Annotated in this window: 47 protein-coding genes, 2 riboswitches and 1 other annotated feature; of the genes, 33 read left to right on the forward strand and 14 right to left on the reverse strand. The window is 36.5% G+C overall.

Features of this window, described 5'->3' with window-relative positions; all coding sequences use genetic code 11:
- Positions 1–316: 316 nt before the first annotated feature.
- The 3 genes from BM211_RS17405 (at position 317) to BM211_RS17415 (ending at position 4,088) form a co-directional block, all read left to right on the forward strand.
- Positions 317–1,552: an ATP-binding protein gene (locus BM211_RS17405; RefSeq protein WP_035437694.1), complete on the forward strand. Its 1,236-nt coding sequence runs from the start codon at positions 317–319 to the stop codon at positions 1,550–1,552.
- A 325-nt stretch (positions 1,553–1,877) separates the two neighbouring features.
- Positions 1,878–2,990 (forward strand): PRK06851 family protein, encoded by a 1,113-nt coding sequence (locus tag BM211_RS17410; RefSeq protein ID WP_090998730.1) that lies wholly within the window; start codon positions 1,878–1,880, stop codon positions 2,988–2,990.
- A 321-nt stretch (positions 2,991–3,311) separates the two neighbouring features.
- Positions 3,312–4,088: a nucleotidyltransferase domain-containing protein gene (locus tag BM211_RS17415; RefSeq protein WP_035437692.1), complete on the forward strand. Its 777-nt coding sequence runs from the start codon at positions 3,312–3,314 to the stop codon at positions 4,086–4,088.
- A gap of 212 nt (positions 4,089–4,300) precedes the next feature.
- Here the strand turns inward: BM211_RS17415 and BM211_RS17420 are convergent, their stop codons facing one another.
- The gene (locus BM211_RS17420; protein ID WP_090998732.1) at positions 4,301–5,827 is read right to left on the reverse strand and encodes an FAD-dependent oxidoreductase; all 1,527 of its coding nucleotides are present in this window, start codon (positions 5,825–5,827) and stop codon (positions 4,301–4,303) included.
- Positions 5,828–6,359: 532 nt separating this feature from the next.
- On the opposite strand from BM211_RS17420, the gene BM211_RS17425 reads away from it, so the two are divergent.
- A complete protein-coding gene (locus tag BM211_RS17425; RefSeq protein WP_035437690.1) occupies positions 6,360–7,439 on the forward strand; it encodes a Delta(10) desaturase DesB in 1,080 nt (359 codons plus the stop codon).
- 171 nt (positions 7,440–7,610) lie between these two features.
- On the opposite strand, the gene BM211_RS17430 is transcribed toward BM211_RS17425, so the two are convergent.
- The 5 genes from BM211_RS17430 to BM211_RS17450 all read right to left on the reverse strand — a co-directional run bounded on the left by BM211_RS17430 (position 7,611) and on the right by BM211_RS17450 (position 12,674).
- Entirely contained in the window at positions 7,611–8,297 is a 687-nt protein-coding gene (locus BM211_RS17430; RefSeq protein ID WP_035437689.1) for an amino acid ABC transporter permease, read from the reverse strand.
- A gap of 339 nt (positions 8,298–8,636) precedes the next feature.
- Positions 8,637–9,422 carry an ABC transporter substrate-binding protein gene (locus BM211_RS17435; protein WP_035437688.1) on the reverse strand — a complete coding sequence of 262 codons (786 nt, stop codon included), beginning with the start codon at positions 9,420–9,422 and terminating at the stop codon, positions 8,637–8,639.
- 17 nt (positions 9,423–9,439) lie between these two features.
- Positions 9,440–10,162: an amino acid ABC transporter ATP-binding protein gene (locus BM211_RS17440; RefSeq protein WP_090998734.1), complete on the reverse strand. Its 723-nt coding sequence runs from the start codon at positions 10,160–10,162 to the stop codon at positions 9,440–9,442.
- Positions 10,163–10,818: 656 nt separating this feature from the next.
- Complete coding sequence (locus BM211_RS17445; RefSeq protein ID WP_035437686.1) at positions 10,819–11,199, reverse strand: VOC family protein; 381 nt, start codon at positions 11,197–11,199, stop codon at positions 10,819–10,821.
- Positions 11,200–11,504: 305 nt separating this feature from the next.
- The gene (locus BM211_RS17450) at positions 11,505–12,674 is read right to left on the reverse strand and encodes an MFS transporter (protein WP_081904987.1); all 1,170 of its coding nucleotides are present in this window, start codon (positions 12,672–12,674) and stop codon (positions 11,505–11,507) included.
- A gap of 373 nt (positions 12,675–13,047) precedes the next feature.
- Here BM211_RS17450 and BM211_RS17455 point away from each other — a divergent pair, with 373 nt between their 5' ends.
- From BM211_RS17455 to BM211_RS27210, 14 genes are all read left to right on the forward strand, one after another.
- Positions 13,048–14,322: an aspartate aminotransferase family protein gene (locus BM211_RS17455; RefSeq protein WP_090998736.1), complete on the forward strand. Its 1,275-nt coding sequence runs from the start codon at positions 13,048–13,050 to the stop codon at positions 14,320–14,322.
- On the forward strand, positions 14,319–15,266 hold the full coding sequence (locus tag BM211_RS17460) for an inositol monophosphatase family protein (RefSeq protein WP_035437681.1): 948 nt from the start codon (positions 14,319–14,321) through the stop codon (positions 15,264–15,266). The genes BM211_RS17455 and BM211_RS17460 overlap by 4 nt, the downstream gene beginning before the upstream one ends.
- Positions 15,244–16,290, forward strand: a complete 1,047-nt coding sequence (locus BM211_RS17465) for a zinc-dependent alcohol dehydrogenase (RefSeq protein ID WP_035437679.1) — start codon at positions 15,244–15,246, stop codon at positions 16,288–16,290. The genes BM211_RS17460 and BM211_RS17465 overlap by 23 nt, the downstream gene beginning before the upstream one ends.
- A gap of 536 nt (positions 16,291–16,826) precedes the next feature.
- The gene (gene argR, locus BM211_RS17470; RefSeq protein WP_090998737.1) at positions 16,827–17,276 is read left to right on the forward strand and encodes an arginine repressor; all 450 of its coding nucleotides are present in this window, start codon (positions 16,827–16,829) and stop codon (positions 17,274–17,276) included.
- 675 nt (positions 17,277–17,951) lie between these two features.
- A complete protein-coding gene (arcA, locus tag BM211_RS17475) occupies positions 17,952–19,184 on the forward strand; it encodes an arginine deiminase (protein WP_035437675.1) in 1,233 nt (410 codons plus the stop codon).
- A 30-nt stretch (positions 19,185–19,214) separates the two neighbouring features.
- Positions 19,215–20,213 carry an ornithine carbamoyltransferase gene (gene argF, locus BM211_RS17480; RefSeq protein ID WP_035437673.1) on the forward strand — a complete coding sequence of 333 codons (999 nt, stop codon included), beginning with the start codon at positions 19,215–19,217 and terminating at the stop codon, positions 20,211–20,213.
- 84 nt (positions 20,214–20,297) lie between these two features.
- Complete coding sequence (arcD, locus tag BM211_RS17485) at positions 20,298–21,713, forward strand: arginine-ornithine antiporter (protein WP_035437671.1); 1,416 nt, start codon at positions 20,298–20,300, stop codon at positions 21,711–21,713.
- 36 nt (positions 21,714–21,749) lie between these two features.
- The gene (gene arcC / locus BM211_RS17490; protein ID WP_035437669.1) at positions 21,750–22,691 is read left to right on the forward strand and encodes a carbamate kinase; all 942 of its coding nucleotides are present in this window, start codon (positions 21,750–21,752) and stop codon (positions 22,689–22,691) included.
- A gap of 265 nt (positions 22,692–22,956) precedes the next feature.
- Complete coding sequence (locus BM211_RS17495; protein WP_035437667.1) at positions 22,957–23,646, forward strand: Crp/Fnr family transcriptional regulator; 690 nt, start codon at positions 22,957–22,959, stop codon at positions 23,644–23,646.
- Between the two features lie 305 nt (positions 23,647–23,951).
- Positions 23,952–25,616: a glycoside hydrolase family 13 protein gene (locus BM211_RS17500; protein WP_035437666.1), complete on the forward strand. Its 1,665-nt coding sequence runs from the start codon at positions 23,952–23,954 to the stop codon at positions 25,614–25,616.
- 193 nt (positions 25,617–25,809) lie between these two features.
- Positions 25,810–27,450: a PTS transporter subunit IIBC gene (locus BM211_RS17505; protein ID WP_035437665.1), complete on the forward strand. Its 1,641-nt coding sequence runs from the start codon at positions 25,810–25,812 to the stop codon at positions 27,448–27,450.
- 3 nt (positions 27,451–27,453) lie between these two features.
- Complete coding sequence (locus BM211_RS17510) at positions 27,454–28,245, forward strand: endonuclease/exonuclease/phosphatase family protein (RefSeq protein WP_035437664.1); 792 nt, start codon at positions 27,454–27,456, stop codon at positions 28,243–28,245.
- Positions 28,246–28,503: 258 nt separating this feature from the next.
- The gene (locus BM211_RS17515) at positions 28,504–31,143 is read left to right on the forward strand and encodes a YhgE/Pip domain-containing protein (protein WP_090998739.1); all 2,640 of its coding nucleotides are present in this window, start codon (positions 28,504–28,506) and stop codon (positions 31,141–31,143) included.
- A 55-nt stretch (positions 31,144–31,198) separates the two neighbouring features.
- Entirely contained in the window at positions 31,199–31,333 is a 135-nt protein-coding gene (locus tag BM211_RS27210) for a hypothetical protein (RefSeq protein ID WP_256217134.1), read from the forward strand.
- Positions 31,334–31,369: 36 nt separating this feature from the next.
- Here BM211_RS27210 and BM211_RS17520 read toward each other — a convergent pair whose 3' ends face one another.
- Positions 31,370–33,559, reverse strand: coding sequence for a DNA topoisomerase III (locus BM211_RS17520; RefSeq protein ID WP_090998741.1), 2,190 nt, complete (start codon positions 33,557–33,559; stop codon positions 31,370–31,372).
- A gap of 414 nt (positions 33,560–33,973) precedes the next feature.
- Positions 33,974–34,085: riboswitch (TPP riboswitch) on the forward strand.
- Between the two features lie 69 nt (positions 34,086–34,154).
- Here BM211_RS17520 and thiM point away from each other — a divergent pair.
- Positions 34,155–34,961, forward strand: a complete 807-nt coding sequence (gene thiM, locus BM211_RS17525; RefSeq protein ID WP_035437659.1) for a hydroxyethylthiazole kinase — start codon at positions 34,155–34,157, stop codon at positions 34,959–34,961.
- 18 nt (positions 34,962–34,979) lie between these two features.
- A complete protein-coding gene (thiE, locus tag BM211_RS17530) occupies positions 34,980–35,636 on the forward strand; it encodes a thiamine phosphate synthase (protein ID WP_035437657.1) in 657 nt (218 codons plus the stop codon).
- Positions 35,637–35,689: 53 nt separating this feature from the next.
- Here the strand turns inward: thiE and BM211_RS17535 are convergent, their stop codons facing one another.
- The 5 genes from BM211_RS17535 to BM211_RS17560 all read right to left on the reverse strand — a co-directional run bounded on the left by BM211_RS17535 (position 35,690) and on the right by BM211_RS17560 (position 42,725).
- Entirely contained in the window at positions 35,690–37,003 is a 1,314-nt protein-coding gene (locus tag BM211_RS17535; RefSeq protein ID WP_090998744.1) for an anaerobic C4-dicarboxylate transporter family protein, read from the reverse strand.
- 437 nt (positions 37,004–37,440) lie between these two features.
- Entirely contained in the window at positions 37,441–38,970 is a 1,530-nt protein-coding gene (galT, locus tag BM211_RS17545) for a UDP-glucose--hexose-1-phosphate uridylyltransferase (RefSeq protein ID WP_081904984.1), read from the reverse strand.
- Entirely contained in the window at positions 38,967–40,136 is a 1,170-nt protein-coding gene (locus tag BM211_RS17550) for a galactokinase (protein WP_090998746.1), read from the reverse strand. Before BM211_RS17550 ends, galT begins: the two co-directional genes overlap by 4 nt.
- Before the next feature lie 88 nt (positions 40,137–40,224).
- Positions 40,225–41,256, reverse strand: coding sequence for a galactose-1-epimerase (locus BM211_RS17555; RefSeq protein WP_090998748.1), 1,032 nt, complete (start codon positions 41,254–41,256; stop codon positions 40,225–40,227).
- Between the two features lie 20 nt (positions 41,257–41,276).
- Positions 41,277–42,725: a glycoside-pentoside-hexuronide (GPH):cation symporter gene (locus BM211_RS17560; protein WP_090998749.1), complete on the reverse strand. Its 1,449-nt coding sequence runs from the start codon at positions 42,723–42,725 to the stop codon at positions 41,277–41,279.
- 243 nt (positions 42,726–42,968) lie between these two features.
- On the opposite strand from BM211_RS17560, the gene BM211_RS17565 reads away from it, so the two are divergent.
- From BM211_RS17565 to BM211_RS17615, 11 genes are all read left to right on the forward strand, one after another.
- Complete coding sequence (locus tag BM211_RS17565) at positions 42,969–43,874, forward strand: AraC family transcriptional regulator (RefSeq protein ID WP_035437650.1); 906 nt, start codon at positions 42,969–42,971, stop codon at positions 43,872–43,874.
- A gap of 50 nt (positions 43,875–43,924) precedes the next feature.
- A riboswitch (TPP riboswitch) is annotated at positions 43,925–44,027 on the forward strand.
- A gap of 106 nt (positions 44,028–44,133) precedes the next feature.
- Positions 44,134–44,454 carry an MTH1187 family thiamine-binding protein gene (locus BM211_RS17570; RefSeq protein WP_035437648.1) on the forward strand — a complete coding sequence of 107 codons (321 nt, stop codon included), beginning with the start codon at positions 44,134–44,136 and terminating at the stop codon, positions 44,452–44,454.
- Positions 44,402–45,202, forward strand: coding sequence for an ABC transporter permease (locus BM211_RS17575; RefSeq protein WP_035437647.1), 801 nt, complete (start codon positions 44,402–44,404; stop codon positions 45,200–45,202). The genes BM211_RS17570 and BM211_RS17575 overlap by 53 nt, the downstream gene beginning before the upstream one ends.
- Complete coding sequence (locus BM211_RS17580; RefSeq protein ID WP_035437645.1) at positions 45,199–46,191, forward strand: ABC transporter substrate-binding protein; 993 nt, start codon at positions 45,199–45,201, stop codon at positions 46,189–46,191. The genes BM211_RS17575 and BM211_RS17580 overlap by 4 nt, the downstream gene beginning before the upstream one ends.
- Positions 46,188–46,937, forward strand: coding sequence for an ABC transporter ATP-binding protein (locus tag BM211_RS17585; RefSeq protein WP_035437644.1), 750 nt, complete (start codon positions 46,188–46,190; stop codon positions 46,935–46,937). The genes BM211_RS17580 and BM211_RS17585 overlap by 4 nt, the downstream gene beginning before the upstream one ends.
- A 412-nt stretch (positions 46,938–47,349) precedes the next feature.
- A complete protein-coding gene (locus BM211_RS17590; protein ID WP_090998751.1) occupies positions 47,350–48,888 on the forward strand; it encodes an ABC-F family ATP-binding cassette domain-containing protein in 1,539 nt (512 codons plus the stop codon).
- Positions 48,889–49,044: 156 nt separating this feature from the next.
- A complete protein-coding gene (locus tag BM211_RS17595) occupies positions 49,045–49,416 on the forward strand; it encodes a DnaJ family domain-containing protein (protein WP_035437642.1) in 372 nt (123 codons plus the stop codon).
- Positions 49,417–49,616: 200 nt separating this feature from the next.
- On the forward strand, positions 49,617–49,865 hold the full coding sequence (locus tag BM211_RS17600; protein ID WP_177206960.1) for a hypothetical protein: 249 nt from the start codon (positions 49,617–49,619) through the stop codon (positions 49,863–49,865).
- Between the two features lie 406 nt (positions 49,866–50,271).
- Positions 50,272–50,415, forward strand: coding sequence for a hypothetical protein (locus BM211_RS17605; RefSeq protein ID WP_035437640.1), 144 nt, complete (start codon positions 50,272–50,274; stop codon positions 50,413–50,415).
- A gap of 79 nt (positions 50,416–50,494) precedes the next feature.
- On the forward strand, positions 50,495–51,079 hold the full coding sequence (locus BM211_RS17610; RefSeq protein ID WP_035437638.1) for a TetR/AcrR family transcriptional regulator: 585 nt from the start codon (positions 50,495–50,497) through the stop codon (positions 51,077–51,079).
- A gap of 63 nt (positions 51,080–51,142) precedes the next feature.
- Positions 51,143–52,339, forward strand: a complete 1,197-nt coding sequence (locus tag BM211_RS17615) for an MFS transporter (RefSeq protein ID WP_090998753.1) — start codon at positions 51,143–51,145, stop codon at positions 52,337–52,339.
- A gap of 240 nt (positions 52,340–52,579) precedes the next feature.
- Here the strand turns inward: BM211_RS17615 and BM211_RS17620 are convergent, their stop codons facing one another.
- Complete coding sequence (locus BM211_RS17620) at positions 52,580–53,866, reverse strand: MFS transporter (protein ID WP_090998755.1); 1,287 nt, start codon at positions 53,864–53,866, stop codon at positions 52,580–52,582.
- 96 nt (positions 53,867–53,962) lie between these two features.
- Complete coding sequence (locus tag BM211_RS17625; RefSeq protein WP_035437632.1) at positions 53,963–55,276, reverse strand: alkaline phosphatase family protein; 1,314 nt, start codon at positions 55,274–55,276, stop codon at positions 53,963–53,965.
- 131 nt (positions 55,277–55,407) lie between these two features.
- On the opposite strand from BM211_RS17625, the gene BM211_RS17630 reads away from it, so the two are divergent.
- A complete protein-coding gene (locus tag BM211_RS17630) occupies positions 55,408–55,683 on the forward strand; it encodes a YesK-like family protein (RefSeq protein WP_090998757.1) in 276 nt (91 codons plus the stop codon).
- A gap of 104 nt (positions 55,684–55,787) precedes the next feature.
- Positions 55,788–55,992, forward strand: a binding site (T-box leader).
- A 44-nt stretch (positions 55,993–56,036) separates the two neighbouring features.
- Positions 56,037–57,467 carry a proline--tRNA ligase gene (proS, locus tag BM211_RS17635; RefSeq protein ID WP_090998761.1) on the forward strand — a complete coding sequence of 477 codons (1,431 nt, stop codon included), beginning with the start codon at positions 56,037–56,039 and terminating at the stop codon, positions 57,465–57,467.
- The last annotated feature ends 204 nt before the right edge of the window (positions 57,468–57,671 follow it).

The following is a 57,671-nucleotide window of genomic DNA, read 5'->3' on the forward strand; positions in this document are numbered from 1 at the left end:
TAAAACTGCCATTGCGATTGCCATGTGATTTCCTCCTCTTTTTGTTGTTAAGATGTGTTTCATCTTTATACCCTTATTATAGTAAGCGCTTACATTATTATCAATACATTTTGGTATGTAATATTGCATATTGAAATGTGTTTTAAATTCTCTTCTATTTTTATGAGGTCATAGATTAAGTGATGCAGGGGGAAATTGGTTGTTATTTTTTAAAGATAGGATTGTAGGTTATATGTATATCGCTATAATAAAAATGGTGGGGTATAGTTTTAATAGCTATTTATAAAATTGTTGTTGTCGATAAAGGGGGTTTAACATGGACAAAGCTCATATACTTATACAAGAGGAAGTTAAAGCATTAAAGCTTTATTTAAGTTTATTTTATGCAATCTTCTTCTTGAGTGATATCATATATTATTATGTTTATCCTAAGGTGCATACGAGAAGTAGCGATATAGGTTTTCCAGAAGGTAGTTTAGGAGTCTGGATGTATGCTTTTATGTTTTTATTGTTGTTAATCGCTATCTATTTTATAAAAAAGAAAAATATATATATTGTAAAATATATTATCTTTATAGGATTTATTTTTATTGATTTGATTAATAATGTAATGATTTATTATGGTACTACAGAACCATTTGATAATGGTAATGCAGTAGAACTGTTTTTAATGTTATTTTCCCCTATTTTTGTGAATAAACGTTATTTTTGGATCGTGTCATTTGGGGTAGTTGGAAAGTATGCTTTGTTAGGAATCGTGTTACATACACCGATTGTAATTGTACCTATTGTGCTATGTGTAAGTTTTGCGATGATTGCGTTTATTCTGTTAACACGTTTTCAATCGTACGTACGTACAATTAAAAACATGTTTGAAGAAGCGCAACAAGTTGAAAAATTAGCAGTCATCGGAAAAATGTCAGCTACGATTGCACATGAAATACGCAATCCGTTAACATCATTAAAAGGCTTTACGCAGTTGCAGAGAGAAAAACACCCTGAAGATGCAAAGTGCTATAACATCATGGTGCAGGAGATCGAACGTATAAATGCGATTGTTAGTGAATTAATGGTTCTTGGAAAACCGAAACAAAGACACTACGCATTACATAATATAAAAGATATTTTATATTATGTGATTTCGATTGTAGAACAATCAGCTTCTCAACATGGGATTACCATATTGGCATTTTTTGCTAAAGAATTACCTTCTATACAGTGTGATGAGAAACAGATGAAACAAGTATTTCTTAACATTATTAAAAATGCGATCGAGGCTATGCCTAGCGGCGGTAATATTAGTGTGGAAGCGAATGTAGTTCATAGTGATCAAATTGTAGTGAGTGTGATTGATGAAGGGTGCGGGATGGACCAAGAGAAAGTAGATAAAATAGGTGAAGCTTTTTATACGACAAAGGAAAATGGAACGGGTTTAGGTTTAATGGTTACACAAAAAATTCTTGAAGAACATCAAGGTGAAATGGAATTTGAAAGCAAACTTGGTATCGGGACAAAGATCAATATTAAGCTGCCGATAGGAGAAGTGAATTAAATATACGTGGAAAAACTCTATTTTGGAAAAGATTAATCAAAATAGAGTTTTTTTGTTGTTTTATAATTGATATTCACATAAATATATCCGTTTTACTCTTTCAACATCTAGGGCTCTGCTATGCAGAATAAAACATGATTCTCGTTTGCTTTGTCTTTATGTTTTAACGTTGCCCGTGGCAGAAACAGGCCCTAACCGCATCTATGCATGGCTAGGTGCTCTCGCCCATCTAAAAAGAAAGAGGTTTTGTGGGTATTCACCTATTGCTTCTTACTTGCATATCGTAACTTATGTAGTGAAACTGCTTACAAGGGAGTGAAAGGCAGTGACAGGAAACATAAAAAACTATTATGCCGGCGGTAATACAGCAAGGGGATTTTACAGTTTGTATGAAGAGAATGTAACGGGATTAGACCGATTGTTTATTCTAAAAGGTGGGCCTGGAACGGGAAAATCTTCACTGATGAAGGTGATTGGCCGTGAGTGGGTACAGAAAGGGTACGATATTGAGTTTTTACATTGTTCATCTGACAATCATTCAATTGATGGTGTAATTATTCCGTCGTTAAAAGTAGGGATTGTTGATGGAACAGCACCACATGTGATTGAACCGACAATGCCAGGTGTTGTTGAAGAGTATGTAAACTTAGGTAGTGCTTGGGACTCTGCTGAGCTTAGGAAACATAAAGGTGAGATTGTAAACTATACATCAGAAGCGACTAAGGCGTTTCAGTCAGCTTATGCGTGTTTTAAGACGGCGCTAGAGGTTCATGACGAATGGGAGAAGTTTTATATCGATCACATTGATTTTGAAAAAGCAAATGAATTAACAAAACAACTTGTGCAGCAACTTTTCACTGATAAAACGTGTACGAAAAAAGCGAATGTGAAGCATCGTTTTTTAGGAGCAGCAACGCCGAAAGGAGCAGTTGATTTTGTTCCGAATTTAACAGAGGATGTACCGAAGCGTTATTTTATAAAAGGAAGACCTGGTTCTGGGAAATCGACAATGTTAAAGAAATTAGCGGCGGCAGCTGAAGAGAAAGGTTTTGATGTTGAGATTTATCATTGCGGCTTTGATCCAAATAGTCTTGATATGGTTATTGTTAGAGAACTTGGGTTTGCCATTTTTGATAGTACAGCACCGCATGAATATTTTCCAACTCGTGAAAGTGATGAAATCATTGATATGTATGAGCTTATTATTGAGCCGGGAACAGATGAGAAATATGCAGTAGAAATTCAAGATGTATCGAGACGCTACAGAGAGAAAATGAATGAAGCGATGTCCTATTTAGCAAAGGCAAAATCTGTGCGTGATAAGCTAGAGAAAATTTATATTGCGGCGATGGATTTTGAAAAAGTGGATGCATGCAAAGAGGAGATTCAAGCTGAGTTTGAGCGGATTGCAGAACTTGTTGCTGAGCAGCAAAGTTAATCCAAAAGGCACATAAGTGCCTTTTGGATTAGTGCTTTTTTCCGTTATCGACCGTTCTTTGGAATATATCGGCGCTTTTCACAATATATCGGCGATTCGACACAATATAAAGACACCTCGATGATATTCGACATACAGGTGGTCGATTTGCTGAGTTGAATCATACCGAAAAGTGGACTTTTTAGTTAGCCTCTTTTTAAAATCGTACTTTCTTCTAAAGTTGTCGATAATGGAGTTGTATACGTTTTTAAATAAGACGAAGGAATCTTATTATATTTGTCGAATTTCCAGGGAAATGATCAGAAAATGAGAGTGATACATATGAGAGAAACAATCCAGTTAGAATTAAAAAGAATTGAGAAAGAGAATGATGTAAAAATCTTGTTTGCAGTTGAATCAGGGAGCCGTGCGTGGGGATTTCCATCAAAAGATAGCGATTATGATGTGCGCTTTGTGTACGTACATCGATTGGAATGGTATTTATCAATTGAGCAGAGGCGGGACGTTATTGAGTATCCAATTAACGACGCCCTTGATATAAGCGGTTGGGAACTCCGCAAAGCACTGCAGCTATTTTCTAAATCGAATCCGGCTTTGTTAGAGTGGATCAATTCACCAATTGTATACATGAAGGCATCAGATCTTTCGGAGCATTTGCAGGAAATGAGTAGTCAGTTTGATCCAAAAGCAACGGTATATCATTATTTACATATGGCATCTAAAAACTATCGCGCATTTTTGCAAGGTGAAGAAGTAAAGTTGAAGAAATATTTTTATGTATTACGTCCGATACTGGCGTGCAAATGGTTAGAAAAGAAAGGGATACTGCCACCTGTTGAATTTGAAAGATTGGTGAATGAATTAACATTAGATGCCGCACTGTTACAAGAAATCGAGGAACTGCTTAAGAAGAAAAAAGCGGGTATCGAGCTGGATGTAGGCCCGAGAATTACGTTACTAAATGAATTTTTAGAAGAACAGATTACCTATTATGAAGAGTATGTAAAAAGTCTAGAAAAGAAATCAGTTATAGATATTGAAAAGTTAAATGTACTGTTTCAAGATATGTTACATGAAAGTTGGAAAGAGCACGGATAATTCGTGCTCTTTTTTATAAGAGAAATGTTCTTTAGTTCATTCTTAGATTTTCGACATACAAATTGCTGTTAAGAAGAAAAACCGTGCCGCCACTTGCTTGTTCCTTTTGTTTAAAACCTCGCATGTGGCAGAAAGAGGACCTGACCGCTTCTATGCACGGCTAGATGCTCTTGTCCTCCTCAAAAAGGAAGGGGGTTTTTATGCCTTTTATATTATATATCCTCAATTCTTTTTAATGCTTCATCTGCTGGCCCTTCAATTACCTCTCCTTCAATTGAAAAACGTGAACCGTGACAAGGACAATCCCATGTGCAGTCACCGCTATTCCACTCCACTTCGCAACCTAAGTGTGTACAAGTTGTATCGACAATGTGAAGTTTGCCGTCGTCATCTTTATATGCGCCGGCACGTTTTCCGTTTACATTTACAACAGAACCTTCTCCGTTTACGAGATCTTCTGGTTTGCGAAGAGCAAATTCCAGTTTTCCTTCAATTAAATGTTTTGCTACGTCGAGGTTTTGTGTAACAAACGTTTTTAAATCTGGATTCGTATGGAATCGTGATGGTGCGTAAAGTTCTTTATAGGGACTATCGATTTTCATAATGGATGCTTTTAGCAATAAAGCTGCTGCGACTCCATTTGTCATACCCCATTTGCGGTAGCCGGTTGCTACAAAAATATTAGGGTTACTTTCATTAATGTGCCCGACATAAGGAACTTTATCGAGTGTAATTAAGTCTTGTGTTGCCCATCTGTATGGAATTGCCTCTATACCAAAGGTTTCTTCGCCGAATGTTTGCAGCGCTTCGTAATGGTTCATCATGTTAATGCCTTGTCCCGTTTTATGACTTTCACCACCAATTAACACGAGTTTTTCGCCATTCATTGTGGTGTAGCGGAGGGATCGTTTTGGGTTATCGACGCTTATATACATTCCTCCTGGATACTCTTGCTTTGTTTTTACGCCAAGGACATACGAGCGTTCTGCGTACATTCTAGCGAAGAAGAAGCTGTTTGCATCATAAAAAGGAAAGTGAGAGCAAGAAATAATGTAACTACAAGTGATTCGATGTCCAGCTTTTGTAATCACTTGCTGATAAGATCCTTTTTCTACATCAATTGCAGTTGTATTTTCATATATAACGCCGCCATGTTCAATGAACTGTTCGACAAGCGCTGCTAAGTAGCGAAGCGGGTGGAACTGAGCTTGATTCTTTATAACAAGTGCCGCCTTTATAGGAATGGGAAGTGGGATACTTTCTACGTATTCGCCAGGAATATCAAGCTTTTTGTATGCCTCTAATTCTGTTGTTAATTTGTGTAGATTATCGGTTTCGTTTGTATATAGATAAGCATCTTCTTCCGTGAAATCACATTGGATATTGTGCTGCTGAATGGTATCTTTTATAAATTGCAGTGCTTCATTGTTTGCCTCGTAATACAATTTTGCTTTTTCTTCTCCAAAGTGATCAATGAGTTCATTGTAAATAAGATCATGCTGCGTTGTAATCTTTGCGGTTGTATGTCCGGTAGTTCCGTTTAAAATGTTGCCTGCATCAATTAAAGCAACTTTGATTCCTTCTTTTGCGAGCAGGTAGGCTGTTGTGATGCCGGTGATGCCTGCTCCGACAATGGCAACTTCAGTTTTTATGCTCTCTGTTAGTTTTGGGAAGGTAGGCAAGTGAATAGAATCACGCCAATATGGTTCTGGAAATTTTGGGAGTTGGTTATATTCCAAGAAAATGCACCTCGTATTCTAATAAGTTTATATTACTTAATTTTTCCAATAACGAGAATTTCATGTGCTAAAAATAAATTATTTTAAAATAGTTTATTAATGGGGTTTTTAGATAGGGATTTCATTTGGGTTTGGCTGACATCATGGCAGATAAATAAGATAGAGTATAGTATTTTTCACAGAATGGAATAGTAAGCGAAGTGAAGATGCTGGAATGATGGGAAGTATAAAAGGTGATAAATAAGCGTTTTTTCTTTAGTAGCATAGGAAGTAATTATGAAAGTATAACCAACTTTTATGACCTAGTAATAAAATCTATTGACAATATAGAAAGCGTACTGATATGATTCAACTTGTGGAAAGGTTGATAAAGGGTAAAAAGAGAAATGTTTTTCAATGAATAATAATTGTAAGAGTGAGTGAGCATAATTTTCTGTGAGAGAGAAAATTTATAATAATAGTATTATCAATCTGGAAACACCAATCGTTATATGCAAAGTGCGTAAGCGCGGCAAGAGAAGGGGGCAAAAGAATGAAGGATCTTCATACGTTTGGCTGGTATGCAGCACGTGTATCACCGCATTTGCCAAAAAAGGCATTTAAACCAGTTCCGGCTCGTTTGTTTGGCGGACTAGCCTACTTATTGATTACGGTAGCAGGTTTTTTGGCAATTGGCTTATTTAATTTGAATGCGTGGGCTAATCTTGGAATTGCAATCGTTTTAGGGTTGTGTTTTGCTTCTATGGGATTTCTTGGACATGAAATTTTGCACGGTACAGTAGTAAGAAAAGCTTGGTTACGAGATTTTCTTGGGGCAATCGCGTTTATGCCATTATCAACTGGACCGAAATTGTGGAGAAAGTGGCATAATTTGACTCACCATGTACATACACAACATGAAGAGCATGATCCAGATGCGTGGCCAACGATGGATAAGTTTAAGAAAAGCAAATTTTTACGATGGGTATATCGCCTTCCGTTACATGTTCGTTCCTTCTTTAGCTTTTTGTCGTTAACACTTCAATTTACAGTGCATTCGTCTCGTATGTTTTTCCTTTTTATCAAGGAATTTAAGCCATCAACTCAAAAATCTGTATGGCTTCAGCTTCTTTTACCATGGACAGTGTGGATTAGTTTATTGTTTATTATGGGTCCTGCAAAATGGTTTTTTGCTTATGTTATTCCATTATTAATTGCAAACGCTATTGTAATGGGATATATCGCAACAAATCACCGTTTGAATCCAATTGTTCCTGTAAACGATCCGCTTGCAAACTGTTTATCGGTAACAGTGCCGCGCTGGGTAGACGTATTACATTTTAACTTTTCATATCATACAGAACATCACTTGTTCCCAGGTATGAGCTCGAAATACTATCCATTAGTAAAAGAGAAAATTAAAGAAATGTGGCCGGAGCGCTATCATGAAATGCCGATGGGGAAAGCATTAGCTGCGCTTTGGAATACACCGCGTGTGTATTATCAAGGTAGTGAGTTAGTTGACCCGCATAAGGCGCATGTATATGGCTCTTTAGGGAATGGGTTAGATCCTGCGAATATTGAATATCGCCAGGAAAAGATAGAAGATTCAAAAGTTGTGAAGAACGGCTAAAATATAAGTTTTAAGTATGATATAAAAGCCCCCTTTTTTAGGAGGACGAGAGCACCTGGCCGTGTTTAGAAGCGGTCAGGTTTTGCTTTGTATTGCAACGATATATAATATAGAACCTTCATGTTTTTTATAGAATGATAAAAGCACGAGCTCGTAGAGAGTTCGTGCTTTTTACATAGGAATCTCTTTTTGTTTCCCGGCTTGTGTGTAATTCGTATTTTTTCGTGCTAATTTTTTTTCAAGAAGATGTACAAAGTACGTGAAGAGAAGGACAAGCGAAAGGTAATAGACGCTGACAATCATATATGTGTCGAGCTGCTGAAAGTTTGCGGCAGCTTCAGAAAGCCCAGTGCCCCATAGTTCTGACATTCCTACATAAGCAACGAGAGAGGAGTCTTTTAAACCAATAATAAACTGATTGCCAAGCGGCGGAAGCGATAAACGGAACGCTTGTGGCAAAATAATTCGCCGCATTGCTAATGGATATGCCATTCCTAAAGAGCGGGCTGCTTCAAGTTGACCGCGGTCCACGGATTGAATAGAGCCTCTAAAAATTTCTGTAATATAAGCACCGTTATGGACAGCAAGAGCAATTGCCCCTGCCCAAAAAGGCGATAATACAATAATAGATGTAATTCCAAAATAGAGGATCATAATTTGTACAACTAGCGGTATCCCGCGAATAATTGCAATGTATACATGGGCGATTCCATTTAAGACTTTACTATTGGAAATACGAAAAAAGGCAAATAATAATCCAATTAAGCATCCAAGTAATAAGGACGTTATGGTTAGTTGCAGTGTAATGACAACTGCTTTTAGGAACGTTGGATATGTAGATATGAAAATATCAATCATCGTTATCACCTCTATATCGTTTTTTTTACTATGGTAACCATGCCCCACTGAAAGATGTGGGGCACTATTTGTAAAAAATCTAGTAACTACTCAGCCATACATTTCATTTAGAAGTTTGGTAAGGGATATGATTCCAGCGAAAATACGTCCTTTATTACTTATAATTGCTGCCATGAAGATAAAAATGGACCTACACCTCGCTGTCTTTCTTTGTTTTAAAGCTTTGCGCGTGGCAGGAAAAGGCACTGACCGCTCCTATACATAGCCAGGCCCTCCTAGACCATTTAAAAAAATGCTTTTCTGCCTTTTTTTCATAGAGTGACTGAGTAGTTATAAGATCTATTTCTCTTTCTCACCTAAAATGTTACGGCCAAACCACTTTTTACTGATTTTTTCATAGGTGCCGTCTTGAATGATTTCATCCAGTGCTTTATTTAATTTCTGTAGTAATTCTTTGTCGTCTTTCCGAACAGCAATGGCCATTTCATCAAGGGATAATGGTTTTCCAGCGTCTTTTATATTTGCTTTTCCTTCTTTCATCATGCGAAGACCTACCATTTGATCTGTTACAACAGCATCAATTCGTCCTGGTTCTAAGTCCATAAGAGCGGTAATATCACTATCGTATTCGGTAATTTGGTCTGTTTGTTTGGCAATAAGTGTTTTGAATGTACTTGCTTTCACAACACCTACTTTTTTTCCTTTTAAATCTTCAGCGGAGGAGATGGATTTGTTCGTTTTTGTAACGAAAATTTGGGCGCCGGAACGATAATACGGATTTGTAAAGTTAACTGCTTTTAGACGATCTTCTGTGATGGCCATACTTCCTAAAATCACGTCATATTTTTTTGCTTGCAATCCTTGGATTAATGTTTCCCAAGGATTTGTGACAGGAACAGCCTTCATGTTCATTTTCTTAGCAAGAGCTTCACCGATTTCGACGTCAAAACCGACAAGCTTACTATTTTCTTTATAGTTAAATGGTTTATACAAGCCGCTCATTGCGTAGCGAAATTCTTTCTTTCCATCAGTTGATGAAGTACTACTTTCTTTACTACAGGCTCCTAATAATAAAGAAGCGCATAATGTAATCGCCGCGATCATTTTAAACATATTTCGCTTCATAAAAGCACCTCCATTTTTTATAAAATGTTTCGTAAAAATTGCTTCGCACGCGGATTTGACGGAGCGGTGAAAAATTGTTCTGGGGCTGCATCCTCTACGATTTGTCCGTCATCCATAAAAATAATGCGGTCAGCTACTTCACGGGCAAATCCCATTTCATGCGTGACGATAATCATCGTCATACCTTCTTTGGCGAGGTCTTTCATAACTTGTAGTACTTCTCCGACGAGTTCAGGATCGAGGGCTGAGGTAGGTTCATCGAATAACATAATTTTTGGATTCATTGCGAGTGCTCTTGCAATAGCAATTCGCTGTTTTTGACCACCAGATAAAAGATCGGGTGTTACATTCGCTTTATCTTTCAATCCAACCTTTTCTAGTAATTCGTAGGCAATGTTTGTTGCTTTTATTTTATCTAACTTTTTGACGTGAATAGGAGCTTCAATGATGTTTTCTAATGAGGTCATATGAGGAAATAAGTTGAAATGTTGAAAAACCATACCGACATTTTCACGGACTTTGTTTAAGTTTGTATGTTTCAGATGAATTTGTTCTCCCTGTATCGAAACTTCTCCATTATCATACACTTCCAGGAAGTTTAAACAGCGGAGTAATGTACTTTTCCCTGAACCACTCGCACCGATTAAGACAACAACTTCCTTTTCTTCTACGTGTAAATTGACGTTTTTTAATACGTGTAAAGACCCAAAGGATTTTGTAAGATTTTGAACTTGTATCATGCATCCCCCTCCAACGAAATATAGATGTATAAAAATAACTTATTTCTGTTAATTAGTCATAAATTGTCAAATTCCTTTATTTTTGTAAAAAAATCAAAAGGCTATCGGTTGTCGCATATAAATAGAAAACAGGAAAATTTGTTATTTTTGAAAGTAGAAGTGAAGAATAACTCGACTAATAGTATTTATATAGAAAGTTTAGATGTGATGAGGATGAAAAGAAAAATGAGGAATTAAAACGAAGAAGAAAAAGCGATTAAATTGTCAAATTTAGAGAGCATATGTGAAGCCCTAGAATGTTAACCAGGTGACATTCTAGATTATAAGAACTTAAATCGAGGGGAATATATCACGATGCCCTCTCAAGCTAAGAACGTAATAAAACAGCCTTTTCAAAAAGGGTGATGACATAAGCCTCAAAAGCACAAGTCAACATAAAGTAATGAATTAAAGTTTATATACGTAAAAGGCTTTCGGTTATTAAAAAACAATTTCATTAATTATCGTAATGCCTCTTATCAGCAGCCAAGGTGTGCAACAACTAAAAAAGGTCCCTTAGACGCGTTATAAAGGGACCTTTTTTAGTTTTCATAGTTGTTTATAAAAATTCATCTCATGTTTTGTGAAATTCTAAGTTGATGAGCATGATGCGAACCTTAGATTGTTATTTCAATTTGATTTCCTTCTGGATCACTTACTACACTTTCATAGTATCCATCGCCAGTAAAACGAGGTTCACTTAATATAGGATAGCCAGCTTCTCTTAATGTTCCCGTTAATTGATTTACGTTATTCTTGTTTCCGGCAGAAAAAGCTAAATGAGCATATCCAGTAACTTCATTTTTCGGTTTATTCTTTACTCCTTTCTTTCGCATAATTTCTATACGTGCCCCCGTTTCAAATGTAATAAAATAAGATTCAAATTGTTTTGTTTCATTACGATATAAATTATTAGCTTTACCTTTAAAATATTTAGTATAAAATGAGCGCATTAATTCTAAATCATTTACCCAAATAGCTATATGTTCAATCTTCATTATCTTCACCTTTCAATTCAAAGTCTTATTTTGATTTTCTTATAAAAGAAGGAAATCAAAAAATGCCATAAGTGGAAAATTAAATTTTTAATCCAAAAAAATTGTTCGTTTTTTTACACTTGGGGGCAAGGGATTTTCTCAAGTTGATGGGCATGATAATTAAGGGAGTAATTCTTTTATTTCGATACTAATCACGTATATCTCTTAAGAATTTACTCGCAGGGACTTTTATTTTCTTTTTATTTATTAAAGCCATATTTAAGATTATAAAACTTAATTAAGACTAATAAACAAATTTTATATGTTTAACCTTTATGGTTTTGGTCTAATTCTTTAATAAAGGATAATTGCTTAGTTCCTAATAATTGTATACCAATTATTAGCATTAGCATTATGAACATGATGCTGGCAAAAAACCAAAAAGAAATATGGACAGGATAAGTATCCATGCTGTGTCCAATCATAACAGGGATTACGGATCCGCCAAATCCGTTCATAGCTAATAATATACTAGTTGTTTTTTCTGTCTGACCTGGAAAATATTTATTGGTAATAATTAAAGCAATAGCAAACATTGCTGCCATACATAAACCTAGTAAGAAGCAAAGAAAGAAGCCAATCCAAATATTGTTATTTAATCCGAAGGCTATAAGAACTAATAAGCCCCCAATATTTATAAATAGTAAGAAAGAATTATAGGTAAATTTTTCTGAAATGCTCCCCGTTAATGCACGTCCTATTACCATTGCTAGCCAATAAATTGTTACAGTCACGGTGGCCAGTGAATTTGAAATACCCCATTCCTCTCTAAATATTGAAGGTAAAAAATGAACAATAGATACCTCACTCCCACCATAACAAAAGAAATAGATGGCTGAAAATATAATAATGGGAACGGTCTTTTTTGTGTAAGAACTGATCTTCTGATTAATGGGGGAGGCATCCTTTTTATTTTTAATAAGATACCCATTAATTGTGCCAAAAGATGCGAGTTTCCAACCAAGCATAACAAGAAAAGAAGAAATACCTAAGAGGAAGAATGCATATTCCCAGATACCGTTACTTATTAGAAAGCTAGAAAAAAGAGGCATGAATAGTGCTCCCAGTCCAAATGCAACTTCTAGTTTTCCCATTGCCATAGCTTGTTTTTCTTGGAATGTTACTAAAATAATAGTACCGATACAAGATTCGGCTAATCCAGCACCATATCCTGCTAATGCAACGAGAGGGAAGAGCAAATGCCAATCTGGTAAAAAAAATATAAATAATTCAAGGCTAATTAGAAATAATCCAATGACTACAACATGCTTCCTCCCTAGTTTCTGAACTAAAAAGGGCATGCTAATTACCCCAAGCAGAAAACCAATGAATTGACTAAAAATAAGTACACCGCCATTACTATAGTTTTGTTTATAGTGAGTTAATATTTCAGGTAGCAGTGCACCAATGACAACTAAAGTAAATGCAATTATCATGTAAGAAAAAAAGCTAATCCATAACAAACGATTTTTCAATTATACCGCCTCCTTAGTAACAAGCATATTTTGATAAGATTGTGAAACTAATACGGTTAATTATTTAACAATTTCTAATTATACTAAAAAATAACAAAATATTTTAATTATTTTATCGATTGTAACTTTCTCAATATGTTTACGTTATTTTAACTTGTGATGGAATAATTTACAGTATATTATAATTTTGTTATTTAATAACATTTTTAAAGTTGTAGCACTTATGAGATGCAATCATACTCAACTATTGGTTCGTTAGGAGGGCCCCCTAACGTAATGAGTGTGCTCATGATTATTATTTTGACATTAATAAAATAATAGGAGTGTTGTAAAGATGAATGGAAAAGTTAAAAATCCAACAAGTCCTGATAGCCTTTACTATAAAGTTGATGATGTTGTTATGGAGAGAGGCGAAGGAATCTATCTTTATGATCAGGATGGGAATAAATATTTTGACTGTGCATCAGCTACATTTAACTTAAATTTGGGCTATAGCAACAAAGAGGTAATTGATGTAGTGAAAAATCAAATGGATAATCTTATACACGTTACTTCTTCGTATCAGACAGATGCTGTAAACACATTAGCACAAAAACTTGTTGAAATCGCTCCTAGTAATCTAACAAGGGTACACCCAAAGGTTAGCAGTGGTTCAGCAGCGAATGAGGGTGCTATTAAAATGGCACAATATAATACTGGTAAACGTGACGTTATATCTTTATTTCGAAGTCATTTGGGACAAACTTACATGATGTCAGCACTTTCAGGTAATGCTTTTCGAAGAGAACCGTTTCCACCTCAATTTTCATTTGGGTTACAAGTTCCAGACCCTTATTGCTTACGTTGTTTTTATAATCAAAAATCAGATTCTTGTGGCATGTTATGTGTTGAAAGAATTAACGATTTTATTGAATATGCCAGCACAGGAAATGTTGCTGCAATTATAGTTGAACCGATATCCGGTAATGGCGGGAATATAGTTCCTCCTAAAGGCTATTTTCAAGCACTGAAAAAGTTATGCGAAGAGCGTGATATTGCATTAATTTTTGATGAGATACAAACTGGATTTGGCAGAACAGGTAAAATGTTTGCTGCTGATTACTTTGATGTCCAGCCAAATATGATGACTGTAGCAAAAGGGTTAGGTGGAACCGGATTCCAAGTAGCGGCAATTCTTACTGAGGAAAAGTATGGAGGTATGCCTGGACATCATCACTCATTTACGTATGGTTCGAATGTAATGGCCTCTGCAGCAGCATGTACTACAATTGAAATTCTACAAAGACCTGGTTTCTTAGAAAATGTAACTGTGGTGGGGAATTATATCATGGGGCGTTTAGAGGGAATGAAAGAGAAATTTAAGTTTATTGGAGATGTAAGAGGAGTCGGGTTAATGATTGGGGTTGAAATTGTGAAAGATAACAATGAACCTGATGTTGAGCTGACTAATCATATTGCCAAACGTGCTATGGATCACGGCATAATTATTAGAACATCAAGATATGGCTATGGAAATGTATTTAAAGTTCGTCCACCTCTTACTATTACTTTGAGTGAAGCAGAAGAACTATGCTATAGATTAGATAGACTACTGGAGGAAATAAAATGAAAAACTACATTATTGAGTTGGGGAAATACGTATACAATCAAATAAAAAATCAAAAGGGAACTTTAAAGAACCGCATAGTAAATGGGTACTCACCGGGTGGAGATGCCCAATTTAATATTGACGAAGCAGCAGAAAAAGCAGTTCTTGATTATATATTAGAAAAAAAAGAGCCTGTTGTATTTTATACCGAGGATGGTGGATTGAAAACTTTTGGGGAGAATCCAGAATACATCCTAATTATAGATCCAATTGATGGTACTCGTCCTGCAGCAGCAGGTTTGGAAATGTCATGTATATCAATTGCATTAGCGAAGTACAAAGATAATGCGAAAATTAAAGATATTGAATATGCTTTTTTAATGGAACTTAAAACAGGAAATTATATGTACGGTGATATTTTTTCGAATTCGATAGAATTTGAAGGATATAATAGCCAATTACCAAATTTAAGCCAAGACAAAGAAATTAAAAATATGTTTTGGAGTTTTGAGTTTAACGGTCATCCTACTAAATTAATGATAGAATCCTATGGTCATTTAATTGATGAATCTGCAAACAATGGCGGAGTATTTATATTTAATAGCGCGTCATATTCTATTTCAAGGATTATTACAGGACAGATGGATGCATATGTTGATATTGGAAACAGACTGCTTAAAGATTCCCCAGAATTATTAGATGATTTCCAAAGAGTAGGAAATGGTCAGGTATTACATTTATTTCCATATGATATAGCCGCAAGCGTATTTTTAGCAAAAAAGGCAGGAGTAATGATTACTGATGCATATGGGAAATCTTTAGATGAAACATTGTTAACAGACCTTAGTTATAGTAATCAACAGTCATGTATAGCGGCTTCTACCAAAGAATTACACCAAAATCTATTGGAACAAATTAATTGGAAACGGAGCGAAAAAAAATATGAAGGCATTGGTATGGACTGAAAATAAACAATTAGAATATAAGGAAGTAGAAGAGCCAAAAATACAAAAAAATAATGACGTAAAGGTCAAAATATATGGGACTGGAATATGTGGAACTGATCTAAATGTATTAAAGGGAAAAATGTATGCTGCACCAAACATGGTTATGGGGCATGAATCAGTTGGTGTAGTAGTTGAAGTAGGAGAAAACGTAAAAAATGTAAAGGTAGGGGATCGCGTAGTAATTGATCCTACTCAATTTTGCGGAAAATGTTATTTTTGTAGAAAAGGATTAACATGTTATTGCGAAGAATTTGATGATTGGCAATTGGGAATTGGTTCTCATGGAACATTTGGAGAATATTATGTTGGAGAAGATAGATTTATTTATAAATTGCCTGAATCAATGGAATGGGAAAGAGCAACTCTAATTGAACCTCTTGCTTGTGTTCTTAGTGTTATAGAAAAAGCAAACATAAAGCCCCATGAATCAGTTTTAGTCTTAGGATCAGGACCAATAGGGTTGTTAGTTCAATTAATTGTGCGAAAGCTTGCTAGAATTACAGTCGCAACAGAAATTGGTCATTTTAGAGCAGAGGCAGCAAAAAAAATAACTAAATATGTGTATCATCCTCAAGACCTGTCTTTAGAAGAGGTTCTTCGTATTAACCAGGGAAGAAAATTTGATGTAATTTTTGATGCGATAGGCAATCAACTTGAATGGGCATATCCACTGATTGAAAAGGGCGGGAGACTGATACCTATGGGGTTTGATGACACTTATGAGTTTACAGTCAAACCTTTTGAACTCTTATCAAAAGGCATTACAATTATAGGGACAGGGGAAGCTCATCACATGATGGAAAAAGCTTTGTCATGTGCAATAGATTTACCTGAATTATCAAGTTTAATTACAGATAAAGTACTACTTGAAGATTTTAATAGCGCTATTGGAGATCTAATAGGTATTGATCCAATTACTAATGAAAGAAAAGATATTCAGTCTATAAAGACTATCTTAGTCTCCGAACCTGGTGTTATATAACCGGTTAGAATAAAAATAGTAAAAAGAACCTAGCAAAAGGTTCTTTTTTTAGGTTTCTTTCATGGTAGTTGAACTGTATTTTATCTTTGATTGGTATAGCTTTGGAGCAATCCATATAATTAGTTGGTTCTTAATGAACTTTATAATTAACTAACAAAACGAGGGTAAGCAACGGAGCTTACTTTGAAAGAAGCGACAGAAAATATTATGGAAGTAGCAATCTCTGAAGAAATCCCAGCAAGAACACAGGAATTTGTTTGTGTAATGATGAAACAATCTGAAAATATGATATGATCAGCTATCAAGAGATTTAGAGAAACGCGCAGTAGAATTAAAAAAGACAATTGCGCAGTTTATGGTATAGGGAAGAATGAGGATTGTTCTTCCTTTTTATTTTGTTGGAGGTGTATCAAATTTTGATACATTATATAGAAAAGTAAAAATATGAACGTTTCCGTAACATTTACCTCTATCCCTTTTAGATGGAAATTATAGCAAGATATAATAAAGCTATAATATTAGAAGGAGTGTCTTTCATGAAAAAAGAGAAAAGACAACAACTAATTAAACAATTGGTGAGAGAGAATGAAATAGATAGACAAGAAAAATTGGTAGAGTTGTTAGAGGAACGGGGGGTATCTGTTACACAAGCAACGATTTCTCGAGATATTCATGAATTAAATGTAGTAAAGGGATCTTCGGCAAAAGGACAAGTTATATATAAGATTTTTACAGACGAGAAGAGGAGGGCAGATATACAGTTAAAGAAAAAGTTAAAAGAAGTTGTTATACAAATCGATTATATAGAACAGATGACTATTATTAAAACTTTGCCTGGGAATGCTCATGTTATTGGGGCCTTATTAGATGAACTAGATTGGAAAGAAAAAATAGGATGTGTATGTGGGAATGATACATGTCTTGTAATTTCTGGATCAAAAGTAGAAAGGGAGATTTTAAAAGATAGATTGAATTTGATTATGTAGGTACAAATTAAAAAACCAACATAAAACCATTCTTTTTAGGTGGACGAGCGTATCTGGCCGTGCATAGAAGCGATTAAGACCTGTTTCTGCCACATGCGAAGTAAAAACAAAGGAAGAAAGCGAGTATAGGATCATTTTTTTCTACATAGCAGCAATCTATATGTCGAAAAATCAAAATATATTTATACATATAAATGAGAAGGCTGTTTCTAATGAAAATTAGAACAGTCTTTTTTAATTTATATATACAAGTTGAAAAACGATATAAAACCTAGGGGGAGGCGAGAGCATTTGGTTGCGCATCGAAATGACTTATATGTCCAAGAACGAAAATGAATGTATACATAAGGTTTAAGCAACAATCAGAAGGGGTGTTTGTATCTTTACTGACGGAAAGCTCTCATCAATCGGGATGTTTCTAATATATTTCTTATATGAGATAAAAAATTTCAACTTCAAATAGGCGGCCATTATACAGCTAATATGCGTGATATTTCACCTTATTAGTTAATTATGAAGTGAAATATCTTATAAAAATACAATTACATATCGTTTTTAAAAAATAATTTGTGAAATATTCCACTTAGTAATGTTAGCGTTTTCACAAATCTGTATATGCATTCCGTTTATTATGTATTTGTAGACAACAAACAAATTTAAAAGGAGGTACAACAAATGAAACATCCGATCCATGTTACTTCAGAAATTGGAGAATTAGAAACGGTTTTACTAAAGCGTCCTGGTAAAGAAGTGGAGAACTTAACGCCAGATTATTTGCAACAATTATTATTTGACGATATTCCATATTTACCAATTATTCAAAAAGAGCATGATTATTTTGCGCAAACGTTACGCAATCGGGGTGTTGAAGTTCTTTATTTAGAAACACTAGCAGCTGAGGCGTTAGCTGATAAAAAACTTCGTGAAGAATTTGTTGATCGTATTTTAAAAGAAGGACAAGCTGATGTAAACGGTGCGTATCATAATTTAAAAGAATATTTACTTTCCTTTTCAAATGAAGAAATGATTCAGAAGATTATGGGGGGCGTACGGAAAAACGAAATTGAAGCTAGTAAAAAGACCCACCTGTATGAATTTATGGAAGATCATTATCCATTTTATTTAGATCCAATGCCAAATCTATATTTTACTCGTGACCCAGCAGCTAGTATAGGTGGCGGTTTAACAATTAACAAAATGAGAGAACCAGCACGGAGACGTGAATCATTGTTTATGGAATATATCATTAAACATCATCCACGCTTTGCGAGTCACAATGTACCAGTTTGGTTAGATCGCGATTATCAGTTTCCAATTGAAGGCGGCGATGAGCTGATCTTAAATGAAGAAACAATTGCGATTGGCGTATCGGCTAGAACATCGGCTAAAGCGATTGAACGTTTAGCGAAAAATTTATTTAGTCGTCAAAATAAAATTAAGAAAGTACTAGCAATAGAGATTCCAAAATGTCGTGCATTTATGCATTTAGATACAGTATTTACAATGGTTGATTATGATAAATTTACAATTCATCCAGCTATTCAAGGTCCAGAAGGAAATATGAATATTTATATTCTGGAAAAAGGAGAGAGTGAAGAAGTTCTTAAAATTTCACATCGTACTTCTTTAACTGAGGCTTTAAAAGAAGCATTAGGTTTGAGTGAATTGGTACTTATTCCTTGCGGAGGAGGAGATGCGATTGCTTCTGCTCGTGAACAATGGAACGACGGATCTAACACACTAGCAATCGCACCGGGCGTAGTTGTTACATATGATCGTAACTATGTATCCAATGCTTTATTACGAGAGCATGGTATTGAGGTTGTGGAAGTATTAAGCTCAGAATTGTCTCGCGGCCGTGGGGGTCCACGTTGTATGAGTATGCCGATTGTTCGAAAAGATATTTAATTTAAATAGAGAAGAAAGTAGGGATGAGTGATGATGATGACAAAACCAAACTTAAAAGGAAGAAGTTTTCTTGCTGAAAAAGATTTTACAGAGGAAGAATTATTATATCTTATTGATTTAGCGGCAGAATTAAAAGAGAAAAAGAAAAATGGTATCCCGCATCATTATTTAGAAGGTAAAAATGTTGCCCTACTATTTGAAAAAACCTCAACTCGTACCCGTTGTGCATTTACAGTAGCATGTACAGATTTAGGGGCAAGTCCTGAATACTTAGGTAAAAATGATATTCAGCTAGGAAAGAAAGAATCTGTTGAAGATACAGCAAAAGTGTTAGGACGTATGTTTGACGGTATTGAATTCCGTGGATTCTCCCATGCAACAGTAGAATCACTAGCGAACAATTCAGGTGTACCAGTATGGAACGGCTTAACAGACATGTGGCATCCGACACAAACACTTGCTGATTTGTTAACAATAAAAGAGCACCTCGGAGAATTAAAGGATAAGAAGCTCGTCTATGTCGGCGACGGACGTAATAATGTCGCAAATAGCTTGTTAGTTGGCGGCTCAATGGTCGGAATGGAAGTGCACATTTGTACCCCAGAATCATTATTCCCAGCACAGGAAATCGTTGATATCGCGAAACAATATAGTGACCGGGTAATGGTAACGAGCAACGTAGAAGAAGCTGTTGCAGGTGCTGATGTTATTTATACAGATGTATGGGTATCTATGGGCGAAGAAGATAAATTTGCTGAACGTATTGAACTTCTTACTCCATATCAAGTGAACATGGAAATGATTAAAAAGACCGGAAATGAAAATATGATTTTCTTACATTGTTTGCCTGCATTTCATGATGTAGAAACATTGTATGGAGAGGAAATATATGAAAAATATGGCATAAAAGAAATGGAGGTAAGTGACGAAGTATTCCGCAGTAAGCATTCAAAAGTATTTGATCAAGCGGAAAATAGAATGCATACAATTAAAGCGGTTATGGCAGCTACTTTAGGAAATATGGAATAAAGAAGGAGGAGATTCCTCCTTCTTTATCCCTCTATTGGTAAAAGTTTCACTGTATTCCTATCTGATAAAAGAGAGGTGAGTGTAGTGGGGGACGAAAAAAAATTAGGACTGTTTACTTTGACCGCTCTTGTTGTAGGCTCGATGATTGGTGGCGGAGCATTTAACTTAGCGAGTGATATGGCAAAGGGTGCAGGTGCAGGGGCAATTATTATTGGATGGATTATAACAGGTATCGGAATGGTTTCTCTTGGATTATCATTTCAAAATTTAACAGTGAAAAGACCGGATTTAGATGGTGGAATTTTTAGTTATGCAAAAGCTGGGTTTGGTAATTTTATGGGGTTTAATAGTGCCTGGGGATACTGGTTATCCGCTTGGCTCGGAAATGTAGCTTACGGTACGCTGTTATTTTCCTCAATAGGTTATTTCATTCCTGCCTTTGAAGGGGGACAAAATGTAGCATCCATTATTGGAGCAAGTGTATTACTTTGGTGTGTTCATATGATGATTTTACGGGGTGTACACTCAGCAGCACTTGTAAATTTAGTCACAACAATTGCAAAGTTAGTACCTGTCTTTGTATTTATTATTGTCGGGATATTTGCTTTTCATATTGATATTTTCGTAGATGGATTTTGGGGGCAAGGTGCTACTTTCTCTTGGGCGGATGTAGGAAGTCAAGTAAAAAGTACAATGCTTGTCACACTTTGGGTATTTATTGGGGTAGAAGGAGCTGTCGTCTTATCAAGTCGTGCAAAAAGTCGAAGTGATGTTGGGAAAGCAACTGTTATTGGATTAATAGGAACTCTCATTATATACATTCTTCTGACATTATTATCATTAGGAATTATGAAGCAGGCGGACGTTGCGAATTTGAAAAATCCAGCAATGGCCTATTTATTTGAAAGCGTTGTCGGAAAATGGGGGGCTATCTTTATTAACTTAGGTTTAATCATTTCTGTATTAGGTGCTTGGTTAGGCTGGACGTTGCTAGCATCTGAAATTCCTTATTTAGCTGCAAAAGACGGCGTATTTCCAAAATGGTTTGGGAAGGAAAATAAAAATAAGGCTCCTGTCAATGCATTATGGTTAACAAATGGTCTGATTCAAGTTTTCTTATTGACATTTGTTGTTTCAGATCAAGCTTACCATTTTGCATTTTCACTCGCTTCTTCGGCGATTTTAATTCCTTATGCTTTTTCAGCATTCTATCAATTTAAGTATAGTTTGCAGTCCGGGGAGAAAGATCGTACAAGAAATATTGTCATTGGTTTAGTTGCGAGTATGTATGGGATTTGGTTAATTTATGCAGCAGGTTTAAATTATTTATTGCTGACTATGACATTATATGCACCAGGAATTTTTATCTTTTATAAAGTTCAAAAGCAAACAAATCAAAAACAAATCTTTACTCGTGTCGAGCTTATTTCTTCGGTAATTATCGGAATTTTAGCGCTGTTTGCAATTTATCAATTGGCTACAGGCGGTATTACTCTTTAAAAAAACTCTTTTGAAAAGAAATAGGAGGGTTACAAGATGACAAGAAGAAAAATCGTCGTTGCATTGGGCGGAAATGCAATCCAATCTGGAGATGCTACTGCACAGGCACAACAAGAAGCGTTAGAAAGAACGGCAGAACAATTGGTTAAAATCATGGAAAATAATGTAGACGTTGTCATTGCACACGGGAATGGTCCACAAGTAGGTAACATCTTATTGCAGCAAAAAGCAGCGGAAACGGACAAAACACCTGCTATGCCACTAGATACTTGCGGGGCAATGAGCCAAGGAATGATTGGGTATTGGATGGAAAATGCAATTGAAAAGGCTTTGAAAAAACGGGGTATCGAAAAAGATGTAGTAACGGTGATCACGCGGGTTGAGGTGGATAAGGATGATGAGGCATTCGAAAATCCAACAAAACCAATTGGTCCCTTTTATACAGAAGAAGAAGCACGAAAGTTAATGGAGACAACAAAAGCTACGTTTAAAGAAGATGCAGGACGTGGCTGGCGGCGTGTTGTACCATCGCCAAAACCGGTAAGTATTCACGAGCATAAAGTGATTAATGCATTAGTGGAGGACGGTGATATTGTCATTGCTGTTGGAGGCGGAGGCATCCCTGTTATTGACTCGAAAGATGGATTAGTAGGAACGGAGGCTGTTATTGATAAAGATTTTGCTGCTCAAAAATTAGCTGAATTAGTAGATGCTGATATTCTCGTCATTTTAACTGCAGTTGATTATGTGTATGTAAACTTCAATACGCCAACTGAGAAAAAATTAGAGAATGTTACAGTTGCTGAACTAGAGAAATATATACAAGAAAATCAATTTGCACCTGGAAGTATGCTTCCGAAAATTGAAGCAGCTATTAACTTTGTGAATACAGATCCAAAACGAAAAACGATTATTACTTCATTAGAAAAAGTATATGAAGCGTTAGAAGAAAATGCGGGAACCATTATTTCAAAGTAAGAGTTATAAATATTTGAACAGAAAGGGAATGAAGTGACAGGCTTCATTCTTTTTCTGTTCAAGTAAGTTCATAAAGTATTCATGATAAAGGAAAAAAATTAACGCTTTATTATGATAAGATAATTTTGAAAACGCTTTCCTTATACTACATAACAATTACAGACCCTCACCTCAAGATGAAAAGAGAAGCAAAAAAAAATAGGCGGAGGATGAAGAATCCTAAGCTGATGGAAGTTTCACTTTATAGAAAGAGAGAGGACATTTCATGCAAAAACGTAATATAGTTGAAGATTTAAGGAAATTTGAATTATTTGCTGACTTAACAGATACGAAATTAAAAAGTCTAGCACAGTTTGTGTATTGGCGAACCTATAAAAAGGGTCAATATTTATTTTTAGAAGGTGATTCAAGAGAAAGAATTTACTTTATGTTAGATGGATTTGTCAAATTAGAGCGAGTGAATCAAAGCGGAAATTTCTTATATGAAGATTACGTAAAGCGTTTTTCCATTTTTCCTTATTGTGGTATGTTTACAGATGCGTCATATAATTATACGGCTATAGCAATGACGGACGTTGATGTGTACTATATTCCCACTTCTATTTTTGAGGATATGGTGAAATCGAATCGACAGCAGCTCATGCATATTGTTCAGGAACTGTCTTCTATACTGAAAATAAATGAAAAGCGTGTCCAAAATATTACTACTCCAAATGCACAAGACCGCGTTATACAAACATTAGGTTACTTGATGAACGATTTAGGAGAAGAAGCGGGAAAAGAAATTTTAATTTCATGTCCTCTCACAACCATTGAAATTTCTAAAATATCCGGGACATCTCGCGAGACTGTTAGCGGGGTATTAAAGCAACTAAAAAATGATTGTATTGTTACAATTCTAGATAAAAAAATCACAATACATAATCCGGCTTATTTTGAAGAAAGTGCGATGTGAAAAATTAGATAGTAGGGAAATGAGTAATAATATTAATGAAGTTAATTATTAACTATATAGTCTATTGAAGTTCTTTATATGTGTATAAAGAACTTTTTTCACGTTATCCAATATAAGGATTTTAAGTTGGAAGCAGCAAATTATAACCGCTATTTGGATAAAATTTTCACTTTGTTTCAGACTAATCATACACATATATTTAGTACGAATGTAAAAATTTATCGTTGCAAACTCTGTATATTTTGATATGATAGTGTTACGAAAACGTTTGCATAACAAAATTGTGCAAAAGGAGAGATGAGATTATGAACAAAACGTGGTGGAAAGAAGCTGTAGCTTATCAAATTTATCCGCGCAGTTTTATGGATTCAAACGGTGATGGTATCGGTGATTTACAAGGTATGATTTCAAAGTTAGACTATTTGAAAGATCTAGGCATTGATGTAATTTGGATTTGCCCAATGTATAAATCACCAAATGATGATAACGGTTATGATATTAGTGATTATCAAGATATTATGGACGAATTTGGTACGATGGCTGATTTTGATGAACTATTAGCAGAAGTGCATAAACGTGATATGAAGCTAATTATTGATTTAGTTATTAATCATACAAGTGATGAGCATCCGTGGTTTATTGAATCGCGTTCTTCTAAAGATAATCCAAAGCGTGATTGGTATATTTGGCAGGATGGAAAAAATGGGAAAGAACCGAATAACTGGGAAAGTATTTTTAACGGATCTGCTTGGGAGTACGATGAAACAACGGACCAATATTACTTACATCTGTTCTCACGTAAGCAACCAGATTTAAACTGGCAAAATGAAGAAGTGCGCGAGACTTTATATAGTACGGTGAATTGGTGGCTTGATAAAGGAATTGATGGCTTCCGTGTTGATGCGATTAGTCACATTAAGAAGGAAGAAGGATTTAAGGATATGCCGAATCCGAAAGGGTTAAAGTATGTGCCTTCTTTCGATAAACATATGAATGTAAATGGCATTCAGCCACTTTTAGAAGAGTTAAAAACAAACACGTTTGCCAAGTATGATATTATGACTGTCGGCGAAGCAAATGGTGTGAAAATTGAAGATGCTGAGCTTTGGGTTGGAGAAGAGCAAGGGAAGTTTAATATGGTATTTCAATTTGAGCATTTAAGCTTATGGGATGCAGAAAAGAAAAAAGATCTCGATGTTGTAGGGCTTAAAAAAGTGTTAACAAAGTGGCAAAAAGGGTTAGAAAATAAAGGTTGGAATGCGCTATATATTGAAAATCATGATAAACCTCGTATTGTTTCTACTTGGGGTGATGACAAACAATATTGGCACGAAAGTGCAACAGCTTTAGGAGCAATGTATTTCTTTATGCAAGGTACGCCGTTCATTTATCAAGGACAAGAAATCGGGATGACGAATGTTCAGTTCCCGCGTATTGAAGACTATGATGATGTGGCGATTAAGAACTTATATCGTCAAAAGATTGAAGAGGGAGTACCTCATCAAGAAATTATGGAGATTATTTGGGCATCTTGCCGCGATAACTCACGTACACCGATGCAGTGGAGTAACGAAGAAAATGCTGGTTTTACAACAGGTACACCTTGGTTTGGAATGAATCCAAATTATAAAGAAATTAATGTAGACGCGCAGCAAACAGACGCAAATTCTATTTTAAATTTCTATAAAAAGATGATTGTGCTGAAAAAAGAACATGAAGTGTTTACGTATGGCACGTACGATTTACTGTTAGAAGATCATCCGCAAATTTATGCGTATACACGTACGTTACATGATGAAAAAGTTGTTGTAATGAGCAATGTATCAAAGAGTGAAGCTGTATATGATGAGACTGCGTTCGAGCTAAAATGCAATCGTTTGCTTTTAAATAACTATGAAGTAGAAGAGCATGATGCAGTGACAACAATTAATTTAAAACCATATGAAACAAGGATTTATCGTGTTTATTAATAAAAAAAGATGCTTATATAGCATCTTTTTTTATATAAAAATTGTATTTTTAATAAAATTGTTATTGCAATATGAAAACGCTTTTATTAAAATAAATTTATGAAAACGATTGCGTAAAACGTTTTCGCGAGGGGAAATGCAATTATTATTTATACATGAGGGATTGTAATTTAGAAAAAGGAGGAACAAAAAAATGAAAAAACTTGCATCTTTTGATTTTTGGCAAAAGTTCGGAAAAGCTTTATTAGTAGTAGTAGCGGTTATGCCAGCTGCTGGTTTAATGATTTCCATCGGTAAATTAATTGGTATGTCTGCGGGCGATGTATCTGCCGTGCAAATAATTGCTAGAGTTATGGAAGATATCGGTTGGGCAATTATTGTAAACTTAAACATTTTATTCGCTGTAGCAATTGGGGGATCTTGGGCAAAAGATCGTGCGGGTGGTGCATTTGCAGCATTGCTAGCATTCGTATTAACGAACCGAATTACAGGAGCAATTTTTGGTGTAAACGCTGTAATGTTAGCGAGTTCAAAAGCAAAAGTATCTTCCTTATTAGCGGGAGATTTACTTGTAAAAGATTATTTCACTTCTGTTCTTGGTGCACCAGCACTTAACATGGGAGTTTTCGTAGGTATTATTTCAGGTTTCTTAGGAGCTACGCTATACAATAAATATTATAACTATAATAAATTACCACAAGCATTAGCTTTCTTTAACGGAAAACGTTTCGTACCATTTGTAGTAATTGTTGGTTCTACAATCACTGCTATTATTTTATCGTTCGTATGGCCATTCATTCAAAGTGGATTAAACGAATTTGGACGCTGGATTGCAGCTTCAAAGGATAGCGCACCAATTGTTGCGCCGTTTGTATATGGAACATTAGAACGTTTATTATTACCATTTGGATTGCATCATATGTTAACGATTCCGATGAACTACACAGCGCTTGGCGGATCGTACACAATCTTAACAGGTGCTAAGGCAGGACAAATTGTAGCGGGACAAGATCCATTATGGCTTGCATGGATTACAGACTTAAATAGCTTAATAACGAAAGGTGATATGAAAGCATATCACGATTTATTAAATAATGTTGTTCCAGCACGTTTCAAAGTAGGACAAGTTATCGGTTCAACTGCATCATTAATTGGTATCGCATTTGCGATGTACCGTAACGTAGATGTAGACAAGCGTCATAAATATAAACCAATGTTCTTCTCAGCAGCATTAGCAGTATTTTTAACTGGGGTTACAGAGCCGATTGAATTTATGTTTATGTTTATTGCCCCAGTATTATATGTTGTGTATGCGATTATCACTGGTGTAGCATTCGCATTAGCAGATTTAATTAATTTACGTATCCATGCATTTGGTTTTATTGAGTTATTAACTCGTACACCAATGATCGTAAAGGCTGGATTAACAAGAGATCTTATTAACTTCTTTGTTGTATCAGCTATCTTCTTTGGATTAAACTTTACAATCTTCAACTTCTTAATTAAAAAGTTCAATTTACCAACACCAGGACGTGCTGGTAACTACATTGAGAATGAAGATGGTGCTGAAGAAGCAGCAGTTAATGTGAAAGAAGGTTCATTAGCGACAGTGGTTATCGCGCTGTTAGGCGGGAAAAACAACATTGCAGATGTAGATGCTTGTATGACACGTTTACGTGTGACAGTAAAAGACTTAGATATCGTTGCAAAAGAAGCGGATTGGAAGAAGAACGGAGCGCTTGGCTTAATTGTAAAAGATAAAGGTGTACAAGCTGTGTATGGTCCAAAAGCTGACGTATTAAAGTCTGATATTCAAGATATTTTAGGGATATAAGAAATGAAATTATTAACGCTAAATTGTCATTCGTGGCAAGAAGATGAGCAACTTGCAAAGATTCATTATTTAGCAAAAATGATTCAAGAAAATGACTATGACGTCATCGCATTGCAAGAGGTAAGTCAGTCAATTACGGCTCAAAATATATCCGGTAACATGAAAGAAGATAATTTTGTCCGCTTATTACAAGTAGAACTAGAAAAGCTTGGCGCGGCAAAATATGACGCTGTATGGGACTTTGCTCATATCGGGTACGATGTGTATGAAGAAGGTTTAGCCATTTTAACAAAACATGCAATTCAAAAGAGTGATTCCTTTTTCGTATCAAACAGTACAGATACAACATACTGGAAAACAAGAAAAATTGTCAGTATAACTGTTTCTTATTACAACCAGCCGGTGACATTATATTCTTGTCATCTTGGCTGGTGGAATGACGAAGAAGAACCATTTCAAAATCAAGTCGATCATTTACTGCATCGTGTAGATAAAGATGAATTGTCGCTCTTAATGGGTGACTTCAATAACAATGCACGTTTGCAAAATGAAGGCTATGATTATCTCATGCAAAAGGGTTTATATGACACGTATCAATTAGCAAAGCAAAAAGATGAAGGAACAACTGTACAAGGAAAGATTGCTGGATGGGATGAGAATAAACAAAATTTACGTATCGACCTTATTTTAAGCAATCAACCTGTACAAGTTACTTCTTCCAAAGTAATTTTTAATGGGATAAACCGAGAAGTAATATCGGACCATTTTGGCGTTGAAGTTCAAATTAACATGTAATGAAAAGGCAACCACCGTGCAAAATACGGAATGGTTGCCTTTTTTATTACATTTCATATATAATCTTCAATATTGAACGTAAAACTAAAACGGTCAATTTGTTTGTATATTTCATGAAAAGTATCATATAATGATGTATACAGTTTTCAGGAGTGATAGGTCATTTCAGTTAAATTTTTCAAAAAACAATGTTATAATGGCGAAATGCATGTATGAATTCGGACGAAAGAAAAAACATATGATTAGGTGATTAATAAAATGAAACAAATATGGCGTATTTATACGACAGACATACGGAATGTAGCAAGGCACTGGGCTGCAATTGTTATCATCATAGGGCTTACGATTTTACCATCGCTCTATGCATGGTTTAATATTGAGGCCTCGTGGGACCCTTATGGAAGTACGAAAGATGTTCCTATCGCAATATCTAATGAAGACAAAGGTTCAAATTTACGAGGGAAAGACATTAATATAGGGGAAGAAGTCGTGAATTCCCTAAAAAACAATAAAAACCTCGGTTGGAAGTTTGTTGATAAAAAGGAAGCAATACATGGCGTGAAGCATGGCGAATATTATGCAAGTATTACCATTCCGAAAGACTTCTCAGAAAAAATTGCAACGGTATTAGATGATAATCCGCAAAAACCAGAAATTCAATATTATGTGAATGAAAAGGTAAATGCCATTGCACCAAAGATTACTTCAAAAGGCGCGTCCGGTATTGTTGAGGAAATAGGCAAAAACTTTGTCAAAACCGCAAATGGTGAGATTTTTAAAATCTTTAATGAACTTGGAATTGATCTAGAAACAAACTTACCAAGTATCGAAAAAGTAAAGGATCTCGTTTTCAAATTAGAAACGCAAATGCCAGAAATCAATAAAGTGGTAGATACAGCATTAACGGATGCTGGCACGGCGCAAGATCTTGTCAAAACAGCACAAGATACGATGCCAAAGGTTGAAAGTATCATTCATGATAGCCAGCAACTAACGAAAGATTTAGATTCGTTCTTTGCCGCAAATGATCAAACGCTGGATGAGGCACCAGCAGCTATTAAGAGAGACTTAACGTATGCGAAAAAAGCTGCTGATGGTACGGCGCAGATTACGGATTTATTAAAAGATCCGTTGAAAAATGTAAACAAGGAAACGCTTAAGGATCAGATAAAATCTTTACAAAATACAGCAAATACAGTAAAGGAAGTTTCGCAAAAGATTCCTGGTTATACAGATAAAGCAAGAGAAGTTTTAAATAAAGCACCAACTGCTGAAGAACTCAAACCGATTGCTGAAGGAATAGAGCAATTATCTACAGGAGCTATTGACCGGATTGATATAGAAATTAAAAGCTTACAGGATTCTAATCAACCTGATAAAGATGTGCGTATTAAAGAATTAGAACAATTAAAAGAATCATTAAATGCAATCAAGAAAAAGTCAAAAGCAATAACAGAAGCAGCGAACGATCTCAATAAGAATAAGCAGTCCATTGAAAATTTATTAAATCAAATCGATAGTTTAGCAAAAGATGTTGAAAAAGGCTCAAATAATTTTATTAATGTTACGAATGATTTAATAAATAAAGTTGATAATGGTATAGGTGGTAACGTAAATCTAGAACCGGTCAAACAAGGACTATACGACGTTCAATCGCAGCTTCAAAAGGGCATTAATATGATAGATGATATTATTCCAGTGTTAAATGATGTAGATAAGCTTGCTGGTCATGCAGGGAAAACAACAAATATTCCTGAAAAAGTAGCGCAGTTAAATGATGCAAAAGGAAAGATGCAAGAGGGCATAGATGTAGCGAACAAAGGCATTGATATGATCAATAAAGGAGAACGACCTGCAAAAGATATTGTAGAAAGTTTAAACTCCCTATCTAAAGATGCATCCAACGTATTAGGTGATATTTTAGCACGATATGACTCTGAAATTGTCCCAAGTTTCAACGATGCAATTGCTAAAACGAAAAAAATAAACAAAGATGCAGCGGATGTTTTAAATACAGCGAATCAAAGTCTACCTAATGTCAAAAAACTACTAGAAGATGCATCAAAAGGATTAACTGTTGGCAAAGAAGAAGCTGAAAAAATAAAAGCAGAGCTTCCTGAAGCTGAGAAGAAAATTAAAGAAATTGCTAATAAAATTCGCGAATTTGAATCAGAAGAAGATTTAAAAGACATCATTCGTCTATTAAAGCATGATGTAGAAAAACAAAGTGATTATTTCGCAAATCCAGTAAACTTAAAAGAGAATAAATTATACCCACTTCCAAACTACGGTTCAGCAATGTCACCGTTCTACACAGTGTTAGCATTATGGGTAGGGGCATTGCTCATGGTGTCATTATTAACAGTAGAAGTACATGAGGAAGATGCGGAATATAAAAGTTATCACATTTACTTCGGCCGTTTCTTAACATTCTTAACGATCGGTCTTGCGCAGGCATTTATCGTAGCGATGGGAGATATATTCTTATTAGGCACGTATGTGGTTGATAAATTCTGGTTTGTCCTGTTTAGCATGTTAATTGCTGGAGTGTTCGTTTGTATCGTATACTCACTTGTTTCTGTATTTGGAAACATCGGTAAATCCATGGCAATCGTGTTACTTGTATTACAAGTTGCTGGTTCAGGTGGAACATTCCCAATTCAAATGACACCGAAGTTCTTCCAAATGCTATATCCATTCCTGCCGTTCACGTATGCAATTCGTATTATTCGTGAGACAGTAGGCGGTATGCTTTGGGATATTGTCTGGAAAGATCTTCTCGTATTATGTTTATGGGTAGGTGTAATGCTTATTATTGCACTAGTATTGAAAAAGCCAATTAATAAGTCGAGCGAAAAGTTTGTAGAAAATGCAAAAGGAAGTAAGATAATTCATTAATAATAAAGGTTCCTGCCGGTGGGTAGGAACCTTTTGTTTATGAGGAGCGTTGAGTATGTCGAACATCGTCGAAGAGTCTTTATATCATGTCGAAGCGCTGATATATTATAAAAAGTGGTCGATATATTATAAAAAGCGCCGATATATTGTAAAAGTCGCTGATATATTGAAAAAAGCGCCGATATATTAGCAGGCATGAAAAAAAAGAGTTGGTAAACCAACTCCTTTAATCAAACTTCAATTTCTTTAATGCTTCTGCTAATGCATTATTCAGAGGTTCTTCCTGCTGTTGTTGCTGTTTCATGTATTTTTGAACAGCACGTTTATCTGCTTTGTTACCTGATTCTTTTTTACGACGGTCTTGGAATGAAGAAAGTTTCTCGCGATAGCCGCATTTACATGCGAAGATTTGGCCTTCTCCTTCACCGCGAAGTTCTAGTTTTTTCTTACATTGCGGGCAGCGTGCGTTTGTCGCGCGGGATACATTTTTGCGATGACCACATTCACGATCTTGGCATACAAGCATTTTTCCTTTTTTGCCGTTTACTTCTAGCATTGGTTTGCCGCAGTCTGGGCAAGTTTTTGTGGAAATGTTGTCGTGCTTATATTTTTTATCGCTCGATTTAATTTCAGAAACAATTTCTTTTGTGTAGTTTTTCATTTCAGAAATAAATACTTCTTTTTTCAACTTGCCTTTCGCGATAGCCTCAAGTTTTTGTTCCCACTCAGCAGTTAGCGTAGGTGATTTTAATTCTTCTGGTACTAAATCTAGTAATTGACGGCCTTTTGATGTAATGTGAATGTCTTTGCCGCGTTTTTCAATTAAGAATGAATTGAACAATTTATCAATAATGTCGGCGCGTGTCGCAACTGTACCTAGTCCGCCCGTTGACTTTAATGTATCAGCAAGCTGTTTGTTTTGCGTATCCATATACTTTGTTGGATTTTCCATAGCCGAAAGTAATGTTGCTTCATTAAAACGCGCAGGTGGCTTTGTTTGACCAGATGTCCCTGCAATTAGTTTCACGTTTAATGTATCGCCTTTTTCGATGCGAGGTAAGATTTGTTCTTTTAAATCGTCCACTGCATCGTCATCTTCAAAGCGATTTTCATAAACTTCTTTCCAGCCAGAATTCATAATTGTTTTGCCGCGTGCGACAAAGTTTTCATCACCGATTTTAGCGCGTAACGTTAGTTGCTCGTATTCAAAAGCAGGGAATAAAACTGCTAAGAAACGTTTGACAACTAAATCATAAATTTTGCGCTCTTTATCTGTGAAAGCTGAGAAGTTTACATAGCTTTCTGTTGGAATGATTGCATGGTGATCACTTACTTTACTATCATCAACAAAAGATTTGGAAGCTTTGATTGGTTTCGTTAAAACTTTATTAGCTAAAGAACGATACTCACCTATTCCGCAAGCTTTCAGACGTTCTGGAAGTGTTCCAACGATGTCAGATGAGATATAACGTGAATCTGTCCGCGGATATGTTAATACTTTGTGCTGTTCATACAGTTTTTGCATAATATTTAACGTTTCTTTTGCGGAATAACCAAAGATTTTATTTGCATCACGTTGTAATTCTGTTAAGTCGTAAAGACCAGGAGCAAATGACTTCTTAGCTTTTTTCTCAATTTCAACTACAGTCGCATTTTGGTTTCCTAATTTTTTTACAATCGCATCAATTTTTTCTTTATCAAAGCTGCGGCTATTGCCTTTCGCATCTTGCCAAGTGAGCTTTAATCTCTCTGTTGTTTGTGCTTCAATGCCATAGTATGTTTGTGCTTTGAAGTTTTTAATTTCATCTTCACGTCCTGCGATAATTGCTACAGTAGGTGTTTGAACACGACCGCAATTTAATTGTGCATTGAATCTTGTAGTTAATGCACGTGTTGCGTTAAGACCGATATACCAGTCAGCTTCCGAACGGGCAACAGCTGAAGCATATAAATTGTCGTATGCTTTACCAGGTTTCAAGTTTGCAAAACCATCTTTAATCGCTTTATCGGTAACAGATGAAATCCATAGACGTTTAATCGGTTTATTAATTCTCACTTTATCAATAATCCAACGAGCTACTAATTCTCCTTCGCGACCAGCGTCTGTAGCTACGATGATTTCATTTACATCATTTCTAGTCAATTGACTTTTCACAGCATTAAATTGCTTGCCAGTTTGCTTAATCACCGTTAATTTTAAACGTTCCGGAAGCATTGGAAGATCTTCAAGATTCCACTTTTTATACTTCACATCATAACTTTCAGGATCTGCTAATGTAACGAGATGCCCTAAAGCCCATGTAACAATATATTTACTTCCTTCAATGTAACCATTTCCTTTTTTATCGCACTTCAATACACGCGCAATATCACGTGCAACAGAAGGTTTTTCAGCAATTACAACACTTTTTGCCATATTTCAAACATCCTTTCAATTTCCGTAAGTTAACTATAGCATACATCCCTTTCGGATTCAGTTATTCCGAAGATTCGTATCCGTTGTTATGAAATATAAGTGTTCCATTTTTAACTAGCTTCAGAAATGCCTTAAACACCGCCTGTGACCGCTCTAATACATGGCCAGTTACTCTCGCCATCCTAAAAAAAGGGGTCTTTTATGTTTTTTCTTTATGTAAAATTTCGGCAAGGAAAATAAAATATACCCAGCACTCGCTGTCTCCCTTTGTTTTAAACGTTGCCGTGGTAGGAACAGGTCCTGACCGCTCAAATACACGGCCAGTTGCTCTCGCCCATCTAAAAAAGGGGTTTTTACATCTTTTTTCAACTTGTTATTTCAACAGAATCAGAGTAGACTCTGAAGTAAATGAATAAGAAAACACATGGGAGTTTGCGGATGCAAACTGAGAGTACGGCTACTCCGTCGTTGACCATTTGAACCTGTTGGATAATGCCAGCGTAGGGAGAGTGTAAGAGCACATTATGAAGACACTTTGCATGCGCAAAAGTGTCTTTTTTGCTATATCTCCCATTATAAAAAAGGAGAGATACATATGAAAATGAAAGAAATTGCCCAAGTAGTTGAGACAGTACGAGAAAGAAATCCGCTCGTTCATAATATTACAAATGTCGTCGTGACAAATTTTACTGCCAATGGATTACTGGCATTAGGTGCATCGCCTGTGATGGCATACGCAAAAGAAGAAGTAGCTGAAATGGCAAGTATTGCGGGAGCACTCGTTTTAAATATGGGGACACTTCGCCAAGAAGAAGTAGAGGCGATGCTTATTGCTGGAAAGTCAGCAAATAATCATAATGTACCAATTATATTTGATCCCGTCGGTGCTGGGGCAACTTCGTATCGAACAGAAGTGGCAAGGTATATTCCAAGTGAAGTAAAGCTAGCAATCATCCGTGGCAATGCAGCAGAGGTTGCAAATGTTATTGATGAGAGTTGGGAGATTAAAGGGGTTGATGCAGGGGGAGGAAATGGTGATGTTGTTTCCGTTGCGAAACAAGCAGCAAGGCAGCTACGTAACATTATCGTTATTACTGGAAAAGAAGATGTTATAACTGATGGGGAAAGAACGTTTATTCTTCGTAATGGTCATCCTATTTTAACGAAAGTAACAGGAACAGGGTGTTTATTAACATCTGTTATCGGAGCGTTTACGGCAGTTGAAAAAGATTACGTAAAAGCAGCTGTTGCGGCGGTAGCATTTTACGGTGTAGCGGCAGAAATTGCGGCAAGTAAAACAGCTAAGCAAGGACCGGGAAGTTTCCAAATTGAATTTCTAAATCAGTTAGCAAACGTTACTGCAGAAGACGTTGAACGATATGGAAATGTTGAAGAGGTTTGATAAGGAAGGATGAGAGAAATGGCACGGATTGATAAACAACGTATGTCTGAGTTACTACAAGTGTATTTTATTATGGGAAGTAATAATTGCAGCAAAGATCCATTACAAGTTATGAAAGAAGCTCTTGATGGCGGAGTTACCCTTTTTCAGTATCGTGAAAAAGGTGACGGAGCATTAACGGAAGAAAACCAGTATACATTTGCAGGGCAGCTACAATCATTATGTAAAAAGTATCATGTTCCATTCATCGTAAATGATGATGTGGAATTAGCAATAGCGTTAGATGCAGATGGTGTTCATGTTGGGCAAGATGATGAAAACATTCAGATCGTACGTGGAAAAATGGGCGATAAAATCATTGGTGTATCCGCTCATACAATAGAAGAAGCTCGTTTTGCGATTGAAAATGGTGCCGATTATTTAGGAGTAGGACCGATTTTTCAAACAAACACGAAAAAAGATGCAAAAGCGGTACAAGGAACGGCAGGATTGCGTTTTTTCCGTGAAAGTGGCATTGGAATTCCGATTGTCGGTATTGGTGGGATTACAATTGAAAATGCTGCTTCTGTCGTTGAAGCAGGGGCAGATGGTGTTTCGGTGATTTCAGCGATTAGTTTAGCGGAGTCTCCTTATAATAGTGCGAAGAAATTGGCTGAGCAAGTGAAAAAAATTTAAACAAACGTTTGATTAAAAAGAGCTAGTCCTTGTAAAGACTAGCTCTTTCTTCATTAAAACATCAGTGAAACGAGAAGCATCCCTATTCCAATTGATGTAATTGTTGCGACCAGACCTGGGATCATAAAGCTATGATTTAACACATATTTACCGATACGAGTTGTACCTGTACGGTCAAAGTTAATTGCCGCGACGATTGTTCCGTAGTTTGGAATAAAGAAATATCCGTTTACAGCTGGGAACATTGCGATCAATAGTACCGGTGAAATGCCAAGTGTTAATCCAAGTGGTATTAATGCACGTACTGTTGCAGCTTGGCTATATAACAAGATTGATAGCACGAATAGTGCAATTGCAAATAACCACGGTGCACTCGTTACGAGTCCTTGGATAGAACCTTGAATTATTTGTAAGTTACCGTTAAAGAACGTATCTCCCATCCAGGCGATACCGAAAATTGCAACAACTGCTGTTGCTCCTGCTTTAAAGACGTTACCAGATACGATGCTTTCCACATTTGGTTTACAAAAAATAATAATAAGTGCTGCGATTGTTAGCATAACCATTTCAATGGTGTTTGGCATCGAAAGACGTACAAGTTTTCCGTCTATCATCCAGCCAGGACGTAATGCTTCAAAAGATCCAAGAAGAACAACTAAAACTGTTGCCAATAAAAAGAGGATAACAGACAGTTTTGCACCTTTTGGAACAATAAATTCTTTCTTTTCTTCTAGTTTTGGAATTACGCCTTCTTGTAATCGCTTTAAATATTCTTCATCTTCGTTTAGCTCTTTCCCCATTTTGCTTGCTACGAAAGCAGCTAACATACAAGCGATAAAGGTAGATGGAATACTAATTTTTAAAATATCTAATAGTGTAATCTTATAGTCAGCAAGCATAGCGAGAAGTGCAACGGTTGCTGCTGAGATTGGACTGGCCGTAATCGCTTGCTGCGATGCAATAACAGCAATTGACATTGGACGCTCTGGTCGAATTCCTGATTCACGCGATACTTCAGCAATGACAGGAAGAACTGAATAGGCAACGTGTCCTGTTCCTGCGCAAAACGTAAATAAATAAGTGACGATAGGGGCAAAGAACGTAATCCATTTCGGATTTTTACGAAGCGCCTTTTCTGCAATATGAACAAGATATTCCATTCCCCCAGCAGCTTGCAACGCTCCAGCAGCAGTAATAACTGCTAAAATCATAAGCATAACATCAATTGGGGGAGAGGTTGGTTGTAAATGGAAGAAGAAGACAAAGATTGCCATCCCAACACCACCCATTACGCCAAGGCCAACACCTCCAAGACGTGCACCGACGAAAATGCAGAGTAATAAGATGGTAAACTGTAGCCAGAACATAGTATGCACCTCCGAGATAATAATTAATTGCTATTATCAAATAATTTACCCTGTTTCATGATTCGAAAGTTGAATCCTAAAATGAATCTATAAAAATGGCTTTTTTTAATTATATAACACATCAAAAACATGACCCGCTCTGTTTGTTAAAATTATGTTACAAAAGGGTTATTTTGGTATTTTTATATTTGTATGTATAAATAAATGGTTAATCAAATTGGATGTTGTAATCTGTGGAAACATAAGGTTGTAAATAAAACTGCACTAGAAATTTCACCTTTTCTAGTGCAGTTCTTTTTCGAATGTTTTAATACCCTTCTCGATGACTATGATACCATTTCCATTCTGTAGCGATAATATCCTTAATAGAAATATATTTTGGTTTCTAACCAAGAACTTCCTTGGCCTTCAAACTTGATGCAATTAACGCATCTGAATCATCTGGTTGAGGCGCATCGATTCGTGCTTTGTAATTCTTTGATAAAGCGATCAAACCCTGCCTTGCCATCTTTATTCATCTTATAGACACCAGCATCTTCTAAGACACGTTCAAATTTTTGGGCAACTTCAGTTTGAAGAAATCTTTGGATGGTCTCTTCTGTATAGCCGCCCTTGGCTTTTAATTCATCTGCCCATTTTTTATGGATTTCAGGAACAGTGGCTTCCTTATCTAATAAGTACAGTTCAACTTCATGGAGCTCCTCAATCAAACGTGGAGGGAGAATCGCAAGGCCCATGACTTCAATAAGCCCGATATTTTCTTTCTTAATATGCTGTACATCTGGATGTGGGTGAAAAATTCCATCAGGGTATTCCTCACTCACATTATTATCACGCAGGACAAGATCAATTTCATACTTTTCTTCATGGCGCCGCACAATTGGTGTAATCGTATGATGATTTATGCCATCTTTTGATTCTGCACGAATTTGTAAAGATTCATCTGAATAGTTCTTCCAACTTTCATGGATATAGGCGCTGGCATGAATTAGTTCTTCTTTGTTTAAAGAAGAGAGGCGAATTACACTCATTGGCCAGTTGACAATACCGCAAGAAATATTCGGGTAGTCAGATAGTTCGAATGTTTTAAGAACTTTAGCCTTTGCCATTGGAAAGTTATGGCGTCCAGATTGATAGTGATCATGACTTAGAATCGATCCTCCTACAATAGGTAAATCGGCATTTGAACCAATGAAATAGTGTGGCATGATTTCTACAAAACTGAGTAAACGAGAGAATGCCTCACGAGAAATTTTCATTGGCCGATGCTTCTTAGATAATACGATGGAGTGTTCGTTAAAGTATGCATATGGTGAATATTGAAAACCCCATTCTTCTCCATCTAGCTTGAGGTCAATGATTCGGTGATTGCTTCTGCCTGGATGGTTTAAGCGACCGAAATATCCTTCATTTTCAATACAAAGCAAACATTTTGGATAATTGCCCCTCGGTGCATTTTTAGCCGCCATGATCTCTTTTGGATCTTTCTCTGGTTTGGACAAATTAATAGTAATCTCAAGTTCACCATATTTTGATTCTGCTAAATAATGAATATTTTTTGCAATCGCACAGGTCTTTATATAATCATTTCGTTTACTTAGTTCAAAGAAATAATCCGTTGCTTGTTCGGGGCTTTTGCGATATGCCTTCAGGAAATTTGCATTGACCTTGGAGGGAAGTGGGGTAATTACATTCATTAAAAGCGCTTCGAACATATCATGATTGGCCCCGTGTTTAGAGATCATAAGATTTTCCGTCGCTTTATCCATAAGCGTATCCAACAGCATATGTGGGTCTGTTTCAACTCCGCTGGTAATCTCTCCCATTTCCGATTCGCCAATCAAACGTAATAGCTGATTGTGCATATAAATTCGGTCACTTTCCTCAATGGCTCCATTCTCAATTGCAAGTGTAGTAAAATCGTAAATTGCTTGACATGTGTTCATCGTTTCCACCTCACTCATCATCCAATCACTGTAGTTCCACTACCAATGTGTGCTACATAAAAGATAGGTGCATATCCCACAACTTTGATATATTCATCATAAACATTGTTTTTAAAAGTGTTGGTTTCACTCTCTTTTACTAATGCGATGGCGCATCCCCCAAATCCTGCTCCAGTCATCCGGGCTCCAAGTGCACCCTTTTGTTTTTGCGCAGCGGCCACCAATGTATCTAATTCAAGTCCGGTTACTTCATAATCATCTCTTAAAGATGCATGAGAAGCATTTAATAGCTTTCCGAACTCTTCTAAATCACCTGCAGTAAGAGCTGCTTTGGCTTTTTTTGTACGTTCATTTTCGTAAACTGCATGCTTCGCGCGTTTCATTAGGATTTCATCCCCAATAAGACTTTGATTTGCATCAAATTCTGTTTTGCTTAGTTCTCCAAGCGCATGAATCTCTAGCTTCGTTTGAAGACGTGCGAGTGCTTCTTCACATTCAGCACGGCGCTCATTATATTTTGAATCTGCTAGTTCACGACGTTTATTCGTATTCATAATTACAATAGCATAGTCGTCCAAAACAACTGGAACCATTTCATACTCTAACGTATTGGTATCAAGGAGAATCGCTTTGTCTTCCTCACCAAATCCAATAGCAAATTGATCCATAATACCAGAATTTACACCAATGAATTCATTTTCAACTTTTTTACCCATTTTCACTAATTCAAGTCGCGTTACGTCTAAGTTAAACAAGTCTTCTAATACTACGCCTACAAGTAATTCAAGTGAAGCACTACTGGAAAGTCCCGCTCCATTTGGAATCGTTCCTTCAACTAATAACTCAAAACCACAATCTATTTTATGACCTGCTTCTTTCAGTGTTAAGATAACTCCTTTTATATAATTTGCCCAATTCGCATGTTTATCGTAATCTAGTTCATTCAATGTGAAACTTATTACTCCAAGTTCTTCAAAGTTCGTTGAGTAAACGAATACTCTATCATCCTCACGACGTCTAGCTACTCCGTAAGTTCCATAAGTAATAGAAGCGGGGAATACATAGCCACCATTGTAGTCTGTATGTTCTCCAATTAAGTTGATACGTCCTGGAGAAAAGTATTGAGTTGTTTCTTGAACGCCAAATACCTCAGCAAATTTTAAAACTAGCTCACGTTTCTTTTCCATAAGTATAAGCCTCCCTTTTGCATTCATTTCAAATAAATTCTGATAGCAGTACATATTTCATATTTAAAGAGACTATCCGAAATGACTCTCAAATAATATGAAATTCTGTCATCGTATAATAAGTTGAATCTGCTCTAAGAACGATATCCCCAAAATCGGGATACTGTTCAGCACCCGGAGAAACCTGTGTTTCAAAGGTAATTCCGCCATGGTTTGCAAGTTGCTTTTCATGCATGAGAGGGGTATTCTCACCAAAATTTGCCGTAAAGATGACGACGCTTGGTTCTTTTGTGGCTATTTCAATAGTAACCACTTCATCCGGGCTAATGAGTTTCACTGAACGATTTGATAGTTCAGGTCGGTTCAAGAAAAATGGGTGATCAATTCCATCCACTAATTCTTTTTGATCAAAAGTACTATTGAAGGTTTCCTTAAGTTTAACTGGCTTTCGAAAATCAAACGCAGTTCCTTCTACAGGCAACTTTTCACCAATTGGAATACTTTTAGGGTCAAGTGGTGCAAATCTATCACTATCCACCCATAATGTGTGTTCATTTACAGGCTGCGTTACATCACCAGTTAAGTTGAAGTACACGTGATTTGTTGGATTAAACAAAGTATCTTTGTCACTTGTCGCCCTAGTTTCTACTTTCCAAACATTCGTGTTTGTTAACGTGTAACGTATCTCAACATCAAGATTCCCCGGAAAACCATTTTCACCATCTGGACTCACCGTGTGAAATATGACTGAAGCCTCATCATTATTATCGATAACTTGATATTGCCACTTTTTACTTTCGAATCCTGGGGTACCGCCATGTAAGGTGTTGCCGGTTGTCTCATCAATTTGTACTTTATAGATATCCTTATCAATTTGAAAAGTTCCATTTTGAATTCGTCCAGCTACTCGTCCAATTGAGGCACCAATATATAAATCTTTTTCAAAATATTCCTTTGCTGTATCAAAACCAAGCACGAGCTCACGTAGACCATTCGTTGTCGGTACCTTTAAACTCGTAATGCGAGCACCTAAATCTGAAACAGTTAATTGCAAGCCGTTCAGATTGTTAATCGTGATCATCGTATAACCTGCACCGAAATCTTTTGTTGTAATATTCATTTTGACTCTCCTCTACTCCTTTATTTAGAATGAGCAAGTGCAGCACCTTCAGTTGCTTCCTCGCCATGATTTAGCTTTGCTTCTAGTTCTTTGACGATTTGAGCATGTTTTTTCTCAGTTAATGTAATCTTCCATACGAAAATGATAGCAGAGAAAATCATGAGTGCTGCTGGGAGGTAGAACGCATACAGATGAAACGTTGAAATACCGTCTGCAGTAATGTCTGCTGCTGTGGCATTGCCAGTCATCCCAGAAGCAACAGCTACAAACCCAACGATTCCGTTTGATAAAGCTCCGGCAATTTTATCGAGTAATGGACGAATTGATAAAGTCACAGCTTCGTTTCGGGTACCATTTTTCCATTGTCCATATTCAACTGAGTCGGTAATAGTCATCAAAGCTGAAAGAAAAATGAGCTGCTGAGGGAAGTAGAAGAGCACCAATCCCACAATAACCATTGGTAGACTTGTACCAGCTAAGCCAAAACATACGTATGCCAAAAGCATCATTACAATCCCGCCAATATAGACAAAACGTCTTGAAATTAATTTCGTGAGCGTTGGGAAAAGTGGAACGGCAATTAAGCCTAATACAGCTGCAATTAATCCCACAATCCAGAACTCACCTGAATTTCCTAGAATATATTTGAAGAAGTAGAATAACACAGCAGTAGTTGCAACATTGGCAATCGCATATGCAATATATGAAAGTGCTAACCACATCAACTGATCGTTTTTAGCGATGGCTTTGAAAATATCTTTAATGCCTGCCTTTTCTTGTTGTTGACGAATTACGCTATCATTTTCTTTTGTACCAAGTGCTGTAATAATTGCTGTTCCACCAGAAATAACAGCAGCAATCACGCCAAACCAAAACCAACCAGAAGCCCCCTGAGAATGTTCACCAGTCATCAAGAAAGTAAAGAACGTAACGATTGGTACAACTGCTAGTGTAGTCCCATTTGCCCCAAGTGATGATCCAAGTCGCGCAAATGTTGCCAATTTTTCTCGTTCCTTAGTTTCAGTGCTTAACGCTGGAATCATCGACCAAAAAGCAATGTCCTTAAATGAATAAAAACTATCGAGCAAGATATAAACAATTGCAAATAAAATGATGAACAGTGTAGTATTATGAATTGCAAGACCGAAGAAATTAGTAAATATACATACAAGAAGGATAGAACTAACTAAACCACCAATGACTAACCAAGGCTTAAATTTCCCGAATCTCGTTTTTGTGTTGTCAATTATTCCTCCAATAATCGGATCAAAAATAATTTCTACCAATCGGATTACTACGACTAAACTCGTAATAATTCCAATCATTTTTGCAGTCGTTGCTTTATCAGCTCCAGTGAACATCGCACTCGTAACAAAGACCATAAAATAGGTGCTCAAAGTTACATAAAATATGTCATGACCAAATGCACCTAAGGCATAGGAAACACGTTGTTTTAATTGTCCATTCATTTTTATTCCCCTCTTTTTGAAAAAAAATTTTAACAACAATTAAGAAAGCGCTTGCAAAGTTAAGTGTAAAAAACTAACGAACTCCATTCATGTCCTTTCGGTGGTTTTCTTTTTCATGTATAGTTTAACAAGAAAACGCTTTCCGTTTTATATCGTTTTGTGACCTTGATTTAACCTTTTGTTGCATTTCTTCCTTCAAAAGGCAGCTTAGGTTATAGTAATCACGAAGAGGGGGAGAAGCTCATGGAACAAGCAATCTTTATTAAAAAAGAACAGCATCACTTCTCAGGCGAACTTTATTTTGATTTTTGTGGTTTTTCAAAAACACTGCCTTTTCATACTTTTGGACCAGCTGTACGTAACAGCTACATTATTCATGTCGTGTTGGATGGAAAAGGAACGTACTATATAAAAGATGAAAAATATTCATTGCAGAAAGGAAATATTTTTCTCATTCCTCCAGGGGAGTCGACCTTTTATCGCTCGGATGGAGAAGAACCATGGTTATACGCGTGGCTGTCATTTGGCGGGAAGGTCGCAGAGGAAATTATTCATTATTCGAGTTTTAAAGAAGATAACTACTCTGTTACCGCAACTAACATTCAACAATATTCGGATATTATCTTGGAGTGTATGAATTACTCCCAGGGTACATTAGAAGATGAATTAAAGTTGAATGAGCTGACCTATCGTTTTTTAAGATTATTACTTACAGATGGCGGCGAATTCTCACCATCTGTAAAACAAAAATTTTCACGACTCGCGATTGAAGCGATGACATATATTGGAGAACACTATGTAGAGGAAATTACAGTAAGTGATGTGGCAAATCATCTTGCGGTCAATCGAAGCCATCTTTCGCGGGTCTTTCACAGTCATTTCGGGATGAGCATGAAGGACTGGCTTTTAAGGGTGCGCATTAATCACGCAGCGTATTTACTTTCAATGACAAATGAATCGGTAGAAAACATTTCTTATCAGGTGGGTTTTCGCAGTTTAGTAGTCTTTAGCCGCATATTTAAAAAAGTGACTGGAGAAACACCTACGCATTATCGAAAACGTATGTCGAAAGAGAATTTCCAAACAATCTCTTTATCAAGCTTGAAGTTCTTACTTGATGAACAAGAAATTATTTCACGGGCCACTTAGGAAAAATAAATTTGTTTGTTCATAAAAATAATCCATGCTACAATGAAAACGAATTGAAACAGGGGAGCCTATGTGGCTGAGAGGATGTAACAATACATCGACCCTTAACCTGATCTGGATAATGCCAGCGTAGGGAGTTGTATCAAGAATCGTAGCAATTGTTATTCTATGATAACTTGTATATAAAGCTTTCCTGCTTTGCGGCAGGAAAGCTTTTTCTTTTTGTATGAAATTTATTTAATATGGGGAGGAATTTAGTATGTCACAGCAAGTTACAGTTTCATTTTCAGTTGTACCACAAGCGAAGCATAAAGATGTATATGCGGTTGTAGATAAAGCGATTGAAGTTGTTCAGCAGTCAGGTGTGCGCTATGAAGTTGGCGCGATGGAAACGACAATGGAAGGGGATTTAAACGAGCTTCTTGATATTATTAAACGTGCGCAGCAAGCTTGCATCGATGATGGGGCAGAAGAAGTGGTTACTTCTATTAAAATCCATTATCGCCCAAGCACAGGCGTAACGATTGATGAAAAAGTATGGAAGTATCGTGAAGAATATGAAAAAACAGAAGAAATCTAATATAGCAATTACGACAATTTGGCTGTTCCTTCTCATCGCAATATGGGAAGGAGCAGTTTCGATATTCCATATTGAACCGTGGATTTTGCCGAAGCCGTCTGCAATTGTACATGAACTTATCGACATGAAAGATTTACTACTTCCCAATACAGTGCAGACTTTGCAAGAAGTACTTATCGGGTTATTTTTTGCCATTATACTTGGAACGAGCATTGCAATTATTATGGATGTGATTCCGTTATTCCGTGTGTTAATCAATCCGCTATTAGTAATTTCACAAACAGTTCCGATTGTTGTACTTGCACCTTTATTTATTATTTGGTTTGGCTACGGAATGCTGCCAAAAGTAATGGTTGTTATTCTCGTATGCTTCTTTCCCGTTACACTTAGTATTTTAGAAGGTTTTCAAACGGTAGATCAATCCATGCTAAAGCTGCTGCAAACCATGAGGGCAAGTAAGTGGCAAGTCTATCAAAAAGTAAAATTTCCAGCAGTATTGCCATACTTTTTTTCGGGATTAAAAATTGCTGTTACATATAGCGTAATGGGAGCCATTATTGGGGAATGGCTTGGTGCAAGTGAAGGTCTAGGTGTTATGCTGACAAGGGCAACAAAATCCTTTTTAACAGCTCGTGTGTTTGGAATTGCTGCTGTTATTGTCTGCGTGACGCTACTGTTGTATTTTATTGTTGAATTTATGGCAAGACTAACAGCACCGTGGGTTTACAGAAAGGATGGGAGAAAATGAAAAAAGGGTTAAAAGTGTTATTAGCAGCTTCGTTATTATTTACATTTGCAGGCTGCTCAGCAGGCAAGAAAGAAGAAAGTAAAGAGAAAAAAGTAACAGTAGTATTGGATTGGTTTCCAAATACAAATCATACTGGTTTATATGTAGCAAAGACGAAAGAGTATTATAAAAAACAAGGGTTAGATGTAGAAATTATTCAGCCAGGTGAAAATACGTCTGCTGAACAAATGGTAGCATCAGGTAAAGCTGATTTTGGTGTAAGTTATCAAGAGAACGTAACAACAGCAAGGGTTGAAGATATTCCAGTTGTATCAATTGGTGCGGTTATTCAACATAATACATCTGCATTTGCATCTTTAAAAAAGGATAACATCACATCTCCAAAAGCATTTGAAGGAAAACGATATGGCGGTTGGGGAGCACCGGCTGAAGAAGCGACATTAAAAACAGTTATGGATAAGCATCAAGCAGACTATAATAAAGTGCAAAAAGTTGTGCTTGGACAAACAGATTTCTTTAAATCGATTGGCCGTGATGCTGATTTTGAGTGGATCTATTATGGCTGGGATGGTATTGAAGCGAAGAGAAAAGGCATTGAGCTGAACACGATTATGTTAAAAGATTTAAATCCAGCATTAGATTATTATAGTCCTGTTATTATTACTAGTGAAAAACATGTAAAACAAGATAAAGACTTTGTGAAGAAGTTTATGAACGCAACAACAGATGGCTATAACTTTGCAATTAAAGAACCGAAAGAAGCAGCGGATATTTTAATTAAAAATGTACCGGACATTAATAAAGAGCTTGTACAAGAAAGCCAAAAATGGTTAAGTACGAAATATCAAGATGATGCGAAAGCGTGGGGAGTACAGAAGGAAGAAGTATGGACGAATTATATGAATTTCTTATATGACAATAAAGTCATTAAAAAGAAAATTGATGTGAAAGCGGCCTTTACGAACGAATTCCTTCCGAATGAAAAATGAGCGGACTACAAGTAAAAGACGTTACGAAAACATTTGATGAGAAAACAGTGCTAGAGCATATGAACGTTGTGGTTCAAGAGGGTGAATTCGTTTCTTTTGTTGGACCAAGTGGTTGCGGAAAAAGTACGTTATTAAACATTATAGCTGGCATTGAACAAGCAAATGATGGAGATGTGATTTACGAAAACCAATCCGTTATGAATCGAAACATTGTGAGCTATATGCCGCAGCAAGATCTCTTGCTTCCATGGCGTTCAGCCCTTCATAATATTGTATTACCGTTAGAAATTGAAGGACAATCGAAAAGAAAGCGATTAGAAATTGGTATGGAAGCATTACGGCAATTTGGACTTGATGAATATGCAGATCATTATCCAGACGCGTTATCAGGTGGAATGCGGCAACGTGTTAGCTTCTTACGGACGTATTTATGTGATAAACCGATTATGCTTCTTGATGAACCCTTTGGAAAACTAGATGCATTTACAAAAATGGAAGTGCATAGCTGGTTATTAGAGTCATGGCAAAAAGGGAAACAAACGATCATAATGGTTACGCATGACCTAGACGAAGCGATTTTGTTATCAGATCGCGTCTTCATTCTGTCACAGCAACCTTCAACAATTGTCGGCGAAGTGAAAGTGAACTTGCCGCGCCCTAGAACGATGGACATGTTAACGTCAGAAGAATTAAAAGAAGATAAAACAGAGATATTGAAAATACTAGCTCCTTATATGAGGAAATAAAGCATTACCCCTTAACGGTTTTTGATACTATTAACTGTTAAGTGGTTTTTTGTTAGATTCTAAGCAGGAATTTTAACAAATTTGCAGAATTTAGCATATGATAGAATAAATGTATGATTTTTGTTTATTCTATATACAAATAATAATTTCTAAAGAGGTGAAAGGATAAGATGACTTTATCAACTGTTCTTCAAATGGTTTTGGCTTGATAAGGGAGTAGTCTGCCCATTTTTTGAGTAAAAGCCAACCGAAAGACAGTAGATAAAGAACCTTATTCCTTTTTTACGATAATAATTTGTAATGGATAAGGTGTGTTTACCTTATCCATTTTTACGTTTAGCGAATTGAATATTGTTTTTTTGTACTGTTCTCTCGTTTGGCTTTAGATGTAAAGCGAAAAGGAGAGAGTAAAATGAGTATGTTATCAGTTGAAAATCTTACCCATATGTATGGGGATAAAATAATCTTTCAAAATATTGGTTTTCGATTACTTCGAGGTGAGCATGTTGGTCTTGTAGGGAGCAACGGAGCGGGAAAATCAACGTTACTGCGTATATTAGCAGGAGAGTTACTTCCTGATAAGGGAGCGATTGAATGGTTTCCTCAGATGAAGATCGGTTTTTTACAGCAACATATAGATTTGCAGGCTGGCACAACGATTATGCAGTATTTACAAAGTGCCTTTGCTCACTTGTATGATATCGAGAATAAGATGCTGCAAATCGCAGAGAAAATGGCAACATGTGATAACCTGGAACAATTGTTAGTGAAATACGGAGAATTACAAAGTGTACTTGAGCATTCTGATTTTTATCATGTTGAGGAAAAAATCGAAATGATTGCTACGGGATTAGGAATTTTAGAACTTGGTATGGATCGCGATGTGGCACAACTAAGCGGCGGCCAACGCACAAAACTGTTATTAGGAAAATTATTATTAGAAGAGCCGCACGTTTTATTACTCGATGAACCAACAAACTATCTTGATAACGTGCATATTGAATGGCTTATGGGTTATTTGAAACATTATGAACACGCTTATATTGTCGTTTCGCATGATGAAAGGTTTTTAAATGAAATTACGAATGTCATTTATCATTTAGAACATAAAGGACTGAAACGCTATATCGGCAATTATCAATCATTCATAACAAACTATGAGCAACATAAACAGCAATTACAAGTCGCGTATGATAGGCAACAAAAAGAGATGGAAAGACTAAAGAACTTTATTCAAAAGAATAAAATTCGTAAAGCGAAACAAGCAAAGAGCCGTGAGAAAGTATTAGCAAAAATAAATCAAATCGGAAAACCAACTTCTGCACTGCAACCGCGCTTTATGTTTCAGGTGCACTTGGATCCAGTTAGCCGAATTTTAGAGACTAAAGATATGCAGATTGGTTATAAAGAGCCTTTATTCAGCCCCATTGATTTACAAATAAAGCGCGGTGAAAAAATTGCAATCGTCGGCTATAACGGGATTGGGAAAACAACAATGTTAAAAACAATGCTTGGGTATTTGCAGCCGTTAAGTGGCACGGTGCAAATAGGAGAGCGAGTAAACCCGGCGTATTTTGCACAAGAGGAATTTGCTACGGAGCAAACACCGCTTGAGGAAGTATGGTCACTGCGGCCAGATATGACGCAAAAACAAATTCGGCAATCATTAGCAAGATGCGGCTTAACAGAAGAGCACATTTTACAGCCGCTTTGTTCTTTAAGCGGCGGAGAACAAACGAAAGTACGTTTATGTGAGTTAATGTTAACAGAAAGTAATGTACTTGTTTTAGATGAACCGACGAATCATTTAGATGTTCGGGCAAAAGAAGCACTGAAGCAAGCTCTTATGGAATATGAAGGCACAGTGCTACTCGTTTCTCATGAACCAGATTTTTATGAAGAATGGGTGACGCAGGTTTGGATTGTGCAGGACTGGTGCAACCGCACTTAATAGTGAGGAAAGTGTTTCTTGTTAGTTGAACCAATCGGGCTTTTACAGGCAGTTATACCCCCACCTATCTTCTTTGCTTCTCTTCCAATCTTGAGGTGGGGGTCTTACTGCCCGTTAATGCGGGATAAACTGTAAATAAGGGGAGGGGGTGGTGTTATGGATATTTTTTCGATTCTTGCGGAGGAACGTATTCGGCAAGCGCTGAAAAATGGTGAATTTGAAGACCTGCCAGGGAAAGGGAAACCTCTTGAGTTAGAAGATTTATCGATGATCCCAGAAGAACTTCGCATGAGTTACAAAATTTTAAAAAATGCTGGTATGATCCCTGAAGAAATGCAGTTACAAAAAGAGATGTTAAAAATAGAAGATCTAATTGCTTGTTGTCATGATGAGGAAGAGAGACAACAATTACAAGAAGAATTAACGGCGAAATCACTTCGTTTTCAACAACTGATCGAAGAGCGAAAAATGAAAGGAACAGCTTCATTTGGTATATACCGCGATAAGATATTTCGAAAACTTTTGTAAGGAAGATCGTATGATTTTGAAGTAAATAAGAGAGAACGATTGTTATCTGTACAATTATCTCGAAAATCATCCTAATTTAGGTAAAAATGTAATTTTATTAAAGGATATGAAGAGAGTTTTGTCGAAATATTTAGTTGTGACTGCTTTCCCTGAAAAATATAAATTGCACTCTAGTTGAGGAGTGAAAGGGGGATTTTAGGATGGAAATGGAAATGATAGTAGGCGTTATGTTTTTTATTTTACTGTTTGCAATTATTGTAAAAGTAAGTGCATCGAGCGGAAGAAAAAAGGGACGAAAACGATACAATTCCGATTCAACGGATAGTACAGGATATAGTGCACCAATATTTTTTGCAGACTCTAGTGACAGCTCAGGAGATTGTGGAAGTTCTTTTGGCGGAGATGGTGGCAGTTGTGGCGGTGGAGATGGCGGCGGAGGTGGAGATTAACACAGAAATGCGCCTGAAGTGGCGCATTTTTTATTGTTTTGAAATTTAAACAAACGTTTGATTAGTTGGGGGGAAGCCTTGGAAAATGTATTAAACAAACGTTTGATTAGTTGAGGGGAAGGCTTGTGAAATCTATTAAACAAACGTTTGATTAATGGGAGAAAAGCGCTATTAGAAACTGAAAGATAGGCATAAAAAGCTCTTTTTTTAAGGGGGGCGAGAGCATCTGGCTGTGCATGGAAACGGTCAGTTCCTTTTCCTGCCACGTGCAAGATTTAAAACAGAGGGAACAAGCAAGTAGCTGGCATGCTGTATTCTACATAGCAGCGACTTATGTGTTGGAAAATCAAAATATATTCATATAAATAAACACCTGATTAATAAAGAGATAAAGAGGGAATATGGAATGGAAAAAAAGCCGAAATTGAAAAACAAAGGGAAAATGATTGCATTTGCTGTAGTGGGGGGTGGGTTTGTTTTATTTAAGATTGCGTTAAAACTTTGGAAAGTGTATGCGATTCATAACTGGATTGATAAGATGTTTTCATAAATAAGGAAATTTCCTCTTGTAAGAAAGAGGAAATTTTTGTTAAAATTAGACTGAACGGTCGGTTTAGTGAGGTGCAATAATGAGAAAGAGTGCTGAAGAAATTAAAAGAGAAATTGCTTATAAAGCAAAAGAGCTATTTTCAAAAACAGGGTATGCAGCAACATCTATGGAAGACATTTGTGAAGTTACTGAGCGGAGTAAGGGCAGTATTTATTATCACTTTAAAAGTAAAGAAGAATTGTTTTTATTTGTAGTGAAGCAGCATACGTACGATTGGCTGGAAAAATGGGCCGAAAAAGAAAAGCAGTATCAGACAAGTACAGAAAAGCTGTATGGTCTTGCTGAATATTTTGTGGACGATGTCCAAAACCCAATTTCTAGTACAATTGAGGAATTTTTAACGAGTCAAGTTGTAAGGAAAGATATAATGGATGAAATGATTGCCTTAACTCGTGAAACGTATGGGATTTTCAAGAAGCTAGTCGAAGAAGGAATGGCATCAGGTGAATTTCGCCAAGATGATGTAAATGATCTCATGTACGTTGTGAACGGTCTATTAGCTGGACTTGGTCCACTATATTATGAAATGAATGTAGAAGAAATGAAACGGATTTATAAGAAAGCAATTGATGTTTTATTACAGGGAATGGCAGCTGGATCGTAATGTCAGCGCTTTTCTTTTGAAACTAATTAGACTGAACGGTCGGTTTAGAAAAGAGGAGATACGATGAATGCTTTGTTAAAAAATCGAGTGTTTCTGCTTGTAATTGCTTCTGATATTTTACAACAATTTGCGATTTGGATCCGAAATATGGCGCTTTTGTTTTTTGTTATGGAACAGACAAATAATGATCCCGTTTCTGTTTCTATATTGTCTGTCATGGAATATGCTCCTATATTTATCTTTTCGTTTGTTGGAGGTGCCTTGGCTGATCGGTGGAATCCAAAGCGCACAATGATTACAGGGGATATATTAAGTGCACTATCTATCGTTATGATTGTATCATTGTTAAATGTTGGGTATTGGCAAGCGTTATTTGCTGCAACATTTGTGTCAGCAGTCGTCAGCCAATTTTCACAGCCAGCAACTTCGCGCGTTTTTAAACATCATGTCGAAGAGGAACATGTTAGTGCAGCCATTGCAATATCTCAAAGTTTACAAGCATTATTCCTTATCTTTGGTCCAGTTGTCGGAACATTTGTATATACGCAGCTCGGTTTATCCGTATCATTGTACAGCTTAATCATTCTTTTTGCTTTATCAGCCCTTTGTCTTTCATTGCTGCCAAGGTGGGAGAAAGCGGTAGAGATGACGCAATCTTCATTATGGAATGATATAAAAGAAGGTTGGTTGTATGTGTTACGTTCGAATCCTCTGCTAATGTTGACTGCTGCTTTTTCAATCATTGGTTTAGCATCGGGGTTAGTACAACCGCTTGAAATCTTTCTCGTTGTGGAGCGGTTAGGAATGGAGAAAGAAGCTGTCCAATATTTAACTGCAGCTGATGGCATTGGAATGTTAATTGGGGGCGGCATAGCAGCTATGGTTGCTACAAAAGTAAAGCAGAAACATTTGCTCGTTTTTGGGATGCTCGTTTTAGCCGTCTCATTTGTTGTAGAAGGATTTTCGACTTCGTTTTGGATTACAGTGTGCATGCGTTTTATAACAGGAATTTGTTTAGCTTGTGTAAATATCGTAATCGGAACGTTTATGATTCAACTTGTAGATGAAAACATGATTGGCCGGGTAAACGGAACGGTATTACCGCTATTTATGAGTACATTGTTAATCGGTGTTTCACTAGGAGGAGTATTGAAGGAGACAACTTCGCTCGTAATCGTATTTAGTATAGCGGCAGTATTAGGTTTAGCAGCTGTTTTACCGATACTTCGAATGAAAATGACACAAAAACAAGAAGGATAAAAGATAAAAACGGAGCTGACTTGGAAAAGGACGAATGTCAGCTCCTTTTCGGGCATTTAGAATGTTGAACATTGTCGGATCGTCTTTAAATCGTGTCGAATCGCCGATATATCGAAAAAATCGCCGATATATTGCAAAAAACGGTCGATATATTTGAAAAATCGCCGATATATCAGTGTACATATAATAAGGAGCTGGTTCAAAAGACATTTACATCTCTTTTGAGTCAGCTCCGTTTCATTATAACGTCTCTGGTTTTTGAGAAGGCTCTGTTACAGAAGTCGAAGAACTTTCTGGTACACGTGTTAATAGAAATCCGCCGATTATAAATAGTACGATAATACTTAACACACCAGCGTTTGTTTTACCAGTTAACTGCGTTGTGACACCGACGAGAACCGGACCCATAATGGCTGCGAATTTACCAAATATGTTATAAAAGCCGAAGAATTCGTTTGCGGATTCTTTCGGAATAAGCTTTGCAAAATAGGAGCGGCTTAACGCTTGAATACCACCTTGTGAAGTAGCAACGAGCATCGCTAAAATCCAGAAATCTAACGTTGTTTTTATGAAGTAAGCGTACGTACAAATAATAATATAAATAATAATACCAACATATAGCATTTTCTTTCCGGTAAATGTTTCAGATAACTTGCCATATAATAGTGCAAATGGACAGGCGACAATTTGTGTAACGAATAAAATAATGATTAAATTTGTTGCGCTAATGCCAAGGTCTGTTCCATATGCTGTTGACATTGTAATGATTGTGTCGACTCCATCAATATAGAAGAAATAAGCAAGGAGGAAGAAAAAAACGGTTCGATATTGACGGATATTTTTAAATGTATAAGCAAGACGTTTAAAGCTTGTCACAACAGGATTTGGATCACGTTCGATAAAATAGTGTTGTTCAACATTTTTTAACATAGGGATTGTAAAGAGTCCCCACCAAAGCGCTGTAATTGCGAATGAAATTTGGCTTGTCACGCCGACTGATAGTGGGATGACACCTTTTTGTGAAAGAATAATAAGAGCCATGCAGCCGATAAATGGAATCGTGCTCCCGATATAGCCAAGAGCAAAGCCGCGCGTTGAAATACGGTTCATTCGGTCCTCTGTCGTCACATCTATTAAAAACGCATCGTAAAAAATATTGGCTCCTGCAAATCCAATTAAAGCAAACATATAACAGCCAAGTAAAAGAATCCACTGCGAAGTTGGTACTGCTGCCAACATCCCTGTAAAAGTAATGCCTAATAGGAAAAAGAATGTGAAGAACCGTTTCTTAAATCCTTTATAATCAGCAATTGTACCGAGAATGGGAGCAAGTATAGACACCATAAGTGTCGCAAAGGAATTGGCATACCCCCAATATGCAGTTGATGTTGTACCTGCAAGTCCAGCTTCTTTAGCGGCTGCTTTAAAGTAGATTGGAAATATAGCAGTTGTAATCACGAGTGAATATACCGAGTTTGCCCAGTCATATAATATCCAGCTTTTTTCTTGCCTGGACATTTTTTTCATATACGTTCCTCCTCTAACTAATGTAATGTTATTGTACATAAAGACGTACGTAAAAAAGAGAAACTAACTGAATATTTACATATTTTTTACGGAACTTTACAATTCTAATAAATCTTCAATAACTTTCCCGTCTGTTTCACCAAGGTGTAACCCAAGTAATCTTGCAATTGTAGGACCTTCATCAATCAGTCGCATGTGCGGAATAACCGCGCCTTGACGAATTCCCTTACCAGCTGCCATGAAAATCGTTTCATAATTTGGTTTTGACGGGGAATAGCCGTGAGTACCAAACGTATATTTTTTATTAGATGTTACATCTTTTCTTGTAATCTCTCTTATAAAGTCTCCAGTATGATTTTCTAAAAAGTAATAGCCTTCTCTTGCTTCTAGCATAAAGAGGCAATTTCCGTCGGCTCCTAAATCTTTTGCTTCCTCATCGGTTAATAGAAATTCTATGCCGCTTTGTTTATCTTGTATGAGCTCTTGCAATAAACGGTGTAAGTCTCCAATTGTTTCTGTATCATTTTTATCTTTTACGTATATATATGCTGAGCCGTCACAGCTTTGACAATATGCTTTCCAATTTGTTACTTCCCCTTTTTGATTCACGTTAAGAAAGCCTTTTTCACGCAATAAGACGTTTAATTGAATAGCCTTATTCTCATCTAATGCGCTATGATCTCCAAGTGCAATGATTGTCGCCCTGTCATACATACCGCTTTCGCGGAGTGCATCGACAATTGCACCTAGACGCTTGTCATGGCGATGAATCGCAGCGACTGTTTCCTCAGAAGAAAATCCATGGTAATGGCGCTGCGTATCTAAGTCAGTAAAATGAACAAACATAAGATTTGGCTTTTTCGTTTGAATTGTATGTACTGCAGAAGCAAGGACAAAATCATCAAGCTCCGGTTGTGACAAACCATTTCGAATGTGACCAAAACGCTGATTTAACTCTAGTTGATACAATGGGCTCCCACTGAATAAGGAGACGAGCACTTGATTTTGCCAGGGACGATTTGGAAAAATCTCCGGCATGTTGTAGTCAATTTTTGCTCTTCCTGTTACAGGCCATAGAAGTGAAGCTGTTTTTAAGTTTGCTTTTCGCGCTTCATCATAAAGGGTTGTTCCTTGAATCGAGCGGCGGTACCAGTGCCAATCCGGTGATTCCTTCCCAGGTTGTAGCAGTGTATTGCTTACAACCCCATGCTTCGCAGGATAATTTCCTGTCACAATCGTTGTATGAGATGGGTATGTAACAGATGGATAAATACCTTCAACTTTTTCAGCGTATGCACCGCGTTCTAGTAAAGAACGAAAGTGCGGAAGGTTTTGTAATATAGGAAAATCTAAAGCTGATAAACAATCAAAAGATAAGATAATGACATGTTTTGTAGCAGGTTTGTTCATAGAATAATACCTCCAAAAGTTCTACAACTTATTTTTATACATTACTATTAATACTTGGTAATAAAAATACTGATAAAATGAAAGTTTTTTTAGAATTTTTAGTTTATAATATAATTAAGGGAGTGAAAAGAATGGAATTTTTTCTAATAAGCAGCATAATCACAATGATTCTTGTTTTTTTGATTTCGTTCACATTACGCAAAATTTTCCCAAATCGTTCGCTTGATATTACGTTCGGACTTATTATGATTATCATTTTCTTGGGTTGCATTATTTGTACGTTATTTTTCAGAGATGGATGGGAAGGCATGGCATATGGTTTTCTCTGTTTTTTTATATTAATTGGAACAGTTACTGGGATGTTACTTCATCAAATCGTGAAATTTTTTCGAAAGAAATATATGTAATACGAGTATAAAACAAAGTAAATTGAAAAGAATATATAAAAATCAAAAAATTCCCTATTGCGTTATAATTGAGTGTGTATTATGATAATCAACAAATTTATATTGTTATGACGATGAAAAAGGATTAGTACATATTCAATCTTTTCGCAGAGAGAGAATCCAGTGGCTGAGAGATTCTTAAAAGAAAATATGGAACCTACCTTTGAGTTCTGCATATGCAGCGGGATAGTCCCGTTATAAAGCAAGAGAGCATATACATGTTGTATATGAATCAGGGTGGTAACGCCGGCAAAAAGCTCGGTCCCTATTTTAGGGATGCGGGCTTTTTTTATTTTGAGAAGGAGGAAAAGAAAATGAAAAAAGAACAAGTACAAGCCATTACAAAAATGGAAGAAGATTTCGCACAGTGGTATACGGATATCGTAAAAAAAGCGGAACTTGTTGACTATTCAAGTGTAAAAGGATGTATGATTTTGCGCCCTTATGGTTACGCCCTTTGGGAAAATATTCAAAAATTAATGGATGAAAAGTTAAAAGAAACAGGTCATGAAAATGTATATATGCCAATGTTTATTCCAGAAAGTTTACTTCAAAAAGAGAAAGACCATGTAGAAGGTTTTGCGCCAGAAGTAGCGTGGGTAACGCACGGCGGGGATGAGGAATTAGCTGAGCGTCTCTGCATTCGTCCAACATCTGAAACGTTATTTTGTGAGCATTTCTCAAAAATTGTACAGTCGTACAATGATTTACCAAAGCTATATAATCAGTGGTGCTCTGTTGTCCGTTGGGAAAAAACAACACGTCCATTTTTACGCACAACTGAATTTTTATGGCAAGAAGGTCATACGATTCATGAAACAGCGGAAGAATCACAGCAAGAAACGCTTAACATCTTAAATATATATGCGTCGTTTTGTGAGGAGTATTTAGCGATTCCAGTTATAAAAGGACAGAAGACGGAAAAAGAAAAATTTGCAGGGGCAAAAGCGACGTACACAATTGAAAGCTTAATGCATGATGGAAAGGCATTACAAACGGGTACATCGCATAATTTTGGCACGAACTTCACGGAAGCGTTTGATATTAAGTTTCTCGATCGAAATGGGAAGTGGCAATATGCGCACCAAACATCTTGGGGCGTATCAACGAGAATGATCGGCGGTCTTATTATGGTGCATAGTGATGATAATGGACTTGTATTACCACCAAAGATTGCACCAACGCAGGTGATGATTGTACCAATTGCTCAGCATAAAGAGGGCGTGTTAGAAAAAGCAGCTGAATTGCAATCTCGTATTCAAAAAGTTGCGCGCGTGAAAATGGATGCAAGCAACAAAACACCAGGCTGGAAGTTTAATGAATATGAGATGAAAGGTATACCAGTTCGTTTAGAAGTAGGGCCGAAAGATATTGAAAAAAATCAAGCTGTCCTTGTACGCCGTGACACGAAAGAAAAAGAATTTGTAGCTATAAATGAATTAGAAGAACGCATTACAAAGTTACTTGAGGATATTCAGCAGTCTCTATTTGAAAAAGCAAAAACTTTGCGTGAAGAAAAAACGTATGTAGCTACTACTTTTGAAGAGATGAAGCAAGTATCAGCAGAAAAGCAAGGATTCATTAAAGCAATGTGGTGTGGAAGCCTTGAATGCGAAGAAAAGTTAAAAGAAGAAGCGGGCGTTACATCACGTTGTATGCCATTTGAACAAGAAGAATTAGCTACGCATTGTGTGTGCTGTGAGAAAGATGCGAAGCATATGGTGTATTGGGGTAAGGCGTACTAAGAATGAGAAGGAGCTGATTGATCAGCTCCTTTTTGTGCATTTAGATTATTGAACATTGCCGAATCGCCGATATATAGAAAAAGCACCGATATATTAGTCGACATATAAATCTGTATATGTACATGATCGCATGAATTCTTGACAATCCTCAAACAAGGGAAGCGATGGCAATTATGTTATAATATGAGATAAGAAAATAAGGGA

The organism is Bacillus sp. 491mf, assembly GCF_900112415.1.
GTDB lineage: Bacteria > Bacillota > Bacilli > Bacillales > Bacillaceae_G > Bacillus_A.

Coding starts and splice junctions, on each gene's coding strand:
- BM211_RS17460 (WP_035437681.1), top strand. CDS start 14,319: ATGAAAAACTACATTATTGAGTTGGGGAAATACGTATACAATCAAATA.
- BM211_RS17520 (WP_090998741.1), bottom strand. CDS start 33,559: ATGGCAAAAAGTGTTGTAATTGCTGAAAAACCTTCTGTTGCACGTGAT.
- BM211_RS27210 (WP_256217134.1), top strand. CDS start 31,199: ATGTCGAACATCGTCGAAGAGTCTTTATATCATGTCGAAGCGCTGATA.
- argR (WP_090998737.1), top strand. CDS start 16,827: ATGAAAAAAGAGAAAAGACAACAACTAATTAAACAATTGGTGAGAGAG.
- BM211_RS17435 (WP_035437688.1), bottom strand. CDS start 9,422: ATGAAGCGAAATATGTTTAAAATGATCGCGGCGATTACATTATGCGCT.
- arcA (WP_035437675.1), top strand. CDS start 17,952: ATGAAACATCCGATCCATGTTACTTCAGAAATTGGAGAATTAGAAACG.
- BM211_RS17510 (WP_035437664.1), top strand. CDS start 27,454: ATGAAATTATTAACGCTAAATTGTCATTCGTGGCAAGAAGATGAGCAA.
- BM211_RS17630 (WP_090998757.1), top strand. CDS start 55,408: ATGGAATTTTTTCTAATAAGCAGCATAATCACAATGATTCTTGTTTTT.
- arcC (WP_035437669.1), top strand. CDS start 21,750: ATGACAAGAAGAAAAATCGTCGTTGCATTGGGCGGAAATGCAATCCAA.
- BM211_RS17430 (WP_035437689.1), bottom strand. CDS start 8,297: ATGATTGATATTTTCATATCTACATATCCAACGTTCCTAAAAGCAGTT.
- argF (WP_035437673.1), top strand. CDS start 19,215: ATGATGATGACAAAACCAAACTTAAAAGGAAGAAGTTTTCTTGCTGAA.
- BM211_RS17565 (WP_035437650.1), top strand. CDS start 42,969: ATGGAACAAGCAATCTTTATTAAAAAAGAACAGCATCACTTCTCAGGC.
- BM211_RS17440 (WP_090998734.1), bottom strand. CDS start 10,162: ATGATACAAGTTCAAAATCTTACAAAATCCTTTGGGTCTTTACACGTA.
- BM211_RS17625 (WP_035437632.1), bottom strand. CDS start 55,276: ATGAACAAACCTGCTACAAAACATGTCATTATCTTATCTTTTGATTGT.
- BM211_RS17425 (WP_035437690.1), top strand. CDS start 6,360: ATGAAGGATCTTCATACGTTTGGCTGGTATGCAGCACGTGTATCACCG.
- BM211_RS17605 (WP_035437640.1), top strand. CDS start 50,272: ATGGAAAAAAAGCCGAAATTGAAAAACAAAGGGAAAATGATTGCATTT.
- BM211_RS17580 (WP_035437645.1), top strand. CDS start 45,199: ATGAAAAAAGGGTTAAAAGTGTTATTAGCAGCTTCGTTATTATTTACA.
- BM211_RS17495 (WP_035437667.1), top strand. CDS start 22,957: ATGCAAAAACGTAATATAGTTGAAGATTTAAGGAAATTTGAATTATTT.
- proS (WP_090998761.1), top strand. CDS start 56,037: ATGAAAAAAGAACAAGTACAAGCCATTACAAAAATGGAAGAAGATTTC.
- BM211_RS17560 (WP_090998749.1), bottom strand. CDS start 42,725: ATGAATGGACAATTAAAACAACGTGTTTCCTATGCCTTAGGTGCATTT.
- BM211_RS17455 (WP_090998736.1), top strand. CDS start 13,048: ATGAATGGAAAAGTTAAAAATCCAACAAGTCCTGATAGCCTTTACTAT.
- BM211_RS17600 (WP_177206960.1), top strand. CDS start 49,617: ATGGAAATGGAAATGATAGTAGGCGTTATGTTTTTTATTTTACTGTTT.
- BM211_RS17515 (WP_090998739.1), top strand. CDS start 28,504: ATGAAACAAATATGGCGTATTTATACGACAGACATACGGAATGTAGCA.
- BM211_RS17595 (WP_035437642.1), top strand. CDS start 49,045: ATGGATATTTTTTCGATTCTTGCGGAGGAACGTATTCGGCAAGCGCTG.
- BM211_RS17550 (WP_090998746.1), bottom strand. CDS start 40,136: ATGGAAAAGAAACGTGAGCTAGTTTTAAAATTTGCTGAGGTATTTGGC.
- BM211_RS17585 (WP_035437644.1), top strand. CDS start 46,188: ATGAGCGGACTACAAGTAAAAGACGTTACGAAAACATTTGATGAGAAA.
- BM211_RS17415 (WP_035437692.1), top strand. CDS start 3,312: ATGAGAGAAACAATCCAGTTAGAATTAAAAAGAATTGAGAAAGAGAAT.
- BM211_RS17445 (WP_035437686.1), bottom strand. CDS start 11,199: ATGAAGATTGAACATATAGCTATTTGGGTAAATGATTTAGAATTAATG.
- BM211_RS17610 (WP_035437638.1), top strand. CDS start 50,495: ATGAGAAAGAGTGCTGAAGAAATTAAAAGAGAAATTGCTTATAAAGCA.
- BM211_RS17590 (WP_090998751.1), top strand. CDS start 47,350: ATGAGTATGTTATCAGTTGAAAATCTTACCCATATGTATGGGGATAAA.
- BM211_RS17570 (WP_035437648.1), top strand. CDS start 44,134: ATGTCACAGCAAGTTACAGTTTCATTTTCAGTTGTACCACAAGCGAAG.
- BM211_RS17405 (WP_035437694.1), top strand. CDS start 317: ATGGACAAAGCTCATATACTTATACAAGAGGAAGTTAAAGCATTAAAG.
- galT (WP_081904984.1), bottom strand. CDS start 38,970: ATGATGAGTGAGGTGGAAACGATGAACACATGTCAAGCAATTTACGAT.
- BM211_RS17615 (WP_090998753.1), top strand. CDS start 51,143: ATGAATGCTTTGTTAAAAAATCGAGTGTTTCTGCTTGTAATTGCTTCT.
- BM211_RS17555 (WP_090998748.1), bottom strand. CDS start 41,256: ATGAATATTACAACAAAAGATTTCGGTGCAGGTTATACGATGATCACG.
- thiM (WP_035437659.1), top strand. CDS start 34,155: ATGAAAATGAAAGAAATTGCCCAAGTAGTTGAGACAGTACGAGAAAGA.
- BM211_RS17620 (WP_090998755.1), bottom strand. CDS start 53,866: ATGAAAAAAATGTCCAGGCAAGAAAAAAGCTGGATATTATATGACTGG.
- BM211_RS17535 (WP_090998744.1), bottom strand. CDS start 37,003: ATGTTCTGGCTACAGTTTACCATCTTATTACTCTGCATTTTCGTCGGT.
- BM211_RS17500 (WP_035437666.1), top strand. CDS start 23,952: ATGAACAAAACGTGGTGGAAAGAAGCTGTAGCTTATCAAATTTATCCG.
- BM211_RS17465 (WP_035437679.1), top strand. CDS start 15,244: ATGAAGGCATTGGTATGGACTGAAAATAAACAATTAGAATATAAGGAA.
- thiE (WP_035437657.1), top strand. CDS start 34,980: ATGGCACGGATTGATAAACAACGTATGTCTGAGTTACTACAAGTGTAT.
- BM211_RS17575 (WP_035437647.1), top strand. CDS start 44,402: ATGAAAAAGTATGGAAGTATCGTGAAGAATATGAAAAAACAGAAGAAA.
- BM211_RS17505 (WP_035437665.1), top strand. CDS start 25,810: ATGAAAAAACTTGCATCTTTTGATTTTTGGCAAAAGTTCGGAAAAGCT.
- BM211_RS17450 (WP_081904987.1), bottom strand. CDS start 12,674: ATGATAATTGCATTTACTTTAGTTGTCATTGGTGCACTGCTACCTGAA.